Origin of the sequence: Trichocoleus sp. ST-U2 (genome assembly GCF_039961875.1) — a bacterium.
In the GTDB taxonomy this organism is placed as follows: domain Bacteria; phylum Cyanobacteriota; class Cyanobacteriia; order Cyanobacteriales; family FACHB-T130; genus FACHB-T130.
In genome coordinates, this window is record NZ_JAMPJY010000008.1 from 57,672 (window position 1) to 115,342 (window position 57,671).

A 57,671-nucleotide genomic window follows, 5' to 3' on the forward strand; every position below is an offset into this window, starting at 1 on the left:
GCTGGGAATTGGCGGCGTTCGGGCGCTGACAGCATTGGGGATTACTCCGTCGGTGTGTCATCTGAACGAAGGTCACGCGGCGTTCTGCACCCTAGAGATTGCGCGACAAGAAATTCAGCGTACCGGCAAGTCTTTCTATGATATCGAGGGATTGGTGCGCGATCGCTGCGTCTTCACCACCCACACTCCCGTTCCCGCAGGTCACGATGTCTTCTCCTCAGACCTGATGGATTCCTACTTCGCCCACTACTGGCCTACATTGGGTCTGTCGCGCGAGCAATTCCTCGCCTTGGGGGCACGCCGCCTGGGCGACCCTTGGGAACCCTTCGGCATGACCGTCTTAGCTTTGCGGATGTGTCGCACTGCCAACGGCGTCAGCGAACTGCACGGTCAGGTTTCCCGCAAGATGTGGAACATTCTCTATCCCGACCGTAGCGAAGAGAAAGTGCCCATTGGTCACATTACCAATGGCGTCCATGCGCGTACCTGGACAGCACCCCTAATGGGCGACCTCTATTCCCAGTACCTGGGTGAAGATTGGTCAACCCGCATGGCTGACAAACAGATGTGGGCAAAGGTGGACGGAATTCCCGATGAGGAAATCTGGTGGCGGCACCAAGTTCTCAAAGAGTGCCTGATTGCTCATACCCGTTCTAAGGTGAAATTGGCACGAATTAGCCGCGGTGAAGAGCAGTTCCGCATTGATGCCGCCGACCAGCTACTAGACCCCAACGTGCTGACGATTGGATTTGCACGACGCTTCAGCCCTTACAAGCGGGGTGACTTGCTACTGCGGGAAGCCGAACGCGCCTTGAGGATATTTGGAAATTCCCAACGACCCGTGCAGATTGTCTTTGCCGGTAAAGCGCACCCTCATGACGAAGAAGGCAAGCGGATTATCCAGCGGTTAATGGAGTGGTGCAAGCACCCAGACATTCTCAACCGAGTTGCCTTAGTTGAAGATTACGACATCTACACGGGTCAACATTTGGTGCAAGGTGTTGATGTTTGGTTGAACAACCCGCGTCGTCCTTTAGAAGCCTCCGGTACGAGTGGGCAAAAAGTCTGCTTCAACGGCGGCATTAATTGCAGTGTCCTCGATGGCTGGTGGTGCGAAGGCTATCAAGAAGGACAAGATGGCAAGGGAAGCAATGGCTGGGCAATTGGGGAAGATGCCCACACCAGCGACCAGGAGTTGCAAGACCGGATTGATTCGGAATCTCTCTACCAGCTACTAGAAGAGGAAATCGTTCCTCTCTACTATGACCAAGATGAGAATGGAATTCCTCATCGCTGGATTCAGATGATGAAGGCGTCGATTAAGACAAATTCGCCGCTATTCAACACTGACCGGATGATTGCGGACTACGTGACTCAGGTGTACGCGCCGGGAACTTCCGTAGGCACTGAACCAATTCTGGCGAGTGCGCTGGCGTAGCAAATTTGTAGGGGTGCGCCGTTCACCCCTACATAGGTATGAATTGACTCGATTTTGAGCTAAAAGTAGGGTGGGCAGTGCCCACCTGCTTTTTTTTGAACCGCAAAGAAGCAAACCGCAAAGAAGCAAAGGACGCAAAGGAACAGAGAACAGATGAATCGGGTTTGGCAAGCTGATTTTTATCGGCGTCCTCTCAAAGACGAAAAAGGGCAGGTGTTGTGGGAATTGTTGCTTTGCGATGCCACACGCAGCTTTAGTTATGACGCCTTTTGTCCTCAATCTGAAGCGAATGCTAGTTGGTTGGTTTCTCAGTTACAGCAAGCAGCCGGTGGAAATCTGCCGAATCTCATCCAAGTGTTTCGTCCCCAGTCGTTGACTTTGATTCAGGCAGCGGCGCAACCACTGGGGATTAAGGTGGAAGCGACTCGACGCACTAGGGCACTGAAGGAATATTTGCAACAGAAGGCGCAACAATACCCCAAACTCGATAACTATACCTACACTGGCGAACTCTCATCTCTGGACAAACCGCCGCCAGTCCCATTGCCAGAAAACCTTTGGGGAGAACAATGGCGATTTGCCACGCTTCCGGCGGTTGCTGTGGTGGAAGCTTTTGCTGAACGCCCAATTCCGATTCTGGAGATGCCAGAATTTCTCTTGCCGATCAATCTGGGTTTAGCGTCTACGGTGCCAGTCCCCGGTGTGGTAATTTACGGTGGGCGGCAATCGATGCGTTTGGCGCGTTGGCTACAAGAAGCGCGTCCCGTTTCTCTTAATTACATTGCGGGTGCACCGGATGGGTTGGTATTAGAAGCGGGATTGGTTGACCGCTGGATTGTTGCCACTTTTGAGGATAAAGAAGTTACGGCAGCAGCTCAAGCTTATCAACAGCGCCAGCAGCAGAGTCGGGGATTGCACTTTTTGCTGGTGCAACCGGATGAGTCGGGGATGACTTTTAGCGGCTTTTGGTTGTTACGAGGAGAGGATTGAGGTTCTTTCTCTACCAAAAGATAGATTAAAAGCAGATCGATGCGATTTGATGCGATCGCGCCTTGCACCCGGTACACTCAACCCAGATTGAAGATGCAAGAGCGGTAGAAATTCATCGCATCTTATCCCAATTAAGCACTATCGCAATCCTGCTAACGAGTGATTAAATCCTATGTTCTCTATCACAAGTTATATGTGGCATCAATCAATGTCTACCACAGAATCTTAGTGAGATAATAAAGGTGTGAGGAAGAAAACGGAACAACCTTTTTGATAAAGGGGGAGTATTATGAAACTCAAGCTATTCGCGACACTAACATTACTCGCTCCACTATTTTTAACTATGCCAGTGAAAGCGGAGAATCCGCTACACGTAAAACAGCTATTGTCAACGAGGGAATGTGTTCGCTGCGATTTATCAGGAGCCGATCTCAGCGGCGCACATTTGATTGGTGCTGACTTGAGAGAAGCCAATTTGCAAGGCGCTAACCTGACGAATGCGAACCTCGAAGGTGCCGATCTGACGAAGGCAAACTTGACAGCAGCTAATTTAACATCAGCTTTTGTAACGAATGCCAATTTTCAGGAAGCCAATCTCAACGCCGTAAATTTTACGAACGCTAAAATTTATGACGCTAATGTGTATGGGGCATCAATGGATGACCTGACTCTTACCGATGCTGAAATATTTAACACCGGAATCGGTATTGGTGGGGAAGATGCCGATATTCCTCGTTGGGACTAGATGGCGCTAATTAGCACTTAGGATTTTACGGAGAATTGGGGAAGTCTAATAGATTTAAAACGAGCGGCTTCCCTATTTTCGCCATCAATTAAATTTATCTTCTGAGTATCTATTAATATCAGTATTTGAGTACCCAACCCTTGAGAGGTTTAACCACCTCCGGTGTCGCTCCAGGTTGTGATGTTACTCTTTGAGAGATTTAAACCCAGTTACCTTGTCTTCGCACTGCCTGGACACGATCGCTTCTATTGAGTTTAGCGATCGCTTGTGATTTAGTGCTGGAACTTTTTTGGATATTGAGATTATTAGCGTTAATAAATGAACAGACGCCTTGGTTTTGTGCAAAGGCTCAAGCTTATATGAACAGCGCCAGCAGCAGGGTCAGGATTGCATTTTTTACTTGTGTAACCTGATTGATGGTGGGATGACTTAGAGCGGCTTTTGGCTGTTTTGAGGGGAAGATGGAAACTCCGAAGCCTTCCAAGACTAAGATTTCAAGCAACTTTAAAGAGATTCTGCAATCTCTGGTTAGAGTTTTGGTTCGCCGATGGCTCATCTCATCAGTGCGATCGCACTGATGAGCGCAAAACCCACAAAAGACTAATTTTCTCCTTAAAAAGTATTATAAATCACACTTGTGGGAGTTGTAAAAACTGTATATTTATGCGTATCCGTTTCTTATTTAGGTGCATCAGTGAGTGATATTCTGCGCGATCGTCGAGTGTTAGTAACCGGAGCTTCCGGTTTTATGGGTTCTTGGTTGACTGAGTGCTTATTAGAGCAGGGCGCGACGGTGACGACGATACTGGCTGACTGGAACCCAGACAGTCATTTTGTGCGTAGTGGAATCGTTCATCGTGTCAACAATGTTGTTGGGTCAATCGAAGATTACGATTTACTTGAAAAGGTGATTGGCGATCGCGGCATTGATACGGTGTTTCACTTAGCAGCAGTGTCGGTAGAAGGTTTGGCGTTTGAGAAACCTCGATTGGCATTTGAGATAAACATTCGTGGCACATACAACATATTGGAAGCCTGTCGCGTCCGTTCGGATTTGGTGCGGCGGGTAATCGTGGCATCAAGTGATAAAGCCTACGGTGATAGTCCCGTCTTACCCTATACAGAAGATATGCCAACGCTGGGCAGACATCCTTACGATGTCTCTAAAAGCTGCGCTGACCTAATTGCTCGAAGCTACTATCACAGCTACGGGTTGCCTGTGGCTGTAGGGCGATTTGGTAATATCTACGGCGGTGGAGATTTAAACTGGAGCCGACTGATCCCAAATACGATCCGAAGGCTACTGAGCAATGAAAGTCCTCTCATTCGTATGCCCGATAAAGGTAATTTTATGCGGGACTTTTTATATGTCAAAGATGCAGCCCATGCCTATATTGCAATGTTTGAAGGGCTAGCTCGTCCAGAAGTTCATGGAGAGGCTTTCAACTTCGCAATGGGTGGTAGTTGGACGGTGCTAGAAGTCGTGCAAAAGCTCCAGCAACTGATGAATTGCGAACACATAGAGCCGGTAATTATGAATCAAAGCCACGGGGAAATTTGGCACCAGCAGGTATCGGCAGAAAAGGCGCAAAAAATGCTTGGGTGGAGTCCCCGATATTCTTTTGATAAAGGACTAGCTGAAACAATTGAGTGGTATCTGGAGTATTTATCACCTTCAATGGTGGGCAATATTCCATCTTCAGTAGTATTAAGTGTCTAGTTGATCGGAAGTATTTTTACCCTACCTTCTGACCAGACTTCTAAGTCTGGTCAGAAACTTCCTTGGAGAAAAATGTTTAAACGTCTCGACCAAAATTTAATAGATACAGTTGCTCAACAGGCATCCAGTAGCGATCGCTTACGACAAAGCTACAACTTCCACACCTTAGAAGAAAAAGTTCAGCGATCGCTTATTTGTCTGCAACCAGGGACTTATGTGCGTCCCCATCGCCATAAACGGGAAATCGGTCACAATGGATTCGAGCTGTGCCTGATTTTGCAGGGAGCCGTAGGAATGCTTCTATTTAACGATCAAGGCGTAATTATTCACCAAGAACAGATTAGTGCCGATGGAACAACTTCTGGTATTGAATTCCTCGAAGGAACTTATCATACACTGATCGCTTTAGTACCAAATACTGTAATTTTTGAAGTTAAAGAAGGGCCTTACGATTCCACTACTGATAAAGAATTTCTTTCATGTTTCCCTCTGGAAGGAACGATAGCGGCTGAGAAACTGGTGCAAACCTGGCATAGTTACTTTGTTAGCCCAATATAATTCGCTCCATGCCACGCCTATCTTGTGATCATTTTGGATTTAATAGGACTATAGTGCTATTTGTCCTTTATAACTCTCTGTTTTGAGCGATCGCTATTGTTTAAGCATGGATTCTGGGCTTTTGTTGATTAATTGATTGCTTGGAAGTCTCCAATCAATCAATCGAGCGCGATCGCCGATACCTGCCCAGTTTCTCGCGCTTCATATCTGTCAAACTTTTTGCCTTTCTCTAGCGATCGAACTCACGTTCAGTTAGTATCTGGGTAATCTGTAGTTTTTTTGTGGATAAAGGCGGATTCATGCTTCAAAACATTACTACTGAGATTGCTTATTTTGACTCACTTCCATATTTAGCCACAGTCTTAGGCGTTACTAGCATAGCGGGAATAATTGGGTGGCGCTGGTGGAAACAAAATAATACATACAAATCGCTGCGATCGCTCCCTTCACCTCCTAAACACTGGCTGTTAGGAAATATTCCTCAACTATTAGCAGCAGTGAAACAGAAAAAATTATTCCAGCAAATGTTTGATTGGAGTCGAGAGCTAGGCCCGATGTATGTTATATGGAATGGCAACAGGCCTGGTGTTATTTTAAGTAAAGCAAAAGTTATCGAAGATACCATTGTCAATGGGATGAAAGATGGTACCTTAATCAGATCGGAGCAATTACGCAAAGCTTGGAACGATGTCAGTGGCCCGATTCTATTAGGAGAAACTGGAGCTGAGTGGCAGTGGCGACGCAAAGCTTGGAATCCCGAATTCAGTTCTAGCAGCCTCACGAAATATGCAGAAATTATTAGCGAAGCTTGCGAACAAGTAATTGCAACATTGAAGGAAGCACCACCACCAAAAGAAGTTCAGGTAGATCCTCTGTTTGTAGAACTAACAATGAGAGTGATTTCTTGTCTCGTACTGGGCATTCCTGTGGATAGAAAGCTCGCGAGTCCTGAAGGGCCACCCCTGGAAGTTTCCAAGCTGTACGAAGCAATGTCTGTTGTAGGCTATCGGTTCCTACGACAAGCTACTGGCGAGAAGATATGGATGAAATATTTGCCCTCTAAAAATTCACAAGATTATTGGGCAGCAAAGCGATATTTTGAGGAATTTTTAACGCCCCGTGTAGACTTAGCTTTACGATTCAGAGAACAAAACAAGACCGATTTACCACAGGTAAGTTCTTGGTTCTCCGAATCAATGTTAGTCAAAATCGCTGCCAAAGAGCCAAAATACAATCGCGACACATTAATAGCAGAATGTGTTGAACTCTTAATCGCTGGTACTGATACAACAGCCCATACTTTATCCTTTGCAGTAGGAGAGTTGAGCTTCCATCAAAGGGTTTTTCAGCAAGCACGAGACATCGTTGACCAAGTTTGGCAAAGCAAAGGCTTGATAAATACCGAAAGCCTCAAGGAATTGGCTTATATTAGCGCAATTATTAAGGAGACCTTGCGCCTTTATTCAGTAGCCTCAGGCTCGACTTCATTGGAGGCTCAACGCGACACCCTCATTGATGGTAAAGCGATTCCTCGCGGTACAAGAATAGCTTGGTCAATGCTTGCTGCGGGAAGAGATCCAGAAGTCTATGCTAATCCAGAGGAATTTCTGCCAGAACGTTGGTTAGAGAAGAGCAAGGAAAATAGTTCGCTGCCAATGATAGACTTTGGCTCAGGACCTCATCGTTGCTTGGGGGAGCATTTATCAATGCTGGAAGGAACGATGATGCTAGCATTATTGCTCCGCAACTTCGACTGGGAGTTAGTCAAGGGTCGTTCTTCTCTAGAACAATTACAGCAAAACCTGTTAATTTATCCGTCTGATAAAATGCCAGTGCGCTTTAAATTGAGAAATTCGCTTCCACAAGAAAAAACCTATCTCCAAGGTTTAAATTAAACTATTTACAGTAGCTCGAAAAGTTTTGCCAACGCTAAAGAATAGTAGTGTATGGAGTAGTGCTAAAAAATTAATGCATCATTACTTTTTTAGCACTAACCCAATATTGGCTTAATTCAATGGAACGGAGAATTAAGTGGTATTTTTTATGTCCGCCACCGATCGAATTGATCTTCAGAGCATCCATTGATGTAAGTATTGAGTACCCAACCCTTCAGAGGTTTAACCACCTCCGGAGTCACTCCGGGTTGTGAGGTTACTCTTCCAGAGATTTGAACCCAGCTACCCTGTTTTCGCACTGCCCGAACCGTATCGCCTCTATTGAGTTTGGCGACTATATTGGATTGAGTATTGGGTAGATTACGGATATTGACGTTATTTCCATTAATAAATGAACATACGCCTTGGTTTTGTGCAGGTCTCGATTGAGCCTGTAAAATTGGTGTAGCTGCATTTGCCTTTGTTTGGGCGATTAGCTGCAAGCCAGTGGTATAGAAACATAGCAGTGCGATCGCTGTCAGAGAGTTTCTCGAATTGCTCATCTTTATGGATTAAGTGCATCTGCACTGAAGTAAATTCAGTCTCACCTTAACTGACTTACTTCCAAATAATATATTTTTTGATATTTATTTAAATTGTTAAAAGGCTATCAACCCCGCAAGCTTGTGACTTTGAGCGGTTTGATATAAATAAAGTCAAAAGTCAACCCTTCTTAATTAATCCACTACTTTTAGCAATCCCTGCTTCAGTGCATCAAACACGCGATTAATTAGCAGGTGTTCTGCTTCACTTAGGGTTTCCTGCGATAGGAATATTGACATCAATAGACGTTGATCGGTACGAGAAATTTGGCGAAAGACAAAGATTCGCTCAACAATTTGTTGAACGGAGATTGTGGGTAAACTAGCTGAAGCTGGCATAGTTCTCTAGCAACTTTATGTAATACTGCTGCGAATCCCGCAGAACGAGATTCTGAGGACATATAAAAATATTGTAATATTTCTTTACAATCCTGCGCGATCGCCATCTTCAAGAGAATGTAACAATTCCTTCATAATTTGGTGATTCTCATCATTGACAAATCAGATTGCCTATCCAAACACTCCCGAATATCCCGTAAAATAGCTTGGCGTTGTAGCAAGAAGGCAAAAAAATGACTCAGGCTCGGATTGGGATTATCGGTGGCAGCGGTCTCTACAAGATGGAGGCGCTCAAAGATGTAGAAGAGATGCAAATCTCCACGCCTTTTGGCTTCCCCTCTGATGCTTTGATATTGGGAACTTTGGAAGGAACGCGAGTGGCTTTTCTGGCACGTCACGGTCGCAATCACACGCTGTTGCCTTCTGAGTTGCCGTTTCGAGCCAACATCTACGCCATGAAGCAGCTAGGCGTCGAGTACCTAATCTCTGCATCAGCGGTGGGTTCTCTCAAAGAAGAAGCGAAACCTTTAGATATGGTAGTGCCGGATCAATTTATTGACCGCACCAAAAATCGAGTTTCTACCTTTTTTGGGGAAGGGATTGTGGCTCATATTGGGTTTGCCGATCCCGTGTGCAATCAATTGGCTGGAGTTGTGGCAGATGCGATCGCATCTTTAAACTTACCCGACGTCACGCTCCATCGCGGTGGTACTTATGTTTGTATGGAAGGACCCGCATTTTCTACAAAAGCTGAATCGCATCTTTACCGCAGTTGGGGTGCCACAATCATTGGCATGACTAATTTACCAGAGGCGAAGTTAGCCAGAGAAGCAGAAATTGCTTATGCAACCTTAGCATTAGTAACAGATTACGATTGTTGGCACCCCGATCACGACAGCGTAACGGTAGAAATGGTCATTGCCAATCTGCAACGCAATGCAACCAATGCTCAAAAAGTAATTCAAGAAACTGTTCGGCGTTTGAGTGAAAATCCGCCAGTTTCTGATGCTCACTCGGCTTTAAAATATGCAATCCTCACGCGACTAGAGAACGTTCCGGCAGCAACAAAGGAGAAAATGGAGTTGCTGTTGAAGAAGTATTTGTAGTCAGCGGTTTTTTCATGCATTAACTTTCTACCAAGGACTCCCAATCATTGTGAAAGCTGACCAGAAATAAGGATGCTTTAGGTCTTTATCTCCGATTGATGCAAGAGAGGAAGGTAGAGGCATATTGCCATCAGAAGTATGCAGTTGTCCCCCTTCTAGTCGCACCTTTCCCTTTAACATTGCTAGCTGTGCCTGTCGCAAAGCTTCCGCCTTAATAGGGGCTTTTTTCAATTCTTTGTAGAAATCTGTCATCAGCCCCAATGTGCCTTCATCGCTGACGTACCAAAGACTTGCCAGCGCTGACTTCACGCCTGCTTGCACCGCAAACCCGGCAAAGCCCAACTCGGCTTCTTCATTTCCCAGTGCTGAACGACAGGCACTCAGCACTAATAATTCCACCGCTGGTTTATTCCAGCCCAACTGACGCACTTGATCCAATCTCAATTGGGTGTCCCACAGCTGAATATAGGAGTTGCCGAGTGCCCCTGACTTAAATTCTGCATGAGTTGCGAGGTGGATAATTTCGTAGGGTGTAGAAGTGCGTTGTGCTTTTAAATTCTTGAGGGTGAAAGCTTCGTTGAGGAAGGATTTACCTTGCCATAGCTTAGAAGTAATCATCGACAATTCTACCGGCACAGCAGGCAATGGATTTTGCGTTTTGTTGGTAAAGCGGTCGGCACCCATTGCCAAGACTTTAGCGTTTTTAATGTTAGCGTAGCGGGTATCGGTAAGGCTGAGGCTAGGCATGAGACCGATGCTATATTTCTCGATTAAAAACTGTTGACCGTCATGGAGGGCGGCGATAGGAAGCGATCGCAAGCCTGCATCCATAATGAAGACTAAATTCTGGATACCTTGGGCTTCTAACTCGTCCTTGATAGGTGCAATTAGCCACTGATACAGTTGTTCTGCGGGGGCACGATAGTCGTCATTCAGTTTATTTTTATTGGTAATGGTGTTCCGCAACTTTCCAGCGGCTTTCAGGATTTGCGATCGCGAAGCGGATGCGCCCAGCGCTCCTCGCTTGCTACCTGCTACACGCACCCGTTTCGTTTTCCCCTCTCCTGTTACCAGAATTAGCTCTAGTCGCTCATCGTCTTTGTTAATTTGAGTTTTTTGGCTACTAGAGACTTGATCCGGTGCAAAGACTGCATAAACAAATGCTGATTTGATGCTCGTCTGCTTCTCGATCTGGCTCAATAGGTTGGCGGCTGCTTTCGGATTGGTGATATTTCCCGTTTGCCCCAGATGTTGGTCAAATTTAGAGGTGATTGTGCTATCCAGGTCGCTCGTAGTATCAACCGTTACGTCAGAGACGCTAGTAGGCGTATTCAGAGGCATCGCGCCGAAGTAGGGAAGCAGGTTGTCTCCCGGACGGCGGGGAGTAATTTGAATATTGCCTTGGCGGTAAGGGCCAGGAAATTCTTTAGATGGCAAAATCGTACTGAGGAACCCAGTTCCGGTGGTGAGAGCGCCAGCCGTTCCGTTTTCTGTGGCATCTCCTACGACAAAGGGAGTAAAGGAGGAACCGCCTCCGTGGGAAATCATAATCGCGCCGTCCCCAGCGCCTCCAATTGTGGAAATGCTGGTCGCAAATGGGTTTTTGGAATCGGTGAAAGTGCCTGTAGCGCGGAAGAACCGATCGGTTGTAATTTTAACAACGCCTCCGAAGGCGCTCCCTCCACTTTGGGCATTGATGGAGACAACTTGAATGTCATCCATTGGCTTTTTGTTGAGTTCAATCAGTGGGTTTGCCAAGGTGACGTTACCACCTTTCCCGAAGCTGGAACTAGAGTCAATCGCTCCAGCAGTGATGATGCCTTGAGCGGAAACTTCAATATCCCCACCGCCTGCTGTTCCTTGAGAGAGCAAATTGCCGCTTTGAATGGCTGCTGCATCACTTAGGAGAGCGTGAAGCGGAGCTATCGCCGTTAGGCGAATCGCGCCGCCGGTGCCATTGGTAGAAGATGTGTCAATATTTGCCGTGGTGATGCTACCCGGAGCCGCAACGGTGACTGCACCCCCGCCGGTTGTACCTTTGGAGGTCACATTTGCAGCGGTAATGGCTCCTTTTTGGCTGGTAAGTGCGATCGCTCCCCCGGTGCCTTTTTCGGAAGCAGAATCAATATTGGCAGCAGTGATATTGTCTTGAGCAGAGACAGTGATGGGAGAACCGGAAGTTTTCACATTTCCAGTCTGTACGGTTCCGTTTTGGCTGCTAAGCGCGATCGCACCGCCAGCACCTTTGGTAGAAGTGGCGTCTAGATCCAGCGTCGTGATGCTGTCATTGGCGATCACTGTAATTCCTCCAGCATCCGTATCGCCTTTGGATGTCAAACTTCCCGTTTGTATCGAGCCTTGTTTGCTATTGAGCGCGATCGCACCGCCAGCACCCGTTGCAGAAGAGGAGTCTAAGGCTGCGGTATTAATGGCTCCCGTGTCACTGGTAAGGCTAATTCCCCCACCCTTAGAGGTGATATTGTTGGTAGTGATTTTTTGATTGGCGGTGAGATTAACCTTGCCGCCGGATGAATCTAAAGTGCCATTACTAGCGATCGCACCAGAGCTACTATTGAGAGCAATTTCCCCACCTTTGGAAGTGATATTGCTAGCGCTGACTCCGTCATTCCCATTTAGATTAACCTTACCGCCGGATGAATCTAAAGTGCCATTACTCGCGATCGCACCTTGAGTGCTATTGAGGGCAATTTCCCCACCTTTGGAAGTAATATTGGCTGCGGTAACGCCTTGATTGGCGGTGAGATTAACCTTGCCACCGGATGAATCTAAAGTGCCATTACTAGCGATCGCACCAGAGCTACTATTGAGAGCAATTTCCCCACCCTTGGAAGTGATATTGGCTGCGGTGACGCCTTGATTGGCAGTGAGATTAACCTTACCGCCGGATGAATCTAAAGTGCCATTACTAGCGATCGCACCTTGAGTGCTATTGAGGCTAATTTCCCCACCTTTGGAAGTGATATTGCTAGCGCTGACTCCGCCATTCCCATTTAGATTTACCTTGCCACCATTGGTGTTGAGACTGCCTCCCGCCTGAATATTATTGGCGGTAATATTTACACCAGCTGGCTTAGTTGTCGTAATGTCACCTGCCAGCGTCGTAGTGCTACCAGATAACTGCGTCAGACTGTCTGCAACAATCGTCGAAATGGCGGTCACATCGGTAGCATTCTCAATTAAGATTGCGCCTAACCCTTTACCATCTCCCGCACCCACCGTTTTGCCGAAGAAGATGTTGCCGGTGCCTGCGATCATCTTTAGGTCATTATATTCGCCCTTTTCGCTATCCAGAGTGCCATTGAAAGAAATGTTACCCGCACCCAATGAGCCTGTATTTAGGAAAGTATCATCCGTCAGAGTGACATCACCATTAAAAATGATGTTGCCATCCAAAGTCGTGATAATGCCTGATAAGAGTGTTTGCTTGGCGTTGACAGTCAATTGTTGGTATACATCGGCGCTGTTGCCTTTTAAGGTCGCATTCTCGCCACCAATAATCACAACACCCAAGTCATTATTGATAGTCAAATACTCCAGGAGATTTGGACTACCGACGTTCCCTTTAAAAATTGCTTGACCTGCACCCGGATTCAGCGTCAGTCCCTGCTGATTCTTAATTTGAGCGCTAACATTGCCTTCAAAGATGATGTTACCACCGCCGCTTGCAAGTGCAATATCGGTCTGAAGCTCCACAGTTTTGCCGAGTTGACCGAGGGTAATGTCTTGCCCCTGGGTGGAAATGTTTGCCCACAATTTGGTTGTTGCACCGTTGAGAGCGATCGCAGCATCATCCACTCCCTGAATTGTCCCATTAACGTTGATGATGCCATTCGGAGACTGAATTTTCACCGGATCGTCGAAGGTGACAGCATTGACATCAATCGTCCCAGTTCCGCTGTCACTACCAATGACGATCGGCTTAAAGCCACCCAAAGCATTAATATCTTTTTGGGTGATATCCAACGCCGGTGTTCCTTCATCTCCGCCAATTGTGATCGCTTGATTGGGTGTTGCAGGCTGAAGCTGAACGGTACCGCCGCCAACGATTGTATTGTCTCCCCCGTCAAAGTTAATTTCAGCAGCCGTCAAATTGAGATTTCCGGTCAGATTAGCAGTGCTTTTAAATGCGACCAATGCTGCATTACTCACAGTCACATTGCTGAGTGCAGCGCTTTTTCCCACCCAATTATTAAAGATAACGTTGCCAGTACCTGCTGCTAGATTCAGGTTCTGAGTTCCATTGACAGTATTGCTAAAGCTGATATCGCCTACTCCCGCACCCGTGTTGAGAGAGACTGCGCCGGTTAGGTTCACCGCACCGCTGAAGCTGATAGTGTCGTTGGTGGTAGTAATATCTCCAGCGGTAATGACTCCTCCCGTCCCACCTTGACTGAAGGCTCCATCGAGGTTCATATCTGCGGCAGCATCAATTGTCAGCGTTCCAGTATTGTTGATACTGACGCCACCACTATTTGTCGTGGTAACTGGGCTTTTGAAAACAAAGTTGTTGCCGTTTAAGTGAATGCCGTTAGCGCTATTCGTATTCAGTGCGCCGTTGAATGTGGTAGTGCCACTCCCTGCACTTTGGGTAATGCTATCGGCTGTAATTGCTGCTGCTTGTACGTTTTGGGCACTGTTAATGGTTACAGAACCGAGTTTGTTGCTACCCCCGACCGCATCTGTAAAATTGATGTTACCAGTACCGGCAGTCAAAGTTAGGTCGTGATTGCCATTCAAGGTGTTGCCAAAGCTAATATCGCCTGCACCCGTTTGTAGGGAGATAGAACCTGTAAGATTTACGCCTTGGTTAAATTGAATGCTGCTAGCAGTGATATTTCCTGCGGTGGAAACGCTACCCGTGCCATTTTGCACAAAGGCTCCGCTTAAGTCCATCTTTGTACTCGAAGCAATCTTCAGCAAATCACTGTTGGTGAGGGTAAGATTGCCTCCGTTTGTGGTGTTGATGCCTGAATTAAGAGTCGTTGCACCGCCGATAAGATGAATCGATGCATTACTGGTAATTCCTGGTGATGTTCCCTGCATCGTCAGCGTCCCGGTTCCAGCTTGAATCGTTACAGCATCTTTGAAGGTTGCCGAATCTACAACGATGTTTTGGCCTTTGCTAGCATTCCCAATAGTGATGCTGTTAAATCCGTCTTTTAACGCTGCCAAATCGGTATCGTTGATATTTAGATGGGAAGCATCTTGATCGAACCCAATTGCGATCGCTTTCCCCACCGTTGCTGTCTGAAGTGTCAGATTTCCCGTGCCAGTAACCGAATCCGTTCCGCCCGAAAAGTTAATCTCATCCCCCTTTAGGATGATATCCCCGGTCAACAGAACATTATTCCCATAGCTTTGACTATTAGCAGTGGTCACATTACCGTTGAGCTTGGTTGTCCCACCAACTCCAGTGGTAGCTAGGCTAGCAGTATTGACAGTGCTGTTGAAGGTGATATCACCGATACCAGCGTTCACAGTTAAATTTTTCTGACCATCAACTGTACTGTTGAAACCGATCGCGCCATTGCTACCGCTAGTATCAAAATTAACATCACCGCTTAAGTTAACGCCTTGGTGAAATTCAATGCTGCTGGCGGTGATATTTCCACCCGTGACAACATTACCCGTGCCATTCTGGACAAACTTTCCTGCCAAATTCATGTCGGCAACAGAGGCAATGGTCAGCAAATCGCTGTTGGTAATCGTGACACCGCCACCCGTAGTATTGATGGCACCATTGAGGTTAAAAATATTACCAGTTAGCTGAATGTCGCTGGCATTTATGGCACTGTAAGTCCCGCTGCCAGCATTTTGAGCCAGACTAGCGACGTTGATGGCAGCAGTAGCATTGACATTGCCGCTGTCAATTGTAAGGTTGCCTAAAGAGGTAACGGTGCCAAGGTTATTCTTGAAGTTAATACTGCCGCTACCTGCGTTCAGGGTGAGATTGTGATTGCCATCAATTGTGCTGTTGAATGCGATCGCGCCATTACTGCTACTGGTATTAAAAGAGACGCTATCAGTTAAGCCAACGCCCCCGTCAAACTGAATGCTGCTAGCGGTAATATCCCCACCTGTGACAACATTACCCGCGCCATTCTGCACAAACTTTCCCGCCAAGTTTATGTCTGCGGCGGCGGTAATTGTCAACAGATTGCCACTGTTAATAGTTAGGTTTCCCAGTGCTGTGTTACTGCCCACAGCGTTATTAAAGGTAATGTTGCCACTCCCAGCATTTACTTTCAGGTCTTGCGTTCCATCAATTTTGCTATTGAAAGCGATCACGCTGTTAATAGACTCAACAGTGACATCTCCACCTGAAAGCGTCACTTTGTCGGTTGCGGTATCTCCAAAGGCAACGCCATCCTCGGCACTAAAGGTGAGACCATCTAAGGTGACGTTGCCATTCAGGGTGGTGGCTGTGTCACCATCGTTTAGGTTGACATTGCTTTTGAAAATGACATCGCCAGTAGCCGTAATACCGGAGTTAGCGGTGAGGGTGCTGTTAAAGGTAGTTTTACTACTGGTAATAGCAATAGCGGCTCCGGTGCCTATGCCAATTGCAGCAGTCTTACCCACATCGGTTTTGAAGGCGATGCTTCCAGCACCGTTGGTTGCTAAGCTCAGGTTTTGCGCTCCATCAACTAACCCATTGAATTCCAGATTGCCGTTGTTGGCTGTGGTGCTAATGGAAACTGGGCCTTTTTTTAGGGTAATTTTATGGGTCGTCTGATTGCCAAAAGTGACGTTACGACCGGCCTCAAAACTTACTCCATCCAGAGTGACGTCGCCGTTGAGGGTAGTCTCTGTATCTCCGGCTGCAATCTTGACATTGCCAGAGAACTCCACAGAGCCAGTGGCACTGATTCCGGAGTTAGTTAATAGCTGGTTGGAAAAAGTGGTTGATCCGGTAGAGAGGAGGGTGATGGCAGACCCAGTTCCATTTCCCAGGGGGGTTATTAACCCGACGCCTTCCTGGAAGGTTGTTGTCCCAGTACCAGCATTGACGGTTAGATTATTCGCCCCATCGACAGTGCCAAGGAAGTTAATGTTGCCACCTTCAGGAGACCGGACGGAGAGCGAGTCTTTTAAGGCGATCGCATTGACGTTAATGGAGCCTTTGCCATTATTCCGTCCGATAGTGATGGAGCTAAAGCCATCTTTTAATACACTAAGGTCTGTCGCTGTCAGATCCAAAATATCCGTTACGGGTGTCAATCCTGTCTCGCTATCAGACATCCCGCCAATCGCAATCTGTTTGCTAGGTGTCTTTGGCTGAAGTACAACGGTATTGGTGCCAGTTATTGAATCGGCTCCCCCGGTTAAGTTAATCTCATCCGCTGTTAGAGTCAGTGCGTGGCTGCCTGCGGTCAGGAGTTTAGAGAAGGTCAGGGAACCAGTTTTGACATTAAACTCTGTATTACCACTAAGGTTTACATTGCTGTTAAAAGTCAGAGCGTTGACAGTGTAGATGTTACCAGTTACGTTGACAACATCTGCGGCGCTAACGATCAAGCTGTTGAGCGGGTTTGATTCGTTGCCAACTCCGTTAAACTGAATCGCACCCGCACTGCTAGCATCAAGTGTTAACTTTTGGTCCCCATTAACGGTCTTCTTAAAGGTGATATTGCCCCCATTGGAAGAAAGCGAGACATCTGCACCAAGCACGACATCTTTATTAAAGGTGATGTCCCCGCTTGCAGTGGTGATGTCTTGCTTCAGCGTAGTTGTTGCAGCGTCGAGCGTGATTGAAGCGTTATCTAACCCTGTAATCTTCCCATTCACTGCAATTGAGCCTGAAGGAGCTTTGATAGTCACGGGATCTTGGAAGGTGACGCCAGCAGAATCAATTGCGATCGCTCCACTCCCGTCGTTTCGCCCAATCGTAATTTTACTAAAGCCATCTTTCAATGCCGCCAAGTCTGCCGCTGTTAGATCCAAAACATTTGCCGTACCAGTACCACCGATGGCGATCGCTTGAGTGGTTGTTTTCGGTTGGAGAGTTAGTTGGCCGACTCCGCTAACTGAATTATTGCCGCCGTTAAAGTTAATCTCATCGGCTGTCAGTGCCACATCCCCTTTTATATTGACCTGACTGGAGAAGCTGATGTTGCTGCTACTGGTTGTGGTGACATTACCGTTGAGCGTGACCTTGTTGGCACTAACGACAGTGAGGTTGCCGATTGGCTTGCTGTTACCCACAGCACCACCGAACTCAATGCTGCCACCAGTTCCAGCTTCCAGATTCAGCGTTTGACCGCCTGCTGTACCTATGCCATTCAGTGTGCCAGCGATTTTGATGTTACCGTTGCCAGTAGTCCCTGTGGTTTTGAAGGTGACATTGTCATTCAGCAACACGTTGCCAGTGAGGATGATATCTTTCCCGGCACCAGTAATAGCAGACGAATTGATGTTATTAACCGCAATGTTGCCACTGGCAGTCAGCGCGATCGCTCCTCCGTCGCCAATTTTAGAGCTAGAATCCAAACTTCCATTTGTCTTGATTGCTCCCCCCGTACTCTTGAGGGTGATCTCACCCCCATTACCCGTAACAGAAGCACTGGAGTTTAAGCTATTGGTAGTTATGTCGCCACTGGCAGTCAGCGCGATCGCTCCTCCGTCGCTAGTAATAGAAGAAGAGTCAAGGCTACCAGACAGGGAAATAATACTGTCACTGGCGGCTGCGGTTCCACTTTCAATGGTTATAGAACCGCCCTTGGTGATGATTTGGGAGCCAGTACCCATACTAAATTGAGCGGCACCCGCATCTCGATGAGCGAGGTTAGCTTTTTGGTCATTAATGGTGGCGATAAAGTTGCCTCCATTTAAAGTAATTGTCTTCCCAGGGTTGATGCCAATAGAACGACCCGCCTGCAAGGTCAGCCCATTTCCCGCACTGGTACCCGTGACGTTATCATCAACCGTAATGTCATTATTTGCCCGCAAAATCACGCTAGCTGAATTAATCGCAGATGAAAGGGCACTTCCGGTGATTGTTACATTAGCGGCTGGAGATTCATCGAAGTCATTGTTATTGAGTATGTCCGTAGTTTTAGTAATGGTTCCGGTTGAGGTGATAGTAATATTCTTGGGGTCAAGGAGGAGAGTGCCCACCTGACCAAAAGGAGCCACAGTATCCACTACTCCAGCAAATTGCAAATTCTCTTTACCCGAAACTTCAACAAATCCGCCGTTTCCAGAATTAGCGCCGCCACGAGCTGTAATATTGCCGTAAAAGCGGGTTGTCTCATCTGCCCAAACAATTACCTTTCCACCGTTGCCGTTGAGGAGAGCATCTGCCGCAATCAGAGAGTCGCTACTGACGTAGGTGCGAGATGCATTTGGTAGCGTCCCCTTCCCTTGATAATCGCCGCCAATTCGCACTGTGCCGCCGCCGAGGGTTCCGGAAGCATTAATGTTGGCACCCACCAATCCCACTTTATTGCCGACAATTTGGACGGTGCCTCCGGTTTGTCCTGGGGCAGTGTTTGAGGTATTCAGGGAACCAGAAGCAATTACAGTACCTGTATCTGTGGGTATTGCAGTACCGGAACCTGTTAAATAAACCGTGCCGTCAGCAGCGACAGTCATTTTAGTGGCTCCCGCTTCCCCAGCACCTGTCAACAGCTGAGGTAAGGAAGCAATCGGAAGCTTCCAGTCATTCGGTTGATTGCCTGCTGCTGCTAGGGGTTGAATTTCTACACTCAGTAAACTTCCTGCCTGAGAAATGCGTACCACGCTCTCACCAGGCACTGCTGCCACCGTGATATTACCCCCCGGTGCTGATAATTGCCCGGTACTGACTACGGTGCCACCGAGTAAGGTTAAATTCTGTCCGGCGTTGACTGCCAAGTTTCCAGCATTTGCGATCGCTCCCGGTTGACTCATTGCGAAGGCAAAGCCGTTGGGCGTACCAACTAAAGCGTTATAGTCGTTGGCACCTGTGGCGCTGAACCAATTGCTCCCAAAGCCAATGCCGTTAGCAGTGGTGGCGGTGAAGGAGGCAGGCACATTTAGGCTGGCTCCTGCGCCAAAGATAATGCCTGCGGGGTTCATCAAGAACAGGTTTGAATTCCCACCCGTAACCTGGATGAGACCGTTAATTACTGAGGCATTTCCCCCATTGACACGACCCAGGATGTTTTGAATGGATGGGTTTGAGAGGAAGTTGCCTATCTCGTTTTGATTCAGCCCAAACTGAGTGAAGCTGTGGAAGAGATTCGAGCCATTACTAGAAAGGGTGCCGCCACTAATGTCAATCTGGTTTCCATTCTGGTTAACCAGAGTATTCGTGTCATTGGGAGCCGGAATGATTGACTGAGCTGAGGTGGATGTGGCACCTACAGAACCCCCAAACCACAACAGGACTAACAGGGCACCGATTCTGCTGGTAAATACTGACATCAATCTCTTCCTTAGGGCTGATGAAAAATTTGCGGCAACTCTACACTCGCCAATTTTTCTGAGTCACTCCGTAATATCACAGCTTTGATGAAGGAATGATTAATTAGATATTGAATACTTTAAAGAGTTGATAAAGATGGGTATTTTGCTTTAGGAACTTTTCATAAAGCTGGCTATTTTTGCTTTGGTTTTTATAGGCTGCTTGTTGAATTCCTTGCAACTGAAGCCTTTTTAAGATCCGCCTCAACTTTGCATTTTTTAACTTTCCACAGGTGTCAGGATTAATATTCGACCATTCAGCAGCAAACCTGATTTTTTAGACAAAGCAGGCTAGTGGTTAATCATTTTTCGTCAAAAGCAAATGTGGAAGTGTAAAAATAATTATTAATATCTAAAAATATTTATGTATTTTTTAATAGTAATTTTTAGCCGAAATATACGTTGTGAATCGGCTCGGTCATTTAAGGGTGAATAGATGGAAAAATTATCAGGTAGGGTAAGCTTTTATAAATATTATTTTTTATTGCTAATTGTTCATTGATTAGCAATCTTGCCATTAGCTATCCAAAATTAGTTGCAGATGAATTGAGAAGTGGGATACATCTGTAAGGACATGGCAGTCAAAAAGTCCCTACCGAACGTTAGAGCTGCACTATATTCCACCCAACTGACAAACGCTCTAAATTTCTCAAGCAAGCGATCGCTTCGCTGAGTGCAATACTCATGATTGTTAACCTCTCCCAAACGAAAAACTTCTCCCGTTGAGTTACAGGAGAAGCTTTTCAGAAGACTTGAGTGTTGACAGATTTTAGGCTTGAACCATGCCACCAGCAGCTTGAAAACGAGCGCGGGCGCGTCTGAGGGCTTGAGTTGCTTGAATTTGCTCTTGACGGGAACCACCACCCTCAACCTGATTAAGCCTCGCCTCAGCTTCGGTATAAGCAGCACGGGCTTGTTCCCGATCGATTTTGTCGCCGCGCTCGGCACCGTTAACCAGAATGGTTACTTCATTCTCATCCACTTCTGCAAAGCCACCCATGAGGGCGATGGGCACCCAATCTTTACCAGAACGGACACGCATGACACCGATATCCAATGCGGTCAATAAAGGAGCATGACCGCTGAGGATACCGAGTTGACCTGTAGTGCTAGGCAGAATTACTTCTTCAGCACTAGAATCCCAGACAGTTCTGTCGGGAGAAACAACGCGAACAGTTAAAGCCATAATTTGTGAGTTGTCAGTTGTTAGTTGGTCATTGGTCATTGGTCATTAGTCATTAGCCAGTGAAAAAAGGCTAATGACTAATGGCAAATGCCTATGGACTAGCTTTTGATTTTTTCAGCTTTAGCGATCGCTTCTTCAATATTGCCGACCATGTAGAAAGCCTGCTCTGGCAATGAATCCAGCTCTCCAGACAGAATCTTCTTGAAACCATTGATTGTTTCTTGCAGATTCACGTATTTCCCTGGAGATCCGGTGAAGACTTCTGCCACGAAGAACGGCTGAGACAAGAAACGCTCAATTTTACGCGCACGAGCCACCGTTAAGCGGTCATCTTCAGACAATTCATCCAGACCCAGAATGGCGATGATGTCTTGCAGCTCTTTGTAGCGCTGTAGCGTTGCCTGAACTTCACGAGCAATCGCGTAGTGTTCCTCACCAACAACACTGGGTTGCAACATGGTGGAAGTGGAATCTAGCGGGTCAACAGCGGGATAAATTCCCTTCGCTGCTAAGCCACGAGACAACACAGTGGTTCCGTCCAAGTGAGCAAAGGTGGTTGCTGGCGCGGGGTCGGTCAAGTCGTCGGCTGGTACGTAGACGGCCTGAATTGAGGTAATCGAACCTTCGGTGGTGGAGGTGATTCGCTCTTGCAGGTCGCCCATATCTGTTGCCAGAGTCGGCTGATATCCCACAGCAGAAGGCATCCGTCCCAGTAGCGCTGATACTTCCGAACCCGCTTGCACAAACCGGAAGATGTTATCGATAAACAGCAGCACGTCTTGCTTACTGACATCGCGGAAATACTCAGCCATTGTCAGTGCGGCTAACCCAACGCGCATTCTCGCTCCGGGTGGCTCGTTCATCTGACCGTAGACTAGAGCGATTTTCGATTCGCTGAGGTTATCTTCTTTGATAACCCCAGATTCTTTCATTTCGTTGTAGAGGTCATTTCCCTCGCGGGTACGCTCTCCCACACCGCCGAACACAGACACACCACCGTGATTGATCGCGATGTTGTTGATCAGTTCCATCATAATGACGGTTTTACCAACACCAGCACCGCCGAATAAACCAATCTTGCCACCACGGCGATAAGGAGCCAGCAGGTCTAACACCTTGATTCCGGTTTCAAACACCGATGGCTTCGTTTCCAAGTCAGTGAACTTGGGAGCCGGACGGTGGATGGGGAAGGTTTCTTCAGTATTGACTGGCCCTTTATTGTCTACGGGTTCGCCAAGAACGTTGAAAATCCGACCCAGAGTGGCAGGGCCAACGGGTACGGTAATGGCAGCGCCGGTGTCTACTACTTCCATGCCGCGCACCAAACCATCGGTGGAACTCATGGAAACAGCACGCACTTGGTTGTCACCCAAAAGTTGCTGCACTTCGCAGGTTACGGACACGTCCTGTCCGGCTTCGTTTTTGCCTTCAACTTTTAAGGCATTGTAAATCTGCGGCATTTTGCCGCTGGGAAACTCCGCATCGATAACGGGACCGATGATTTGGGTAATACGCCCTACGTTTGTCTTGTCTGTGGTGGCTACCATGCTTGTGCCTATGTTGTGAATCTATCTGTATAGATACGGGAAAACAGTCTTAACATTTAGCAATGCCATTTTCCAGAGTACCACTGAAAGGATGCCGAATCTGTCTGGCGGCTTGAGTTGATCCCCATATAGGAATATAGGATGCGATCGCGCTCATGCGAAGCGAGGCGTTAGCCTAGCGCAGAAAAAGTCAGTTTGCTCTTTTATGTCCTGAATCGAGACAGTGCCTTATCATCTTTGGGTTTCTGCTAGTGGCGGAGATTGCTCTAATTGTTGAATCAGTAACCAGATGACGGCACCAAGAGCCAGTTAGTAGCCATAAAAAAATGGCTGTGCCTCCTGAAAGACACAGCACTATCAAAAATTATGCTTCGGATCTAAGGTCTTACTCTTGTGCCTGAGATAGGCAAACCACCTAAACTATCTTTGCCATCCCAGCCAAATTAAGCTTTTAGTGCTTTTTGCTTGTGGCGACGGCTCATCAAAGTCATACCACCGACACTCAGCAAGCCGAGCATTAAGCTGGGTTCCGGAACATCCTTCGGAGGCGCTACGACTCCCACAGACTTACCTTTAATGAACACAGCGGAATCGAATGAAGTATCTCCTACATCCTTAATCTTGATGCTAAGAGTGTTCTTGGCGTTTTTGTTGAGCAAACCTTCAAACGTCAAGGTTTTGGTGTAACCATCTAACTCAGTACCAAGACTCCCTAGGGGATTGTTAATGTAGTCGGCATGATAAGGACCAGCCGCATTGGGAACAAGGTTGTTAATCGTGACGGTTTTGCCATCGGTCAACTTCGCTAGGTTGACGCCATTGAGCAACAGTTCAAAAGAGTCGTTGTACGCAGAACCACCCCACTCTACGAACTCTTCCGAGCCGAAGACATATTGGAAGAACAGCTTCTCTACTGAAGCGCCAGCATCAAAGCTAATATCGAGCTGAGCCAACGTTCCAGAACCTGAAGTACCTTCAGAATCATTAGGACCGACTACATCGGTGACATTCCCGGTACTCAAGACGATGCCGTCTTTCAAACCGAAGGGGTCGTCACTGAAAAGACCAAAAGCATCAGTATTGCCTGTAGCACTGACTGAAAAGTTACTCAATCCAGTCGTATCACCCAACAAGGCTTGCAGCAAAGCATTCGTATTGTTGTTTGGAGTTACTGTGAACGCCATTGCTGAATTCCCAAACATCGTCAGGGCAGCAGTAACACCAATAGCGGCTGAAGCAGAGATTTTACTAATAAGATTCATGGTTCGTCTCATACAAGATAGATGCTGGCAGTGAAAATGCCTAGGTGTTCGCAGCTTTTTTATAAACAGAAGCTGTAACTACTTAGAAAGTTTGTTCCTTAGGCTTACTTTTACTACAGGTACAAGTATGCGTATTTCGTAAAAGCTACTGATTAATTTTGATAATTCTTCAGCGCTTATACAAATGTATATTCGGCTCAAAATGTCAATAAGTGAATCTTATAAAGTTGGAGAAAGACGAACTGTAGAAATTACTTAGGCTTTAATGTAGTTTTTGCTTACCAGCTATCAAGGCGTGAAAGCCCTTTCAGGTAAGGTGTCTGCTCATCAATATTTATCCGCAGCTTTACAGAAAACTTACAATTATAAAATAACTTACAAGGGAAGAATAGTTGCGGAATTTCCTATCCAATAAAGCTTTAATAGTAATTTGCTGCTGAAAAATAAATGAAGATTCTATGAAGCTCTAAGTTGACAAGTACGTAAATTTACTTAAGAAGTATTACGTAGAACAGGTTTTTATTGGCTGCAATCTGCCTGCAAGAGCTTGGCTTCATCGTCGGGCGATCGCTTGTAAGGCATTCTTAGGCAAGACGCACTATGATCGCGCTAGTGGATGAGCAAGACGCGATAGCGAAGCGCTGACTTGTCAGTTCGCACCTTTATGTGAGGCAAGTGAATTCCAAGCGATCGCTCTCTTGTATACTCAATCGAGAGAGAATGCCGTCTCACCTTTGGGTTTCTGCCAGCAGCGGAGATTGCCCTCATCGTTGAATCAGTAACGAGATCACAGCAGCAAGAGCAAGTTAGTAGCCATAAAAAAAATCGCTGTGCCTTCTGTAAAGACACAGCTTTGTCAAAATTATGCGTTCTGAGTCCAAGATCAGACTCTTGCGCCTAAGATAGGCAAACCACCTAAACTATCTTTGCCATCCTGCCGGATTAAGCTTTTAGTGCTTTTTGCTTGTTGCGACGGCTGATCAAGGTCATACCACCAACACTCAGCAAACCAAGCATCAAGCTGGGTTCAGGAACATCCTTCGGAGGCTCTACGACTCCCACAGACTTCCCTTTGATGAATACAGCCGAATCTAATTGACTATCAGTTACATCCTTAATCCTGATGCTGAGAGTGTTCTTGGCATTTTTGTTCAGCAAACCCTCGAAAGCCAAGGTTTTGGTGTAGCCATCTAACTCAGTGCCAGGACTCCCTTCTGGATTGTCAATGTAGTCGGCGTGATAAGGGCTGTTGAGATTGGGAACAAGGTTGTTAATCGTGACGGTTTTGCCATCGGTCAACTTAGCTAGGTTGACACCATTAAGCAACAGTTCAAAAGAGTCATTGTACCCGGTACCAGCGTACTCTAGGAACTCTTCCGAGCCGAAGACATACTCGAAGAACAGCTTATCTACGGTAGCGTCAGCGTCAAAGCTAATATCGAGCTGAGCCAAATCAAAGGAACCCTCCGTATCACCTGGTGTTCCGAAACTTGTACCATTACCTGGAGCATTATTAGGACCCACTACATTGGTGACATTCCCGGTACTCAAGATGATGCCATCTTTCAAACCGAAGGGGTCGTCACTGAAAAGACCAAAAGCAGTAGCATTGCCTGTGGCATTGACAGAAAAGTTACTCAATCCAGTCGTGTCGCCCAACAAGGCTTGCAGCAAAGCATTCGTATTGTTGTTTGGAGTTACTGTGAACGCCATTGCTGAATTCCCAAACATCGTCAGGGCAGCAGTAACACCAATAGCGGCTGAAGCAGAGATTTTAGCAAAAAGATTCATAGTCGGTCTCATACAAGATAGATGCTGGCAGTGAAAATGCCTAGGTGTTCGCAGCTTTTTTATAAACAGAAGCTGTAACTACTTAGAAAGTTCGTTTCTTAGGCTTACTTTGAATACAGGTAAAAGTATGCGTATTTCGGAAGGGCTAGCATTAATTTTGATAATTCTTCAGCCCTTATACAGGTGTATATTTAACTCAAAATGTCAATAAGTGAATCCTGTAAAGTTAGAAAAAAACGATTTGTAGAAATTGCTTAGGTTTTAATGTTGTTTCTACTTATCAGTTATTAAGTCGTGAAACCCTTTCCAGGTATAGTGTTCACTCATCAAAATTTATCTGTAGCTTTACAGAAAGTTTATAATAATAAAATAAGTTGTAAAGGAAGAATAGTTGCGGAATTTCTTATCCAATAAAGCTTTAATAGTAATTTGCTGCTGAAAAATAAATGAAGATTCTATGAAGCTCTAAGTTGACAGCTACGTAAATTTATTTAAGTATGATTACGTAGTAACAAGTTTTTATTGTCCACAATGTGCCTGCAAGACTTTGCTTCATCGTTGGGTGATCGCTTGTAAGGCATTCTTAGGCAGGACACGATAGCGAAGCGCTGACTTGTCAGTTCGCACCTTTGGGTGAGGCAAGTGAATTCAGAGCGATCGCTCCTTTGTGTCCTCAATCAAGAGAGAGTACCGTATCGTTTGTGGATTTCTGCCAGTGGCGGATATTGCCCTCATCGTTGAATCAGTAACGAGATGACGGCAGCAAGAGCAAGTTAATAGCCGTAAAAAAATCGCTGTGCCTTCAACGCTCGACAAGCCAAGGATTAAGCTGGGTTCAAGAACATCCTTCGGAGGCTATACGATTCCCAGAGACTTCCCCTTAATACAGCGGAAGGCAATACACGCTGCGATCGCTATCCTTCATGCAGCGATGGATGCGATCGCTCTGATAGATACACTCAAATTCAACATCCCTTATCAAAAAAACTGCCATGCCTCCGGATAGAAGACACGGCAGTTCCCAATATTGGTTTTAGATTCACTTGGGGCTATTTTCCTAAACTTTGTTTTACTGTTGTTTCCGCAATAGCCACGAAATGGAACCTAACGCACCAAACGCTAACAGACCCAATCCAAAAGAGGATTCAGGAACAACAGCAACTGTAAGGGATGCCAGACGAAACTCAGCCATGCCAAACCCATGAGCAGCACCGTTCGAGAGGTCAGTAATTTTGATGGTGGAAAGGAAATCTCCCTCAGTGGCGTAGAACCCAAAATACTTAGCACCTGACAAACCACTGACTTTCTGCAACAGGGTGGTCGAGGTACCATTCATACCCGTTACGGCGATGTCGAATAAGCCAAAGAGGTTTGGCTCCACATATAAATCAAATGCACTAATACCGCCAGGCAGTGTAATCGTCGTGGTTAAGACATTCCAGCCGCTAAAATATACCTCCCCGGTGTAGCCATGACTCCAGGTTGTCCAACCGGAATTAATATTTATTTTCTGAACCTGGGGGCTGAAGGTCAAATTGCCCAACGGCGACGAGAGAGTCGAGAGAATCGAAAACTCTGGTAGGGAACTATTTTCTACCTGAACCATATTGAAACCCAGCTTAGATAGGGCATTTGACCCTGTTGCCCATGACGCTGAATCATCCACTGCGAGAATTGCCGCTTTGAGGGGGGGTGCATTCGCGCACATCCCTCCCACGGAGAAACAGGCTACTCCAGCAGCAGTCATAGATAGTTTTTTCATAAAACTCAAGGCACTCATAAAACTTTTTTCTAAAAAAGTGAATATTGACTGTATAGGTTGCCCGTTCGGATTGAGGGAATCTTGAGGATTTCGTGGCGATCGCAAGCCCAAGCACCGGCAAGGATGACTAATGAGGATTTCGGTTACTCTCAGATAGAATCAATCGCTACAGAAGAATTTTGAAGGTTTTGTGTCAACCGTTCGTCAAAGCCGCTCTGGATATAACTTTTTACAACTTCGTGCCTATACAGTTAAATGTTGATAACCGTATATTCTCTGACGTGCCAATATCACTGTTGTTTCAATAAAACCTACAAATCTCCTTGTGTCTTTGTATACTTTTAAAAATCAAAATTTTGTTGTACATATTTCTGTGCAAAGTCTGGCATATTTTTTGAATAGATTACCAGTACCTTTCGATAATCTTTATTGAAACAATATATTAAAATCGCTAATTTGAATCAAAATCGGAAGCCGAAATCAGCCCTCAGACTGAATTTATATGACTCGGTTAATGCTACTTCGTAAAAAATTATACGAAGGCTTCATGAATTTTTAATAAAGGCTCGCTGTTGAGAATAGGAGTTTAATAGCCTTTCAGCGCGATCGCCCTGCAACTTCACTTTCTAGAGGCGATCGCATCGGGTTTTAGGGATGCAGAACGCTGATTTGGCGCTGATTTGGCGCTTTTTCGGCTCGCGCCGTGCAGATACTCCCCAATCCGCCATAAACTACGCAAAGTCGTTATTGGATATCCCCCACCCCCCCTTAAATAATAGGCTTTGACGCAATTTTCTCCTTTGAAAAAGAGGTTTCGGGAGAGCAGCCAAATCATCGCGGCATAGGCTAACTGCAAAGTAGCTGCTTTGCAGCTAGGGTGTTGGATGTAACGTGAAGTAGCAAATAGTATTGCCCAATACACCTCTCATCTCTGGTAACAATTGCGATGCCTTCCAAGGAAGATCCGGCAATTGCTAATTTTTCCTTGCAGTTAGTTAAGGATGTTTATCCGTAGCTTTCTGTTCCCATTTTCGCTTCAGCATTTCATTGTGATTATTAGCACTAATCACCCATCCCCTGAATGCAGAATCTGGTTCTCCAGACACTTCCTAAACCTGTGGATTCCACGTCATCCCATTTTGAACTTTAGATTTGGGATTATTGATTTGGAAATGCCGCTTGATAGGCAGTTTCAGAGATTCAAACCATACAAGGGTCGCACCAAATATATGACTTTCCCACATGGTTGCTACCTAGCCATTTGAAAAGCTACTGTACGATTTGTAACTGAAATTTTTCCCTTTTTTAGTCCTACATAAACTTATATGGAATTTCCCGTTTATAAATTGGGGAGAAGCAATATGCTCCTAGCATTCGCTTTTTGACAAAATTTTTATCTAGATATGAGAAATCAGCAGGTTGGGCTGTGCCAACCTGCCTAACAAAGAAGCTAATTTTTTAGGGATGTTTGCGCTTGCGGATAGCACCCGCACCAACAGCACCAAACGCCAATAGAGCGATCGCACTCGAAGGTTCGGGGACGTGTTCAACCGTCACATCAAAAGCACTGAAAGCAAATCCACCATCGCCATCAGAGACTCTCAAGCCAACGGTATAAGTCCCGCTATTGCTAAAAGCCCACTGCCCCGCTGTGCCAGTGAAGTCATCAAAAACGCCATCATTATTGATGTCCCAATCAAAGCTGAGCAGATCCAGGATGCCCGGATCGGTTGCGGTAGCAGCAAAATCAAACTTCTGGTTTTCTAAAACTGTGAGCGCTGAAGTGATGCTGGTAATGGTGGGGGCAACGTTCTCAACCGTCACGTTAAAACCACCGTTAGCATACCCGCCATCGCCATCTGAGACTTGCAACCCGATCGGGTTGAAACCTTCATCGGCAAAGGAAGATTGCCCGTTGGGTCCAGTGAAGTTATCAAACAGACCGTTGTTATCTAAGTCCCAATTGTAGGTGAGAACATCATAGATTCCCGGATCGGTTGCGGTGCCATCAAAATTAAAGCGATCGCCTTCTTTAATGGTTAAATTTGGGGTCAGGCTAGTGATGGTGGGGGCAACATTCAGAACCGTCAGCGTTCGAGTGACGGGCACACTATTCTCACCTCGACTATCCTGTGCTTGCGCCGTTAAGGCAAAACTTCCCTCATCTGCATAAGTCCCTAAGGGTACGGACAATGCACGGACTCCTGAAGTATTTGGATCGCTACCAACGACATTCCCATTTAGCAAGAAGGCGATCGAGTCGGGATCGGGATCGGTCGCATACAGTATCGGCGATACCGATTGACCCTCATAAATTGTGTAATTGTCGAAACTTAGAATCGGCGCAATGTTTGGAGGTGGGGGCGGCGGCGGTGGTGGCGGTGGTGGCGGTGGTGGCGGTGGTGGTGGCGGTGGTGGTGGCGGTGGTGGTGGTTCTAAGGGCTTCACTGGATCGGCTGTAGTGCCGCTATCCGTATCGGCGATAAATCGCATTGTCCCGTTAAATCCGCCGTTCCAGGACATCGAAAGTGCCCCAAATAAGTCGCCTTTTGAAATGTCAATCGGGACTGAGTAGGCATAGGCAGAGGGAGATTGCCCTGATATTACCTGGAATTCCCAACCCTCTGCTGACCCAGGCGTATTCTGAGGGCCATCTAAATAAGGATAAGTATCAAAAACGGCATTTCCAGGAATTGCATTGATTAGCAGTGAGGCAATAGGGCTGACGCCGGAGTTGGTTAATCTCCAGCCGTATGCACCATAGTCTGGATCGTAACCGTATGTGTTACCCGCTTGGGTGAGAGACCAGCCACTCCCAAATGCGCCGCCCGAAATAGAATCTGTGACCCCCCAAGTTGCCGTTTGGGAAGTTCCATCCAGGAAACCAACTGTAATCTGCATCCCACTCATCATGTTTCCGGTCGTTGCATAACCGGAGAGAGTGGTTGCTAGGGAGGGTGCGGCTGTTCCCAAAGCGATACAGGTGGTCGCGACACCGGCTGATAGATGTTTCCACAAAGAGGTAGTCATTGAACCGGCTCATCCTCAAAAGTAGATATTATTAATGCTGCAACGGGTTTTATCGATGCCCCGATCGGACTCCTGAAAAGCTCTTTTTTTGTGGAAAAAGAGTTTTAAATGCTGGAGTGATTCTCTTTTTATTGTTAAAGGCAACCCATAAATTTCCTATCCACCCACAGCAGTAAAAACAGCCAATCCGTTTAAGTTTGGCTTTAGAGAGAGGATTAAGTTAGATGACAAATTAGACCAATTCGCCCTAAGTTTGCATGAAAACTTAGTTCGCTCTTAGGAGACAGGAGAGCATAAAAGCCTGAGAAAGAAGCCGATTTATTTTAGTTTCAAGAAATAAAAATAGGATTAAAAACTTGGTGAAGGCTTTAATAGGATGAGTGCCCCCCTCCCGCAGAAGCGAACTGACTCTTTCAGCGCTAGGCTAACGCCTCGCTTCGCTAACGCGATCGCATTGAGCGCATTCAGGAGCGATCGCTATTATGTATCCCCAGGCTCCGCATCTGCTTTGACCCGCCGGATGGGCAAATTGGCAATCAATGCCGTCGCCCGTTGGTTACTTTCTAGAGAAAACTCCAACCCCTCTGCCTCGATTTCGACATAGCGAGAGACGACTTCCAGGATTTCCTTCCGCATTGACTCCACCATCTCTGGTGTTAAATCAGCTCGATCGTGGGCAATGACCAGTTGCAGGCGGCGCTTGACTTCCGCGCGGCTGTTGTCAGCACTAATGCGAGGAAAAAGTCGTTCTAAAAGTTCGCTAATCATGGATCGGGCAGATGTGAAGGTTAGATAATCTTAGACCACAATAATTTTCGGATGCGAGAAAAGAAGTTGTCATTCCCAGCATCCAAATTCAGAAACTCAATTGGCTCCCCTTCTAGGCGGCGGGCAATGTTGAAAAATGCCGTTCCCGGTAGGGTGGGATTTTCAGCCAGTACCAGAGGTTCGCCCCGATTTGTGGAGACAATGACCCGCTCATCGTCAGGAATCACACCAATTAAAGGAATGGCGAGAAGTTCCTGCACATCTTCTACCGACATCATGTCATTGGCTTGCACCATTGCCGGTCGAATGCGGTTGACGATCAGGTGGGCACGCTTAATGTTTTGGGCTTCTAGTAAGCCGACAACCCGGTCAGCATCCCGCACGGCAGCAATTTCTGGCGTTGTCACAATCAAGGCTTCCTGGGCGGCAGCGATCGCATTCTTGAAGCCCATCTCAATCCCCGCCGGAGAGTCAATCAAGACATATTCGTACTTCGCAGCTAATTCATTAACCAGCTGTTTCATCTGATCTGGGCTAATTGACTCCTTGGTTCGGGTTTGGGCAGCGGGTAATAATACCAGTCCCGGTTGCCGCTTATCTTTCACCAACGCTTGATCTAACCGACATTCGCCTGCCAGGACTTCAACCGCCGTGTAGACAATCCGATTTTCCAGCCCCAGCAGCAAATCCAAATTTCTCAAGCCAAAATCCGCATCGACTAGAGCAACTTGACGCCCCGCCCTAGCTAAAGCCATACCTAAATTTGCCGTTACGGTGGTTTTCCCCACCCCTCCTTTGCCGGAGGAAATCACAATAATGCGACTCATGTTGAAAAGTTCTTAGCTTCGTTTTAGTGCGTGAATGTATAGGGGCGAGTTTAATCGAATTGTCTATTCTCCCACAGCTATGCCTCGTAAATTCGCCCTTGAGAGAGTTTTGATTTTGGCGTTTTAAATTAGGTCAAGCAATTATTTTTGAGTTTTTTTGTTTTGAGTTCAGTATATACTTACTCCTCAAAAATAATAATGCCTTCACTTAAAACGAGCGCCAAACCAGGGGCAGGCACCGAGTAGACACTGCCCCTACAACCCCGACAAAACTTATTACTCCCCGCTTATTGCCTCTTTAACGTCCAACCCCCATCGATAAAGACTGGGTTTTAGAAAAATCAGTCGTTCTAGCGATCCGAATTCCTTCCGGCGTTACGTAGGCAACTTCCGGATAAAATTGCGCGGGTGGATTCTCCGGTGCCCTCGCCAGATAATCAGCGATTCGCAGTTGGGTGGGTTCCATCTGTAGCGCCATAATTAAACACTCTTGATTGCCCTCGGCACCAGCATGAGCAATCCCGCGCAGACGTCCCCACACTAAGATATCGCCCGATGCGATGATGCTGCCGCCCGGATTCACTTCTCCCAGGATAATGACAGTACCGGGATGACGAATTTCCACTCCCGAACGCACAGTCGTTTGCACATATAGGGGTTCAGCTAATACAGTCGTTGGCGGCGAAGGCGGTTGATTGAGGGGGGAAACCGGAGGTGCCTGTTCCACCGAGTAACCGGCTGCTGCTGCCGCAACAGCAGTTTGACGGCGACTGGTGTAGACACGCTTGAGTTGCAACCGATCTTCGGCAAGGGCATCTGCGATCGCTTGCAGCTGGCGTCCATCTAACAGGCGATCTTTTGCCACCAAATGTACCTCTGTATTCGGCTGCCAGAAGCGTTCACCGGCATTTAGGCGCTGCTTCAGCTGTTGCCAAAGGTCAGACCAGCTAGCCGTGGTGGGTGTCTCCGCTTCTGGGGGCAAAATTAATGTCAGCCACCTCTGGTCGCTTTTGATGCGGACTTGTTCGTGGCAATTTACTTCCCCTGTATTTTCGGGAACAACTGAAACAGCTATCGGAACGGACGAATCAGAAGTCATGGACGAAAAGCCTGACCTGGGTGGATTGACTAATTATCCATGATATAGGCAAGCGGCATCAGGGCAAGGAGACAAGAGGGCAAGGGGAGAACTTCTTATTCCTCAACCTTCAACCTTCCGTTGGCTAACGCTACTGACTCAGACGCCGGTAAACCGTGGCTAACCCATCGGCATCCCCCACGTTGCCGGGAAACAATACCACGGGCAAATTGGGAAATTGGGGATGATTCTCTGGAGTCCGTACCATCGAACATCCGGCCAAAATTTGACCGAGTAACCGCGCTGAGGTTAACGCCAAACCTGTACTCAGAACATCATTAGAAGTAATGCCGCCTTTGCTGATGAGAAACCCAATATTTGCAGGTAAACCCTGTACGATATCCATCAACAAAGCAGAAACATCTTCCCCAAACAGTAACCGCGTTTGCACATCCTTAAAAGTAAGTTCTTTGCGGCTAGTGTAAACTACAGGCGTTTTCCCCGAATTGTACGCTGCGTGAACCTTTTCCAGTGTTTCATTGAGGAGACTTTCTAACGCAGTGACAGAATCATCAAGTAAACGTTCAATCTCTACTTCAATGCCAACCGTACCTGGTTCTTTTAGCAGTTGTTCTAGCTGTTGTGTCGTCTTTTTGACATGAGAACCGACAATCACTGCGCCCGGTTTGCCTTCCCGCACATATTGCGCCATATCTTCTGCGGCTACAGGTTGCGGAGGCAAAGCAGCCAAGGCAGTTAAGATACTGGCTGCACTCCGAAATAGGAAGCGTTTTCCCTCACTGGCTGCTGCTAGAATATCCTCTGCAAATCGGTTTAAATCTGCCTGATTTTCCCCATCTACGACGCCGCACCGATTGCCACTGAGGTTCATCAGCCGTTCCAAACTTCCAGCCCGAATATCTGCAAGTAAAAAGCGTTCTACTTCGTTAGCTGGAATTCTACCCTTTGTCTTTTCTTCCACATAATCAGGCAAATAACTATGGTGGTAGCCAAAGACTGAATCGCGGGCAAACTCAGTTTCATGAACGGGTGTCGGATCGCCGTCAATTATCAGATAATGTACGCTGTCGCGGGTCACTCGTCCCCCCTCGAAGAAGGCAGGAACCAGGAAATGGGCATCAAAGGAACCCAATTCTTCGGCAATCACATCTGTTTCGACTGGGTAATGTCCGCGCAGAGTGGAGTCAGAACGACTGACAATTAGAAAATCATCGGTGTTTGATTGGGTAATGGCTTGCTTCAAGTTGTGACAAGCTTCTCTAGTAACCTTTGCCGCTTCTTCTGGAGTCAGCGCCCTCGTATTCGTCAGTACAAAGAAAATCGGTGACTCGTCCGCCAACCCCAACCGCAAGGTATCTACATCCCAGCGCGTCAGCAGCAAGCAGCCGTGAACCGTCTGAGAACCAGTAGGGTCATCATCGAGGACAATAATTTTTGGTTTGGTTGTCATGCTAAATCTCTAGCGACTCCTAGCGAGAAAGCGATCGCAGCTATACAGACTAAACCTGCCATCGTTTACCCTTGAGTAGAGTTTAGGGCAGGTTTTCAATCTAATTGGTTGAGTCCGCGCAGGCGGACTTTGTTTGTGTAACCGCGAATTCTATTCGCCGGGTCTATTGGTTTTAAAGTTGATTCTGTATTTTCTCATCTCTTCCTGTACGCTGACGCCAATCTGCAACCCCACCCCATAAGGATAGTCATGCTTGGCTTGAACGTAAAGATAGCCTCTGATGGCATCTTTAATATTTTCAATTGCTTCGTCCAATGTCTTATCTTGACTTAAACAGCCAGGAAGTTCAGGAACTTCTGCGATATACTCTTGATACTCTGGATTAAAGGTTAAAATTACTTAAATTTTTATAGTTTTATTATTGTTCGCTTTTAATATTTTATTAAGTTTTCGTGCGTTCGCATTACCAATTTATTCCCTCCGAACATAGGTCAGTTTTTTTTCTTGACCCATCACCTTGTTTGATTAACTCTTCTAAATGTTTTTTCCATTCACAATCTAGTAAATCTACATATTCTTCCTGCAACAAATTCATTCCAGATGTTTGAGGATTTAAACGCGCGCCTTTAAATTTTGGGTTATTTTTAAGGTCAGTTGTTTTTAAAGGTCTATCATAATCAACAACTTCTATCCACTCAATATCAACAGTAAAATCATTATATTTTTTCTTGTTATAAGCTTCACTAAGTTTACTATAATTGTTATCATTGCGGCATAACTGATATCTAGCAGGAATCACTAAGCCATAGGCAAAAAAACCACGAGGTTCTTTGCCTACTCGCTTAAAATAAGCCCGATCGCCTACTTGAATAATTCCAATCTTTGCACACGTCCAAGTAACAATAAAAGATTGACCTTCTGCAAAGGATTTTTTAGCTCTGCATATATCAGGTCTAGGGTTATGTTCAGGATCGCTATCCCAACCTGGCTTGGATAAAAAAAATCGCGTTATCATCTGTTTACCTCTGCTAGCTCTTTGGTAAATCTAATATATACCCCCACCTAATAATTCAGGCAGGGGTATTAAATCTAGCTTAATGCACTAACTCAATCGCACGTTTTGTTAATGCTTCAGCCGTCAAACCATTAAACGCCATCAATTCACCCGCACTCGCGGTAGTTTCTCCACGCTTCCAGGCGAAGGTATCGCGCTTGCAATTACTCCGCAGCATGATGGGTTCCAGCATCCCAGAAGCGCCACCTGTGACGCCAACTAAGGCATCACCATTAAATAGTTTGGCAAAGCCAGCATCGTCCAAAAAGTCGCCATCGGATTCGGAACAGGTATCCCAGGAGACATCATGGGGACGATACAAGCGGCGGGGATTAACAATCGAGACAATCCGCGCCCCAATTCCTTCGGTTTCTAAAAACGCAGCGGCTTCAAAGACTGGCATCAGCGTCATATCGCCAATCACGGCAAACACCACCATCTTGTCACCGGGGATTTCATGCAGCACAATGGCACCGTCGCGCAACCCTTGGCGAGTTTGTTCAAAAGTCGTGCGAATCGGTAGCGGTGACTTGCTGGCAGTAATCACAATTCCCTTATTCTTCGTTGTCAGCGCCCAGTCGTAGCAGACTTGAATACTATTCGCATCAGGGGGAAACAGGGGGAAAACGTTGCCATTCCGCATCATGGCAGCGAAATACGCTTCGATTTCCGGGCGTTGGTGAGTCCAACCGTTACGCCCTTGTTCCAAGGCTCCAGCAGTGTATAAGGTAATCGTAGAGGGAGTGGGACGGCGCAATTCTGCCATCGCTTGCGTTACGGTTTGCCAAATCGGTAAGCCGTTGATAGCAAAGGATTCGTAGGAACACCAGAGAGTTCTAGCACCCATGAGGGATAAGCCAACCGCTAACCCGGCACAAGCGTCTTCACTCAGGGGTTCGTAAACTTGCCCTTGGGGTGTTTGGTTGTAGAGATCGTCCACTGTGGGGTGGATAATCTTTAGGGCTTGGTTAATATTGGCAATCCCAGAGGCTTCGTTGCCGTCAGCGTTGGTAACGAGAAAATTGCGATCGCTTTCTCCCACTTTCCCCACCAAACGCCCCATTGCTGTCGTTGACACCTTTGCCTCGCCACCGACAGAATATTCTTCCAAGGGCAATTCACCCAAGTCTGGCAACGGTAACTCAAATTCTGTCACAACGGTTTTAGCTGCGGGACCACCACCGGCGCGTTCGCAATTCGTCCGCACCAATTCCCACGCCGCAGAGGATAAGGCGCGTGCTTTCAAAGCGTTGGAGATGTGGGCACTATCCAGGGTGTCTTTAGGATAGAGGTTGTGGGATTTTGCGCCTTTGGCGTGGACACCAGCACCCTTGAGCTGTTTAATAATCAGTACGGTGAGTTTGCCGCCGAGTGCAGATTTCGCTGCTTTATCTACTGCCAGTAGCACCGCTTTGGTGAATTCCAGACGCTTCTCGAAGGAAAAGGCTGTGCTATCAACATAATCTCCTGGCTGGTTTTGATCGTCGAAGTCTTTGGCGTTAATTAAGACAACTTCTTCAAACCCATTGCCACGCCAGTAACCGATCATCTGCTCGTTGGATTTGGTGGACACCATGCTATGGTGTTCCTGGCTGTAGCCGTTCCAAACCAGTACGGGCAAGAAATTCGTGACTTCGGGATAAGCCGTGTGGAAGTGTCCCATCCCACTCATAATGTAGGGTTCGCCTAAGCCTCCGTCGCCGAGGGTGAAGGGGAAAAGCTTGTCCCGGTGCAGCTTTGCTGCTGCCATTGCGAAGTGTTGCCCTTGTCCCAAGGGACCCGCGGGTGCGAGAATGCCCGGAATGTAGCCGGAGAGGTGTCCTAAGAGTCCGTGCTTTTCCCGGAAGCGATCGCGCAATTGCTGCACGGTCGTGATTCCCATGTCCTCTAGCGACCGATCCAAGAACATGGCACTATAAAATCCGGGGGCGTGATGCCCGACTTCGGTGATGATATTCTTGTAACCGAGCATAACCAATGCGGCATACGCTTCCGCTTGACTCGCAAAACCGCCTGGGTGCCCAGACGCCTTACTTGCAGTGACTTGCAGGGTCAAATAGCGTAAAGCATCTGCATACAATAAAGTTTGGAAGACAGCAGCCGGATCGGTAGGAGATGCGATGCTTGGCTTACCTTCTTCTATGGCAGGAGATTTTCCAGCCGTCTCAAATCCTGGCAAATTCTCGCCAAAATATTGAATTCCATCGCAAAAAGCAGGCGTCGCTAACATCGCCTCTTGAGTCGGTGCGGTCATAATCTCAGATTCCTCTTGTAAATTAAGTGCGCGAGAAGCTAAAAACGTAAAATGGCGTTGGCTTCCCGTAGGGTAGGTTCGTCAGCAGTGCTAGGATTGCGCGATCGCTACTCGCACCCATCCCATTGCTCGCTCTGTTGTATGGTTATTTCAGCCGGTAGGCGCTCATCAACCCAAAAACCGTTTTCCTGAAGACATTCGTACTCCAGACGCTAAGAAGTCCGTCCTTCAGCCAACTCCTAGCCTCTTAACCCTCGATCCTACAGCCTTCTAGGTCTATAAATCTCTTTTCTTTCTCCAGTTGTGAAGATTAAAATCTTATTAGAAATTAAACTTCTACTTATCTTTGTGTGAAATTCAATCAGAGGCTAACAAATTAGAATAATTTTTTACAACTAACAGGCAATTCCGGTTGTCAGTGCGGGTATAACTCAGATAGTCCGCGATTTTTTGTAAAATGGCGATACCCCGCCCCCCCGTGGCATTCTTGCTGATCTCCTCTGGTTTTTTAAGGCGGGCTTCTAAATTAAAAGGCGGTCCTTGATCCCAAATTCGGATTTCTAAACATTCCGAAAACAAATTAACTTCAATATCAATTGGAACATCTGAAGTTTTGCCTTTGTGGGCATGACGAACTGCGTTAGTAAAGCCTTCGGCCAGAGCTAATTGGCACTGTAGCCAAACTTTTTTAGGAATCTCAGGTTGATTTAAACCTTCAAACCATGACAAAACACCATCTAACGCCTTGAGGTCGCTGGAAACTTGTACAGAGATTTTTTTGATGAGTTTCAACTGTTCAAAGCCTTTTTAATCAACGACACTGAAACTTTGTATTAAACATCGGCACAAATTAGAGAGAATCCAGTCTAGCCTATAGGTAATCGTTGCGATCGCAATGAATTTTCTGGTTAGTGGGCAGCGTGCCACTTTCTCATTAGCCTCATGAATGGGTGGCATGAGTCAAGAAGTCGGAGGTGCTTAGACTGGAAGTATTGATAGCTTTGGGCGTAGAACTTGCTAGATTTGGTGATGACGGCTCTCAAAATATCTACATGAGCATTTTCGATCGCAGTAACAATGTTGATCATCATAATGCGAGTCAGTAACGAGTGGAAAGCCTAGATAACTTCGAGCAACCGATGACTATACTTGTTTATGATTGTGCATATTTTCGGTGAAGTTTAGCGATCTTCACACTTGCCTCAGGTGTCATCCTTCAGTTTTAACTGCCTTCCATCTTAAGCGACCTGTAGTCCCTCTATCTCATGGTTCAAGTTCTGATTATTGATGATGACCCGGCGATTCAGCTATTGCTCAAAAGAACGCTAAAAAGCGAGGGTTATGAGTTAACCGTCGCCAGCGATGGCGAAGCCGGTTTGACCCTAGCGCAAAAGTTACGACCCGCACTGGTAATTTGCGATTGGATCATGCCGCGCATGAACGGACTGGAAGTGTGCCGTCAGGTCAAGGCAACCGCAGAACTTTCAACAACTTTCTTTATTTTGCTGACATCGATGGGTTCCGTCGAGGATCGGGTGAAAGGGCTGGATGCTGGGGCAGATGATTTTTTGTGCAAGCCCATCGATATGTATGAGTTGAAGGCGCGAGTGCGGGCAGGCTTGAGGTTACACCAACTCAGCCACGACTTGCAGCACCAAAAACTGCTGTTGGAGGCGGAATTAGCAGAAGCAGCCGAGTATGTGTGTTCCATCCTTCCTTCTCCGCTGACCTCACCTCCTGTAACCATTGATTCTCGTTTTGTTCCTTCCCGCCAATTAGGAGGGGATGGCTTTGATTATTACTGGCTAGATCCAGATCATTTAGCGATTTATCTGCTAGATGTCGCCGGACATGGATTGCGGGCTGCTTTACCGTCTCTTTCTGTAATGAACTTACTCAAAAGCCAAGCCCTTCCGAAAATTAATTACTATGAGCCTAGTGATGTCCTGAAGGCGTTGAATGAAACGTTCCAGATGACTCAGCGAAATGATAAATATTTCACTATCTGGTACGGAGTCTATAACCGAGTTAAGCGCACCCTAGTTTACGCCAGTGCTGGGCATCCACCGGCAGTGTTAATCTCTGCAAACTCGAATTTAGTCACCCAAGTCAAACGCTTAAAAACCCCAGGGTTGCCAGTTGGGATGTTTCCTGATGCTGAATTTATGGATGGTAGCTGCGAGGTGGAAAAATCCAGCACACTTTACATTTTCAGTGATGGGATTTATGAAATTAACCAACCAGATGGCACGATTTGGGGTCTTGATGCATTCATCGATCTGCTGACGGAATTTCCGAAAAATCATCAGAATAATCTAGATGGGATAGTAAATTCTGTTCAAGATAAGAATCCAAAAGACTATTTTGACGATGATTTATCGTTGCTGCAAATCAATTTTGATTAGTCAAGTGCTAAGTGCTAATTGCTAAGTGCTAATTGTCGATTACGATTAGCCATTAGCGATTAGCCATTAGCTATTGACTAACCGCGTTATTAAATTCTTCACGATTCGGAAAGATTTCAAAGACGCGATCCATACTGGTCAGTTCAAATAACATTCTTACTTGCTCATTAATCGAGCAAATAAAGAGTTTACCACCAGCGGCGCGAACAGTTTTGAGTGCAAGCACTAGCGCCCCCAACCCAGAACTATCCATAAAGGTAACGTCCTTAAAGTCAATTAACACCATATTGCCTCCGTTTTCAACAATATCGCTAATTTCTTGACGAAACTGAGTCGCCTTCATACCGTCTAAAATGCCAGAGGGTTGAACAATTTTGACAACAGGATTCATATTCTGTAGTGCTGACCCGTTCCAAGACGATGTAGACCTAGCCAGTATAACTGCGAGAATTGCTTTGGGCTAGAGTTTAGCCGCTGTTAACGAAGAAAATCAGCGAACTGACTCTTTCAGCGCAAGGCTAACGCCTTGCTTCGCATGAGCGCGATCGCGCCTCTTACCATCTCTCACCACCTCTCACGATTCTGTCCGCTTTGCCCTACGCCTCTCCGAGTAGACGCCATGCCCTTAGCGGCTGCTTGCCCTGTGCTTGCCCTGATATTCGCGCCTCATCACAAACAGCCCTAAAGGCGTTTTCTCCCGCGTCTAGCTGGCGGCTCCGGGCGGAGGATATCCTTCGAGTGATAGACCCTTTAAAGTTCTTAACTTTCTTAGAATCGGGGATATACACGGGTCTGAGAGTATTGTCCATGCAAGAGTACGATGTTGTCATTATTGGTGCCGGTCACAACGGACTTGTCTGTGCCGCCTATCTGCTCAAAGCAGGCTATAGCGTTCTGTTACTAGAAAAGCGCTCCATTCCGGGCGGCGGCGCAACAACCGAAGAAATCTTACCGAAAGAGGCACCGGGTTTTAAGTTCAACCTCTGCTCGATTGACCACGAGTTCATTCACTTGGGTCCGGTAGTCGAAGAGTTAGAACTCACTAAATATGGCTTGGAATATTTATATTGCGACCCAGTCGCTTTTTGCCCCCATCCTGATGGCAAATACTTTTTAGGTCACAAATCCGTTGAAAAAACTTGTGCAGAGATTGCACGTTATAGCGATCGCGATGCCAAAAAATATGCCGAATATACCGAGTACTGGCAGCGCGTACTGGGTGCAATGATCCCGGTGTTCAACGCACCGCCAAAATCGATCGTTGACATTGCTGGCAATTACGACCTCAAAAAGCTGCAAGATTTATTCTCCGTCTTGGGTGGGCCAAATAAGACGTTGGATCTGATTCGTACCATGCTCACCAGCCCGGAAGATATCCTCAACGAGTGGTTTGATTCCGAGTTTCTGAAAGCGCCCTTGGCTCGACTCTCCGCAGAGCTTGGCGCACCTCCCTCCCAAAAAACCATTTCTGTCGGTTCAATCATGATGGCGATGCGCCATGACCCCGGAATGGCGCGACCTAAAGGTGGTAGCGGCGCACTGGTTGATGCTTTGCTGAAGTTAGTGAAAAGTAAAGGCGGTGTCGTCCTGTGCGACCAGACCGTTGAAAAAGTATTAATCGATGACGGTCGTGCAGTGGGCGTGCGGGTGGCAGGTGGCACCGAATACCGCGCTAAAACTGGGGTGATCTCCAACATTGATGCCAAGCGCTTGTTCCTACGCCACATGGATGAGAGCGATGTTGATTCAGCCGACCCGAATTTAAGGGAACGCTTAGAGCGCAGAATTGTCAACAACAACGAAACGATTCTCAAGATCGATTGCGCCCTCTCGGAGCCTTTGCGCTTTGAACACCACAACCACCAGGATGAGTACCTGATTGGCTCAGTTTTGATTGCTGACTCGGTGCGCCATGTGGAAATTGCTCACAGCGAGGCTTCTATCGGCAACATTCCCGATTCCGACCCCTCAATGTATGTGGTTGTACCCACGGTACTCGATCCGTCAATGGCTCCGGAAGGCAAGCATACGCTGTGGATTGAGTTTTTCGCACCTTATCAGATTGCCGGTGCGGAGGGTACGGGTTTGCATGGTACTGGCTGGACAGATGAACTGAAAAACAAAGTCGCAGACCGGGTGTTAGATAAGTTAGCCGACTATTCGCCGAATCTCAAGCACTCGATTATCGCTCGTGCTGTTGAAAGTCCAGCGGAACTCGGCGATCGCTTGGGCGCTTATAAGGGGAACTACTACCACGTTGATATGACCCTCGACCAAATGGTCTTTTTCCGTCCGTTGCCGGAATTGGCGAACTACAAAACTCCGATTGAAGGGTTATTTCTCAGCGGTGCGGGTACTCATCCAGGCGGTTCTATTTCCGGGATGCCGGGACGCAACTGCGCTCGTGTGTTCCTGCATACTCAGCAGCCAATTGCCCAAAAGCTGAAGGATGCGGGAAATTCTCTCAAATCTACGGTTGAGTCTGTGTTTAAAATTTCGTAGCGATAAATCGGGGCACGGCATTGCCCGTGCCCCTACCAATGGAAGGATTAGGAGATAATTTGAGCTGAGCGATCGCTCGGTAAATCGAGGATAAAGCAGGTCTGACGATCCTTACTTTCCACTCGCAGAGTCCCTTTCAAATGGGCGATTAATCTTTTCACGATCGTCAACCCTAATCCCGTTCCCCCTTGCTTCCACGGGTCATTACTGGGAATGCGGTAAAACTTGTCAAAGATATGCGGAAGTTCGCGTTCCGGAATCTCCACGCCGGAATTGCTGACGCTAAACTGAACGCTCCCTGGCTGACTCTGGACTTTGAATGCGATCGTTTCTGATGCGGGGGTGTACTTGCAGGCGTTTTCTAGTAACTCGCTCAAAATCCTGCCTAGCGTCGTGGGGTCGCAGATGAAGCGAGGGAGGTCGGCAGGGAGGTCAAGGAGCAAGGTTTGCTGGTGGTTTCTGGCTCGCTCTTGAAAAGGTTCTACAATGGGCGGCAGCCATTCCTGGAGCTGAATCGCACTCAGTAATAAAGGGTGAGCGCCTGCATAGAGTTTTTGTAAATCCAGCAGGTCATCAATCAGGCGAATTTCTCGTTCGCACTCGTTCTGTAAAATCTGAAAGTAGCGAGCGACTTTGCTTTGTTGTTCCCTCGGCTTGCCCATTTCGGCAAATAAGGCATAGTCACGATTCAAAGCAATGGACAACATCTGAATCGCCATTTTCATGTTAGAGACTGGTGTGCGTAACTCGTGGGGAACGGTATTGAGAAAGTCATCTTTGAGGCGATTGAGTTTTTCCAGTTCCTCGACTTGCGATCGCGCTGCTTGATGCAGCCGGGCTTGCCGAAGGGCGATCGCGCACTGATTCGCGACCTGTTGCACCAGTCGAATTTCTAGCTCGCTGAAGACGTCTTGCTGGGGCTTAAATAACCATAAATCCCCCAATACCCCTTGGTCATCAACAATGGGGCAAGCGAGTCTGGTCAGCGCACCTCGACTATCGGGCACCATCTGACAAAATTGGAAATATTTGCCTTGCAGCAGCTGAGAATAACCCTCCCAGAAGTCTGCCATCTGCACTACCTGTCCCTGAGCAGAAGGGATTCCTAGGGTGTATTCGTAGCTGATGGTAGACGTGGTCTGGTCGGCATCGTATAAACCTGTATCGCAGCCATCAATATTCAGCCCGACGCCTAATTCCCAGACGACGACTTGTAAAATCTGGTTTTCATCAAGGCGATCGCGGACATCGTCGGTGATGCGTTTGAGCAGTGCTTCAAAGTCGAGCGCTTGTTGCAATTGGGCAGTGCGATCGCGAACCTGGCGTTCCAGGTTCGTATTCAGTTGCTGGACTTGCCGATACAGTTCTGATTGCTGAATGCCAATAGATACTTGGATTGCCAATTGCTTGAGCAGATCGATCTCCAGCGGTTCCCAGTGGCGCGGTGCCGAACATTGATGAGCTGCAAGTAACCCCCAAAACCGATCCCCATGCATGATGGGAACGCCTAAGGCGGCTTTGACTTGCGACGAGTGGAAAAACTCAGTGATATCTGCTGGAAACCCTGCTTGTTGAATGTCATCAATTACTCTGGCGTTCCCCTGCCGATAGAGGGGCATACATTCTCTAAACATGGCTGCGGGTGCGGTAATGCCGATGAATGAGAGCCAAGCGGCATCTACTGATTCAGCCACCACGACGCCATCCCCATTCGGCTCTGTGCGGAAAATCAGTACGCGATCGCTCCCTAGAACTTGTCGAATTTCTGCCACCGTCGTGTTGAGAATTTCCTCTAGGTTGAGCGACTGGCGGATGCGTTCGGTAATCACCCGGATCGCCCATTCCCCTTCCGCCCGCTGCCACAGCGCTTTTTCAGCCCGCTGACGCTTAGCGATCTCCTGTTTGAGTTGCTCGTTAGTTTCCACAAGCTCAGCCGTTCCTTGTTCAACCTGGGTTTCGAGAAGATGGCGATCGCTCTGAAAAGCCGCTTCGTGCTGCTTGCGCTCGGTAATGTCTTGTAACAGCCAGAGCAGTTCTACCACCCGCCCGCTTGAGTCGCGCACTGCTTTAACTTTGAAGGTGGCGGGAAAGCGCGTACCCTGCCGGGTTTGAATCTCAACCTCCCATTTGCTTACTTGGTCAGTTGCGAGGAATTGGCTTAAGTTTGTATAAAAGTTTTGCAAAGCCTTACCCGTTACAAAAATAACTAACGGTTTGCCGAGCAAGTGTTCCTGAGAAATATTCAGCAAGTGCGCTACCGCTTGGTTGGCTTCTAGAATCACGGCATCAAGATTCGTCGCCAAGTAAGCGTCTGGAGCCAGCTCGAATAAATCTTGGTAGCGCTGTCGCTGGATTTCCACAGTCTGACGGCTGGCGATTAGCTCTTCATTCTGCGATCGCAGTTCCTCTAAAGTTACTTGCAATTCTTCTAGAGTTTGGTCGTGCTCTTGCAAACTTTCCACCAGTAGTTGCTTGTCCTGGGTGGGAAATTCCTCAGTTCGTTGCCAAAGCTCTTTCCGGCGTTGTGAGGTCGCCTCAATCTGCTGCTCGAAAATTTCCTTTTTCACCGCTGGACACTTCCATTGAGAAGTTATACCAAATCCAGCTAATTACTCCCTTCATTCGCAACTCAATGATGCCAACCTAAAGTTATCTTTAGAATTTAGGAGTTCTTAGCAATTAAAAAAAAGATTTTATTTTCCTTGATTCACGAACGATTGATGCCCGCTTTATGGGTACTTCATGGGTATTTGTTTGTTTATCATAGAAGATTTTTTTATACATCTTTCTTAAGTATAGTGTAACAAAGTGAAGTTTTCGGGTAGATACTACTTCCCAAAGCTGGGTGTGAAAGTCATCTAATATCTCATGTAGGTCAGCCGATCGACAAATTGATCTTCCGGATTTCGATAAAATTTGTCTGTTCTACTGAAAAAAAGTCTGCCTTGGTACCGATGGAGAGAAGCAGGCAAACCTGATGAACTGAAGATAGCGTTAACAACTTGATTAATGACACGGGTTTTAATTCTGGGAGGAAGCGGACGGATTGGTAGCAATGTGGCGGCGGATATCGTCGCTCACACACAGGCGCAAATTACCGTTACTGGCAGAAACCCAATCGGGGCGCACGGTGTTGCAAGCTTGCCAACGTTGGTCGGCGAAAAGCTGGGATCGCAAGTGCAATTCCAGGTTTTAGATTTAGCGGATCGAGAAGTGTTGAGGGATGCGATCGCTGCTTGCGATCTTGTAATCCACTGTGCGGGACCATTTCACTACCGAGATGCCCAAGTCCTAAAAACTTGTATAGAAGTGGGTGTCAACTATCTGGATGTCAGCGATCACCCATCTTTTACTCGCAAAGCATTGGATTTCCGAGACGAAGCTGCTGCTGCTGGAGTTACAGCAATTATTAATACGGGTATTTTCCCCGGTATTTCTAATAGCATGGTACGCCAGGGCGTCGAGCAACTAGATGAGACAGAACGCATTCATCTGAGCTATCTAGTATCGGGGTCGGGGGGTGCTGGCATTACGGTGATGCGAACAACATTTTTAGGGCTACAAAGCCCTTTTAAAGCTTGGATAAATGGTCAGTGGCAGATAATCAAGCCGTATAGCGATCGCGAAACCATTGAATTTCCTGCTCCCTATGGTCGCATCGGCGTTTACTGGTTTGATATGCCAGAAGCCTTCACGCTACCCGACACTTTTCCTGTTAAAACCGTCATTACCAAATTTGGTACAGTTCCCGATTTTTACAATTATCTAACTTGGAGCGTTGCCCACTGGTGGCCCTCTAGCTGGCTCAACAATCCAAAAGTCATCGAATTTTTAGCTCGCGTCAGCCACCGAATGACAGATGTTAGCGATCGCTTCACTGGCATCGGTGTAGCAATTCGCTCTGAAGTCAACGGTTATAAAGATGATCGGCCAGCAAGTTATTGCTCAACTTTAGTGCATGAAAATACAGCCGTGGCAGCCGGTTATGGCACCGGCACCCTTGCCGAATTATTGCTAGCAGGCAAACTCAAAAAACCAGGCGTCTGGCCTGTAGAACAAGCACTTTCCACCGATTTATTTGAACAAACTATGCAGAGCCGAGGAATAAAAATTCATCATGAATGGTTAAAAAAATAAACGAATGTATCCTGCGGCAGACGGCATAGATGTAACTAGATAAGTACGATTCATTTCGTACTTAATAAATTGTGTTAGTAGTCCTATCTACTCACGCATCATCAATTCTCACAAAAAGCAATTGGGAGGAAATTTCCATGCAACGAATTTTAGTAACTTTAAAACAAAAACTCCATAAAAATATTTTTGTTTTAAGTTTAATGACTTTAATCAGTGTGGCAAGTTTATTCATCGCCGCACAGCCTAGTTATGCAGTATTACATTCAAGAGATAAGCTGACATCAGACGACCGAGTTGACCGCGCCTATCAATATAGCGAAGCAACAGGTTTTCTTGAAGAGGATAAGCAGCAAAAATCAGCAAACCCCAATGAACCCTTTGACTATAGCGAAAAGGCAAACGAAAAGACTGTACTCAATTCCACAGAAAACAATAACGACTCTAATTTAATCGAAAAAGCACAAGACTTGATTCAAAAGGTCACAGGCAACGACTAAATCCAATCTTTAGCATTCTAAGAGTACGGGATTTTCAGTAAAAGAGCTGAATGAAACGATGTCATTTTTTAGTATTAGGTTCGGTTTCATTCCTAAACCTAACCTACAACAGCAGTCCCAAATGATTCGTTAAAGCGAGATCCCCGACTTCTCTAAGAAGTCGGGGATCTAAACCACTGGATATCACCCCTAGCATTGCTAGCGATTAAAGGTAAAGCGACCGTTCACTTTTTCGCCATTAATTTCAGAGAGGATAACCACTTTATACTCTCCTGATGCTTGTTCGGGTAGCAAAACAGCGTAGTGCTTACCCTGAACATCGTATTTCATGTCTAAGGTTTTTTGGCTCCCATTGGGTAACTGAACTTGAGCCGTCACGTTGGCATTAGAAACTGCTTCGTGGGTGTCCCCTTTCTGTAGATATAAATCTAAGTGAGTGCCGTTCGCTTCTTTTTCAGGCACAAACTCTAAATGATATTTTCCTGTCTCGACGACTTTACCGCCTTTGGAGGGTTGTGAGTGATCGGGTTTGGCTGCTGTTTTTGAAGGAGAAACAGCAGGAAGATTAGTTTTCGCTTCTGTGGGAGTATTATCAGGTTGTGCTGTCTGCTGTTCCCCAGTGCAAGCTCCTAAAAAAAGCACTCCGACACTTCCCAAAATAATTAAATTTGCCTTCAATAATTTCATTTTCTTTTCATGTCCTTTACGTCTTTGTGGTTTAAATTCTTCTTTTCGCAACTTATAGCTCGGACACCGGATTTACCTGTTTCGGCAGCAAAACTTTGCCAAACTTGGCATACAAAGCGGGTAAAACTAACAGCGTTAACGCTGTAGAAGTAAACAACCCTCCTAACACAACCACCGCCAACGGCTGCAAGATTTCCTTTCCTGCACCTCCTCCCACGACCAGAGGTGCTAACCCCAAAGCGGAGGTAAAAGCCGTCATTAAAATGGCATTGAGCCTTTCCATCGAACCTTGAATGATTACTTCCCAAAAAGGCATTCCCGTGGCAAATTTAGCGTTGTAATTATCAACTAATAACAATCCGTTGCGAGTGGCAACTCCAAATAGAGTAATAAAGCCAACCAGAGAGGCGACGGAAATAATCCCACCCGTTAATGCCACTGAAATGACACCTCCCACCAATGCCAAGGGTAAATTAATCATAATCATCGCAGTTGAGGGGATGGACTTAACAGACAAGTAGATTAAGACCGTAATCACCACAAATGCGATCGCACTGAATATCAAGATGTTTTGAGTAGCGCGTTGTTCCGACTCAAATTGACCGCCGTATTCGATAAAGTAACCAGCTGGTAATTGTACTTGTTGTTTAACTTTGCCTCTGATTTCATCAACGACAGAGCGCAAATCTCGACCGCTAGCATTAGACGAGACGACAATTAAGCGGGAAACATTCTCGCGGTTGATGGTATTCGGGCCAGTGCCGTAGCCAATTTGTGCTAACTGAGCTAAGGGAATCTTTTGATTTGTTGGTGTACTCACTAATAAATTGCGGATGGTTTCTAGATTGCTCCGAGCATCTTCTTTTAACCATACAACCAGGTCAAAAGTTTGTTGTTCCTCCAAAACTTGAGAAACTACACGTCCATTGAGCGCAGTTTCAATCGTTTCGGAAAGTTCTCCGACGGTTAAGCCATAACGAGCTGCTTGTTGGCGATCAAACTGAATTTGTACTTGTCTAATGGGCAGTTGGGGTTCGAGTTGCAAGTCTACAACACCCCCAACAGTTTTCATAATCTCTTCGACTTGTTTACCCAGAGTGCGGAGTTGTTCTAAATCTGGACCAAAAATTTTGACAGCGATCGCGCTCCTCACCCCAGACAGCACTTCATCCATCCGGTGAGAGATAAATCCGCCAATATTCGGCGCAACTCCTGGTAATCTGGCAAATTCCGCTCGCAACTTTTCAATACTTCCTTTCCGGTCTTTTATCCCCTTTTCACTCAGTTCTACATCTAAGTGCGCCAAGTTGACACCCGCCGCATCCGCATCTCCCGGCGCACGCCCCGATCGCAACTGGATAAAATCAAAGCGCGGGTCATCCTTAAGCGCATCCTGAAGGGCAAAACCGGCGCGATTAGTCGCTTCTAGGGAGACACCGGGATAGAGAGTCAGGGTGTTGACGAGCGATCGCTCTTGGAACTCCGGCAAAAACACCCGTCCCAAGGAAGGGACAATTAAAATTGCAGCCACCAAACTAGCAGTCGCAACTCCCAAAATCAGCTGAGAATTCCGCAAAGAAAACATTAAAAACGGACGATAAAGTCCTTTGAAAAATCTCGCCACCCACGGTTCTTTTTCTGGCAAACGACTGTGAGGGAGTAAGATGGCACACAAAGCTGGAGTGATGGTAAGTGCGGTCACGCTAGAAGCCAGAACTGCCACTAAATAAGCCACTCCCATCGGTGTAAAAATGCGACCTTCCACACCAGCAAGGGCAAAAATTGGCGAGAAAACCACCACAGTAATTAAAGTTGCACCAAATAGAGAATCGCGTACTTCCTGACAACCTTCAAAGACAACTTCTAATGGTGACTTTGGTTTGCCTGCCAGCTTATTTTCTCGTAAGCTACGATAGACATTTTCGGCGTCCACAATAGCATCATCAACGGCTGAACCAATCGCAACTGCCAAGCCTCCCAGAGTCATCGTATTCAGACCATATCCCAGCCAATTTAACGCTAGCAATCCTAACAACAAAGACAAGGGAAGTGCAGTGAGACTCACGACAAGCGTGCGCCAATTCATCAAAAACGGGACAAGAATAAAAGCAACAATAATACTGCCTTCAACGAGTGCTTCCCGAACATTTTCAATCGAGGCGTCGATAAAGTCTTCTTGACGGAAAGTAACCGTCATTTTTACATCCGGAGGCAAACTCGATTTCACCTCTTTCATTGCCGCCTCAATGGCACGAGTGACCGTGGGAGTATCGGCTTGTGGCTGTTTGTTAATCATGACCACAATTGCCTTTTTGCCATTCAAACTGCCATCGCCCCGCTTGAGTGCGGCACCAATTTTGACATCAGCGACCTCGCCTAATCGAATCGGTGTTCCATTTCGAGCGGTAATCGCTGATTGTCGCAAGTCTTCAATGGACTCAATCCGCCCAACACCCCGAATTAATAGCTCTTGGTCAGGGTTAATGAGAAATCCACCCGGAGCGTTAACATTGGCTTTTTCTGCGGCTTCAGTCACGTCCTGTAAAGACACATCAAACGCTTTTAGTTTCGCTGGATCGACTAATATTTGATACTGGCGAATATCACCCCCATAAGCGATTACCTGCGAGACGCCAGGAACCGCTAAAAGGCGGTTTGTCACCTGCCAATCTACGATACGCCTGACCTCCATCAAGTCAGTGCTAGGTGAAGATGCTTGTTGCCTGTTACCTTCTTCAACAGTGAAAGCATATTGCAATACAGTGCCGATTGGAGAACTAATCGGAGAAATTTGTGGCGAATCAACACTTTCTGGCAGCTTTTCTTGCGCTTGCTGCAATCGCTCTGTCACTAACTGTCGGGCTTGATAAATATCAGTTTCCCAATTGAAGATAACTTTCACAACTGAAAGCCCCACCGCTGAAGCAGACCGTACTGTTGTGACGCCGGGAGTCCCATTAATAGCACTTTCAATCGGTAAAGTAACCAGAGATTCTACTTCTTCTGGAGCTAATCCGGGGGCTTCAGTTTGAATTTCGACTTGGGGTGGAGCAAAGCTGGGAAATACATCCACTGGCATTTGTGACGCCACGCGAAATATCCAAACTGTCACCAGCATGGCGGCAAGGACAACTAGCCAGCGTTGTTTAATAGACCACTTGATAAGCGCACTAAGCATAGTTAAAGGCAAAAGACAAAAGAAAGAGAATTATTGACTTTTTACTTTTTCCTGTTTGCTTGCCGAGTCATTAACAATTTCTGATTCGTGGGGTAAAGGTATTGAAGGCAACGCCTCTAAGGTTTTAGGCACCCGGCGCGACTGAGTGCGGCGTCCTAACCAAAAGGCAACGAATGCGATCGCTCCCCCGGCTGGCAAAACCCACAACCAAGGAAGTGAGTTTTGAATGGCAGAAACCCGATTAATCGTGTCTGAGTTTGGAATTAAAGGCTGTTTCTCTTCGCTTTTGCCTTCTGAGCTGCCGCCGCGTAAGGATTGGGCATACAGTTGAATTGCGCCTTGGGTGACAATGCGATCGCCCTCAAACAAACTTCCCTTGACTTCAACGACATCTCCCATCGTTCGCCCCAAGGTGACTTCAACTGGCTCAAAGGCGGTACCATTTTGCACGTAAACTCGCTGCCTGCCATTGGTTTCCACCACGGCTGAAGTCGGAATGACTAAGATAGGCGCGGGAGTTTGGTCGGTTAACACTTCCAATTCTGCAAACATCCCCGGCTTCAACTGTCCACCAGGGTTATCCAGTTCGGCTTTGACTGGCACGACTCGTGTTTCCCCTTGTACAACCGAGCCAATCATCGCAATCTTGCCTGTGAAGGTGCGATTCGGCAAGCTGGCAACCTTCACGTTTACCCGTTGCCCAATTTTCACCTTATTTAAATCTTTTTCATAGATACTCGCCGTAGCCCATACCCGATTATTATTCAGGATGGTCATCAGCTTTGCCCCCGCCTCCTCCACCGATTGACCGAGGGTAATTTCCCGGTCGGCAACGGTGCCAGAAATGGGAGCCGTTACCGTCACCAACCCTTTGTCATTGGCGCGGGTTCCCAGTTGTTGCAGCCGCGTCTGATAAGCGGTATTACTCAGGCGAATCCGGGAATTTGCCACTTTTACAGCTGATTGGGCGCGTTTGAGTTGCGCTTCGGCTTCCAGCACTTCCCGACGGCTGGTTGCTTTGGTCAATTGCGTTTTGGCTTCTGCCAGGTGAGCCAGAGACTCCAGCATTTGGCGACGTGGCAACGCTCCTGCACGCTCCAACTCGCGATCGCGTTCATACTGTTCTTGAGCGACTGCTAGTTCAGTGCGAGCTTGCTGAATGTCTGAGGCGGCTATCTGCGAGTATTGCTGATAATTTTCTTGAGCTAGCTTTAAATCTGCTTGCGCCTGTTGCAGATCCGCTTCGGCTTCGCCTCGTTTTTCCTGGGAACCTACGCGCAGTTCTACTAAGTCGGGTGCGGCGATAACGGCGACGACTTTGCCTGCTTGCACCACTGCACCGGGTTCCACGAGAAGCTCAACGATTTTTCCCGGAGTAGGTGCTGTCACTTCCGCTTTTTGGCTGGGCAACGTTTCAATTTGACCCGTGGTTTTAATGCCAAAACCCAGCCGTTGTTGAGAGACTGGTTTTACCTCGATTCCCATCCGTTTTGCTGTTTGGGCATCTACTTGAATCCCTTGGGGAGTTCCCTGGCTAGCTTCGGTTTCTCCATGAAACTCATCCCCATGTCCAGCATGGGCGAGAACCGAGGTTGGTGCAGCCAGTAGGAGTAGGCTCAGGAGTGTCCCAAATAAGCGATCGCGTGCCTTAGATGGCTTGGAGTTAGGAAAAAAAAGCATAACTAAGGGGTTCCTTGCGTTTGGATGGGATACCGAGGTTTAATTCAGCCCTCTAGCAAGGGCACTTACCTAGTGCCGTAAATAGCCAGCGATGCTGACCGCAACAGCGTTAAACCACCATCTAGATATTAAGTTTGCACAAAAGAATGAAATTAGGATGAAATCAGGAACCCCACCCCAACCCTCCCCGTTCACGGGAAGGGAGAAATCCTGGCCTAGGCGGCTATCGGTGCTGTTTTGTCACCCCTTCCTGCTTTCAATTAATCTGAATTACTTTTTGTACCAAGCTTGTTGCCACTGCTGCATTTTCTCAATTTCTGCTTTTTGTGAAGTGATAATTTGTTGGGACAATTGTTTAATTTCGGGTCGCTTCGACTTATTCAGTGCATCTTCAGCCATTGTTAAAGCGCCTTCATGGTGAGCAATCATCCCATTAATAAAGCGCAGATCGAACTCAGCATCAGCAGCGCCCATATCTCCAGACATCATCATGCTTTGGCGTTGTTGTTCTGACATGGGGACGACGGATTTGTCTGCACCTCCGTAAGCAACCGGCTGATTGCTGGCTTGGGGATACCATGCCTGTCGCCACTGTGTCATCTGATTAATTTCTTTGTTTTGATCTTGGATAATATTGTCAGCCAACTGCTTGATTTCAGGGCGTTTAGATTTTTGTTGGGCTTCTTTTGCCATCATCACCGCACCTTGATGATGCACACTCATCGCGTCAATAAACCGCAGCTCGTAATTACCATCGGCTGGCCCTAAATCCATTGCCATGCTATGATTCATGCCGCTTCCGTGTCCCCTGTGTTCCATGTGTTCCATGCCGCCAGCATCTGATGGGGAGGCGGTTGGGGCTTGGGCTTGGTTTTGAGAGCCACTAGAACAAGCTGTCAGAAATCCGCCAGTCATGGAGGCGATCGCTACCAGGGTGACAGCCAAAAAACCATTTTTAAAAGAATTAATTTGCATAGATAGGGGCATCAATTTATTTAACTATCCTCGCTCCTGATCTGTAAGTTAGTTCAAGAAAGCAGTAGGTATTTCTCAGTGTTTTACAAAAAAATGAAATTAGGATGAAATCCTGATAGGTCATTCGGAAGAAATTTAAAGCATTTAATTAGATAGACGCGATCACGCCTTCCTCATTCTTAAGGTTAACGCCAACAAAAGTACCTTTAATGACGGTTAACTTAAACCAAAATCGAATTAGCCAAAAAATGCAGCAGTGTATTTAATGATGCAAGGGCAGTCTGATTGTAAACGTGCTGCCTTTGCCCAGTTCGCTATGAACGTCGATGCTGCCGTTGTGGGCAGTAGCGATCGCTTTGGCGATTGATAACCCCAATCCAGAACCGCCAGTGTGTCGAGCGCGATCGCTATTTATCCGATAAAAGCGGTCAAAAATCCGCGTCTGCTCTGGGAGTGCAATGCCAACGCCAGTATCTTTTATAAAAATTAGTGCTTGGGTGCTGCTCTCTAAAATCACCGCCACCTGACCCCCAGCGGGCGTGTATTGGATAGCATTCACCACTAAGTTAAAAATCAGGCGATACAGCTGTTCTTCGTCGCCGTTGACGTGCAAAGGTTCTGGCGTGCGAATATCTATAGAAAGCGTCAAATCGGCAGCGATCGCTAGTGCTGACAATTCTTCTGCAACGTCGCTGACAAGATCGTTGAGACAGGCGGGACGATATTTAATTGACAAAGCTTGCCGATCCATACGGGAGAGTAGCAATAAATCCCGAACCAATTCAGATAGGCGATAATTTTGCCGTTCAATGGTTTTTAGAGTATCCCGCGCCTCTAGTTCGCTGAGTTGATTCATTCTCAACGTCGATTCAACGGTTGCTTGGATTGCCGCTAAGGGCGTCCGCAACTCATGGGCGGCATCGGCTGTGAATTGTTGAATTTGCCCATAGGATTGATAAATCGGTTGCATCGCTAGCCCAGCCAACCACCAACTGGAACCGGCAACGACAATCATTGCCATCGGCAACCCCAGTAAGAGAATAAATTTTAGGGCAGTCAGATGATCGTCCAGTTCTTTGAGACTTCGCCCCACCTGAAGGTATCCCCAAGGGCGATTGTCTTCGGTATGCAGCGATAGAGAAATTTGATGAAAGCGGGTGCCTTGGCGATTCTGGAGGATTTGCCACAATTGGGGTGTAGAAACGCGATCGCTTTTATCTGTTGCTGCCAATCCCACTGGCTGAAGTCCTGCCAAGGCAACTGGGCGTCCCGAACTATCTAGCAGCCGCACGTAGTAGTCGCCTTGGTGAATTGCCCCCAAAGTGTGGCGAGTGGGATTTTCTATCTGGCTAACGCATTTTTCCCCAACCACACAAATATCCGGCAAAAGTTGTTGGACATCGGGTTCCAGGCGTCCCGGTTGCTGCAAAATTGGCTCAATACTGTCGTGCAGCGTACCGGCAACTGATTCTAATTCTCGGTCGAGGGCAACCCAATTCGCACGAGCGATCGCTTCATAAACCGCAACTCCACACAAGCTTAATATCACTCCCATGACGCCTGCATACCAACCTGCCAGCCGCCAACGAGTTAGCTGAAAAAGTTTATTTTCATTCACGTTAATTGGTAGTGGGTAATTGGTAATTAGGAAATTTTATTAGCAATTATTTATTTGCCAACAACTAATGACTAATAACTATTCAGACGATAGCCTATCCCGTAGACCGTTTCGATAAAGCGATCGCATCCAAAAACCGCTAATTTACGCCGCAACAATCGCATCTGCGCGGCTACTACATTACTCATCGGTTCTGCACTAAATTCCCAAAGCTGAGTTAATAACTGATCGCGGGTAATAATTTGATTGGGATGCTTCATCAAATATTCCAGCAACTGAAATTCCTTGCTAGTCAGAGGAATGATTTGTTTGTCATCCGATGGATTGTGATAGCAAACTGTATGAGTGCCGTAATCTAAAGTCAGGTTTCCCACTTGTAGTTGTTGGGGGTGAAGCTGAGGCGATCGCCTTTGTAATGCTCGCAATCGTGCCAATAGTTCCGCCATCCCAAACGGTTTCACCAAATAGTCATCTGCACCAGCATCCAATCCAGCCACCTTATCTTCCATCCGATCTTTAGCAGTTAACATCAATACTGGCAGAGGATTATTTTTTCCCCGTAGTCGCTGACATAACTCAATTCCTGATAATCCTGGCAGTAACCAGTCAAAAATAGCCAGCGTATATTGCGTCCACTGGGTTTCTAAAAACTCCCATGCCTGCGTGCCATCCAGAACCCAGTCAACCACATACGCTTCTTGACTGAGAGTTCGCTTAATTGCCGCCCCTAAATCTGGCTCATCTTCAACTAGGAGAACCCGCATAATCCCCTTTTTTCTTCGATTTGCTACACATCAGCAAGGTAGCACTCTGTAGGGGCAAAGAAATTGCGCCTCTACAGCAGTATTTTAAGCACTTTGGTAGATGTAGATAAGAGTAAATATTGCTACAAAATTGGTAGCAAACCACAATTTCCCTGCTCCCACGCAGAAAAAAAAATGCAGACTAGACCAAACCAACCGATGACACCAGATAATGCATCTACATGGGTGGAAAGACTGGCACGTTTGGGCTTTGGGGCGAGAGGGGTAGTTTACGCGACGGTGGGAGTGCTGGCGGCGCAGGCAGCGTTTGGTGCAGGCGGCAGAACCACCGATACAGAGGGTGCGCTGGTGACGATTGTGACACAGCCTTTTGGAAAATTCTTGCTGGCAATCGTTGCTTTGGGTTTGCTTGGTTACGTGTTGTGGCGTTTCGTGGAAGCGATCGCCGATCCGGAAAACAAAGGCACCGATGCCAAAGGTCTTGCATCGCGCCTGGGAGCGGTTGGCAGCGGCTTAATCTATGCTGGTTTAGCCTGGAGTGCGATTAAGCTGATCATGGGTTCGGGAGGCAGCGGTAATAGTAATTCCTCCCAAGACTGGACAGCACGCTTGTTAGCGCAGCCCTTCGGTCAATTTCTAGTTGGAATTGTGGGAGCCGCTGTCATCGGCATGGGCTTCTATCAATTTTACAGAGCCTATAAAGCGAAATTCCGCAAAAAGTGGAAAGTCAACCAGATGAGCGAAAAAGAGGAGAAATGGGCGACCTTTGCGGGCAGATTTGGGATTGCTGCCCGTGGTGTTGTCTTTTCCATTACTGGCTTATTTCTGCTTCAAGCGGGGCGTCTGTCTGACGCTAACCAAGTTCAGGGACTAGGTGGGGCGCTAGCAACACTGGCACAACAACCTTTTGGCCCTTGGTTGTTAGGAATTGTGGCGCTTGGTTTAATCGCTTATGGGATTTATAACTTCGTAGAAGCTCGATACCGCCATTTTGCTACCAGGTAGTCAATTTTCAATGCAGAGGTCATAGCAAAGAAAGGCTTTACGGTGGTTGAATAGATAGTTAGGTATGTTCCTAACTTCAGAGATTTCTATGTCCTATGCTCAACAAGCATGATGAGTTGTTACTGAAGGATCTTAAGCTTCAACCCCTTTGGCTGCTCCAGTTATATGTAGTTCTAGGAGTAGTGGCAGCAATTTCTGGATTCGTTCTTGAGAGCGGAAATCTCTCAAAAGCTGCTTGTCTTGGAGGGGGTTTCCTGATTGCTCTGGGAGCTGAAAAATTAGTAACGCACCGAATCAGAAAGGCTGCGCTTTCTCTGGTTAATAGAGGTTAACTAACGCTATTTTTCAAGCTTA

Annotated in this window: 39 protein-coding genes (1 of these 39 only partly in view); 13 read left to right on the forward strand and 26 right to left on the reverse strand. The window is 46.9% G+C overall.

What is annotated here, in order from left to right:
* The 6 genes from glgP to NC996_RS07540 form a co-directional block, all read left to right on the forward strand.
* Nucleotides 1–1,438: the 3' portion of an alpha-glucan family phosphorylase gene (gene glgP / locus NC996_RS07515; protein WP_190690014.1), read on the forward strand. It extends 758 nt beyond the left edge of the window; only the last 1,438 of its 2,196 coding nucleotides appear in the window; its start codon lies beyond the left edge, outside the window; its stop codon occupies nt 1,436–1,438.
* Nucleotides 1,439–1,591: 153 nt separating this feature from the next.
* Nucleotides 1,592–2,428 (forward strand): Tab2/Atab2 family RNA-binding protein, encoded by an 837-nt coding sequence (locus tag NC996_RS07520; RefSeq protein WP_190690017.1) that lies wholly within the window; start codon nt 1,592–1,594, stop codon nt 2,426–2,428.
* Between the two features lie 289 nt (nt 2,429–2,717).
* Complete coding sequence (locus tag NC996_RS07525; protein ID WP_190679280.1) at nt 2,718–3,173, forward strand: pentapeptide repeat-containing protein; 456 nt, start codon at nt 2,718–2,720, stop codon at nt 3,171–3,173.
* 694 nt (nt 3,174–3,867) lie between these two features.
* Nucleotides 3,868–4,893, forward strand: coding sequence for a GDP-mannose 4,6-dehydratase (locus tag NC996_RS07530; protein ID WP_190432408.1), 1,026 nt, complete (start codon nt 3,868–3,870; stop codon nt 4,891–4,893).
* 72 nt (nt 4,894–4,965) lie between these two features.
* Nucleotides 4,966–5,451 carry a WbuC family cupin fold metalloprotein gene (locus tag NC996_RS07535; protein WP_190690020.1) on the forward strand — a complete coding sequence of 162 codons (486 nt, stop codon included), beginning with the start codon at nt 4,966–4,968 and terminating at the stop codon, nt 5,449–5,451.
* Between the two features lie 299 nt (nt 5,452–5,750).
* Entirely contained in the window at nt 5,751–7,346 is a 1,596-nt protein-coding gene (locus NC996_RS07540; RefSeq protein WP_190690022.1) for a cytochrome P450, read from the forward strand.
* 146 nt (nt 7,347–7,492) lie between these two features.
* Here NC996_RS07540 and NC996_RS07545 read toward each other — a convergent pair whose 3' ends face one another.
* Both NC996_RS07545 and NC996_RS07550 read right to left on the reverse strand, forming a co-directional pair.
* A complete protein-coding gene (locus NC996_RS07545) occupies nt 7,493–7,888 on the reverse strand; it encodes an SH3 domain-containing protein (protein ID WP_190432420.1) in 396 nt (131 codons plus the stop codon).
* Nucleotides 7,889–8,062: 174 nt separating this feature from the next.
* On the reverse strand, nt 8,063–8,266 hold the full coding sequence (locus NC996_RS07550) for a hypothetical protein (protein ID WP_190432421.1): 204 nt from the start codon (nt 8,264–8,266) through the stop codon (nt 8,063–8,065).
* Between the two features lie 233 nt (nt 8,267–8,499).
* Between NC996_RS07550 and NC996_RS07555 the strand changes: the two genes are divergently transcribed.
* Nucleotides 8,500–9,372, forward strand: a complete 873-nt coding sequence (locus tag NC996_RS07555; RefSeq protein WP_190411657.1) for an S-methyl-5'-thioadenosine phosphorylase — start codon at nt 8,500–8,502, stop codon at nt 9,370–9,372.
* A 27-nt stretch (nt 9,373–9,399) separates the two neighbouring features.
* Here NC996_RS07555 and NC996_RS07560 read toward each other — a convergent pair whose 3' ends face one another.
* From NC996_RS07560 to NC996_RS07580, 5 genes are all read right to left on the reverse strand, one after another.
* Complete coding sequence (locus NC996_RS07560) at nt 9,400–19,800, reverse strand: CHAT domain-containing protein (RefSeq protein WP_190690025.1); 10,401 nt, start codon at nt 19,798–19,800, stop codon at nt 9,400–9,402.
* An 808-nt stretch (nt 19,801–20,608) separates the two neighbouring features.
* Nucleotides 20,609–21,025, reverse strand: a complete 417-nt coding sequence (atpC, locus tag NC996_RS07565; RefSeq protein ID WP_190428339.1) for an ATP synthase F1 subunit epsilon — start codon at nt 21,023–21,025, stop codon at nt 20,609–20,611.
* A gap of 98 nt (nt 21,026–21,123) precedes the next feature.
* Nucleotides 21,124–22,572 (reverse strand): F0F1 ATP synthase subunit beta, encoded by a 1,449-nt coding sequence (gene atpD / locus NC996_RS07570; RefSeq protein ID WP_190411654.1) that lies wholly within the window; start codon nt 22,570–22,572, stop codon nt 21,124–21,126.
* Between the two features lie 443 nt (nt 22,573–23,015).
* Nucleotides 23,016–23,834 carry a choice-of-anchor L domain-containing protein gene (locus NC996_RS07575; protein ID WP_190690029.1) on the reverse strand — a complete coding sequence of 273 codons (819 nt, stop codon included), beginning with the start codon at nt 23,832–23,834 and terminating at the stop codon, nt 23,016–23,018.
* Between the two features lie 942 nt (nt 23,835–24,776).
* Nucleotides 24,777–25,625 (reverse strand): choice-of-anchor L domain-containing protein, encoded by an 849-nt coding sequence (locus tag NC996_RS07580; protein WP_190411652.1) that lies wholly within the window; start codon nt 25,623–25,625, stop codon nt 24,777–24,779.
* A 796-nt stretch (nt 25,626–26,421) separates the two neighbouring features.
* Between NC996_RS07580 and NC996_RS07585 the strand changes: the two genes are divergently transcribed.
* Nucleotides 26,422–26,631 (forward strand): hypothetical protein, encoded by a 210-nt coding sequence (locus NC996_RS07585; RefSeq protein WP_190690032.1) that lies wholly within the window; start codon nt 26,422–26,424, stop codon nt 26,629–26,631.
* 63 nt (nt 26,632–26,694) lie between these two features.
* On the opposite strand, the gene NC996_RS07590 is transcribed toward NC996_RS07585, so the two are convergent.
* The 11 genes from NC996_RS07590 to NC996_RS07640 form a co-directional block, all read right to left on the reverse strand.
* The gene (locus NC996_RS07590) at nt 26,695–27,387 is read right to left on the reverse strand and encodes a hypothetical protein (protein WP_199303366.1); all 693 of its coding nucleotides are present in this window, start codon (nt 27,385–27,387) and stop codon (nt 26,695–26,697) included.
* Between the two features lie 619 nt (nt 27,388–28,006).
* Nucleotides 28,007–28,309: a hypothetical protein gene (locus NC996_RS07595; RefSeq protein WP_190690037.1), complete on the reverse strand. Its 303-nt coding sequence runs from the start codon at nt 28,307–28,309 to the stop codon at nt 28,007–28,009.
* A gap of 536 nt (nt 28,310–28,845) precedes the next feature.
* Nucleotides 28,846–30,417: a PKD domain-containing protein gene (locus NC996_RS07600; protein WP_190690040.1), complete on the reverse strand. Its 1,572-nt coding sequence runs from the start codon at nt 30,415–30,417 to the stop codon at nt 28,846–28,848.
* Between the two features lie 480 nt (nt 30,418–30,897).
* Nucleotides 30,898–31,185, reverse strand: a complete 288-nt coding sequence (gene minE / locus NC996_RS07605; protein ID WP_190426276.1) for a cell division topological specificity factor MinE — start codon at nt 31,183–31,185, stop codon at nt 30,898–30,900.
* A gap of 20 nt (nt 31,186–31,205) precedes the next feature.
* The gene (gene minD, locus NC996_RS07610) at nt 31,206–32,012 is read right to left on the reverse strand and encodes a septum site-determining protein MinD (RefSeq protein WP_190411646.1); all 807 of its coding nucleotides are present in this window, start codon (nt 32,010–32,012) and stop codon (nt 31,206–31,208) included.
* A 298-nt stretch (nt 32,013–32,310) separates the two neighbouring features.
* Nucleotides 32,311–33,111 carry a septum site-determining protein MinC gene (gene minC, locus NC996_RS07615; RefSeq protein ID WP_190690043.1) on the reverse strand — a complete coding sequence of 267 codons (801 nt, stop codon included), beginning with the start codon at nt 33,109–33,111 and terminating at the stop codon, nt 32,311–32,313.
* 130 nt (nt 33,112–33,241) lie between these two features.
* Complete coding sequence (locus NC996_RS07620) at nt 33,242–34,561, reverse strand: four-carbon acid sugar kinase family protein (RefSeq protein ID WP_190690046.1); 1,320 nt, start codon at nt 34,559–34,561, stop codon at nt 33,242–33,244.
* A gap of 150 nt (nt 34,562–34,711) precedes the next feature.
* Nucleotides 34,712–34,957, reverse strand: a complete 246-nt coding sequence (locus NC996_RS07625; protein WP_339380549.1) for a type II toxin-antitoxin system HicB family antitoxin — start codon at nt 34,955–34,957, stop codon at nt 34,712–34,714.
* Nucleotides 34,958–35,024: 67 nt separating this feature from the next.
* Nucleotides 35,025–35,576: a hypothetical protein gene (locus NC996_RS07630; RefSeq protein WP_190690049.1), complete on the reverse strand. Its 552-nt coding sequence runs from the start codon at nt 35,574–35,576 to the stop codon at nt 35,025–35,027.
* A 79-nt stretch (nt 35,577–35,655) separates the two neighbouring features.
* Nucleotides 35,656–37,869 carry a phosphoketolase gene (locus NC996_RS07635; RefSeq protein WP_190690052.1) on the reverse strand — a complete coding sequence of 738 codons (2,214 nt, stop codon included), beginning with the start codon at nt 37,867–37,869 and terminating at the stop codon, nt 35,656–35,658.
* A gap of 357 nt (nt 37,870–38,226) precedes the next feature.
* Entirely contained in the window at nt 38,227–38,661 is a 435-nt protein-coding gene (locus NC996_RS07640) for an ATP-binding protein (RefSeq protein WP_190411642.1), read from the reverse strand.
* A gap of 473 nt (nt 38,662–39,134) precedes the next feature.
* Here NC996_RS07640 and NC996_RS07645 point away from each other — a divergent pair, with 473 nt between their 5' ends.
* Complete coding sequence (locus tag NC996_RS07645) at nt 39,135–40,274, forward strand: SpoIIE family protein phosphatase (RefSeq protein WP_190690054.1); 1,140 nt, start codon at nt 39,135–39,137, stop codon at nt 40,272–40,274.
* 70 nt (nt 40,275–40,344) lie between these two features.
* On the opposite strand, the gene NC996_RS07650 is transcribed toward NC996_RS07645, so the two are convergent.
* On the reverse strand, nt 40,345–40,665 hold the full coding sequence (locus tag NC996_RS07650; protein WP_190690058.1) for an STAS domain-containing protein: 321 nt from the start codon (nt 40,663–40,665) through the stop codon (nt 40,345–40,347).
* Between the two features lie 416 nt (nt 40,666–41,081).
* On the opposite strand from NC996_RS07650, the gene crtO reads away from it, so the two are divergent.
* A complete protein-coding gene (gene crtO, locus NC996_RS07655; protein WP_190411638.1) occupies nt 41,082–42,776 on the forward strand; it encodes a beta-carotene ketolase CrtO in 1,695 nt (564 codons plus the stop codon).
* A 47-nt stretch (nt 42,777–42,823) separates the two neighbouring features.
* Here crtO and NC996_RS07660 read toward each other — a convergent pair whose 3' ends face one another.
* Nucleotides 42,824–45,343: a GAF domain-containing protein gene (locus NC996_RS07660; RefSeq protein ID WP_190690064.1), complete on the reverse strand. Its 2,520-nt coding sequence runs from the start codon at nt 45,341–45,343 to the stop codon at nt 42,824–42,826.
* 442 nt (nt 45,344–45,785) lie between these two features.
* Here NC996_RS07660 and NC996_RS07665 point away from each other — a divergent pair, with 442 nt between their 5' ends.
* Both NC996_RS07665 and NC996_RS07670 read left to right on the forward strand, forming a co-directional pair.
* A complete protein-coding gene (locus NC996_RS07665; protein ID WP_190690067.1) occupies nt 45,786–46,913 on the forward strand; it encodes a saccharopine dehydrogenase NADP-binding domain-containing protein in 1,128 nt (375 codons plus the stop codon).
* 137 nt (nt 46,914–47,050) lie between these two features.
* Nucleotides 47,051–47,410 carry a hypothetical protein gene (locus tag NC996_RS07670; protein ID WP_190430095.1) on the forward strand — a complete coding sequence of 120 codons (360 nt, stop codon included), beginning with the start codon at nt 47,051–47,053 and terminating at the stop codon, nt 47,408–47,410.
* Between the two features lie 198 nt (nt 47,411–47,608).
* On the opposite strand, the gene NC996_RS07675 is transcribed toward NC996_RS07670, so the two are convergent.
* The 6 genes from NC996_RS07675 to rppA all read right to left on the reverse strand — a co-directional run bounded on the left by NC996_RS07675 (nt 47,609) and on the right by rppA (nt 56,312).
* Nucleotides 47,609–48,097: a hypothetical protein gene (locus NC996_RS07675; RefSeq protein ID WP_190532208.1), complete on the reverse strand. Its 489-nt coding sequence runs from the start codon at nt 48,095–48,097 to the stop codon at nt 47,609–47,611.
* A gap of 52 nt (nt 48,098–48,149) precedes the next feature.
* Nucleotides 48,150–51,275, reverse strand: coding sequence for an efflux RND transporter permease subunit (locus NC996_RS07680; RefSeq protein ID WP_190690070.1), 3,126 nt, complete (start codon nt 51,273–51,275; stop codon nt 48,150–48,152).
* Between the two features lie 30 nt (nt 51,276–51,305).
* Entirely contained in the window at nt 51,306–52,955 is a 1,650-nt protein-coding gene (locus NC996_RS07685; protein ID WP_190690073.1) for an efflux RND transporter periplasmic adaptor subunit, read from the reverse strand.
* Nucleotides 52,956–53,225: 270 nt separating this feature from the next.
* Nucleotides 53,226–53,930, reverse strand: coding sequence for a DUF305 domain-containing protein (locus tag NC996_RS07690; protein WP_190690214.1), 705 nt, complete (start codon nt 53,928–53,930; stop codon nt 53,226–53,228).
* Nucleotides 53,931–54,192: 262 nt separating this feature from the next.
* Nucleotides 54,193–55,548: a two-component system sensor histidine kinase RppB gene (gene rppB, locus NC996_RS07695; RefSeq protein WP_190690075.1), complete on the reverse strand. Its 1,356-nt coding sequence runs from the start codon at nt 55,546–55,548 to the stop codon at nt 54,193–54,195.
* Nucleotides 55,549–55,619: 71 nt separating this feature from the next.
* On the reverse strand, nt 55,620–56,312 hold the full coding sequence (rppA, locus tag NC996_RS07700; RefSeq protein ID WP_190411629.1) for a two-component system response regulator RppA: 693 nt from the start codon (nt 56,310–56,312) through the stop codon (nt 55,620–55,622).
* 174 nt (nt 56,313–56,486) lie between these two features.
* On the opposite strand from rppA, the gene NC996_RS07705 reads away from it, so the two are divergent.
* A complete protein-coding gene (locus NC996_RS07705) occupies nt 56,487–57,317 on the forward strand; it encodes a DUF1206 domain-containing protein (protein ID WP_242037718.1) in 831 nt (276 codons plus the stop codon).
* The last annotated feature ends 354 nt before the right edge of the window (nt 57,318–57,671 follow it).

Bases quoted from the DNA above. Each gene is read 5' to 3' on its own strand.
- NC996_RS07520 (WP_190690017.1), top strand. From the start codon at position 1,592: ATGAATCGGGTTTGGCAAGCTGATTTTTATCGGCGTCCTCTCAAAGAC.
- NC996_RS07525 (WP_190679280.1), top strand. From the start codon at position 2,718: ATGAAACTCAAGCTATTCGCGACACTAACATTACTCGCTCCACTATTT.
- NC996_RS07535 (WP_190690020.1), top strand. From the start codon at position 4,966: ATGTTTAAACGTCTCGACCAAAATTTAATAGATACAGTTGCTCAACAG.
- NC996_RS07540 (WP_190690022.1), top strand. From the start codon at position 5,751: ATGCTTCAAAACATTACTACTGAGATTGCTTATTTTGACTCACTTCCA.
- NC996_RS07545 (WP_190432420.1), bottom strand. From the start codon at position 7,888: ATGAGCAATTCGAGAAACTCTCTGACAGCGATCGCACTGCTATGTTTC.
- NC996_RS07550 (WP_190432421.1), bottom strand. From the start codon at position 8,266: ATGCCAGCTTCAGCTAGTTTACCCACAATCTCCGTTCAACAAATTGTT.
- NC996_RS07555 (WP_190411657.1), top strand. From the start codon at position 8,500: ATGACTCAGGCTCGGATTGGGATTATCGGTGGCAGCGGTCTCTACAAG.
- NC996_RS07560 (WP_190690025.1), bottom strand. From the start codon at position 19,800: ATGTCAGTATTTACCAGCAGAATCGGTGCCCTGTTAGTCCTGTTGTGG.
- atpC (WP_190428339.1), bottom strand. From the start codon at position 21,025: ATGGCTTTAACTGTTCGCGTTGTTTCTCCCGACAGAACTGTCTGGGAT.
- atpD (WP_190411654.1), bottom strand. From the start codon at position 22,572: ATGGTAGCCACCACAGACAAGACAAACGTAGGGCGTATTACCCAAATC.
- NC996_RS07575 (WP_190690029.1), bottom strand. From the start codon at position 23,834: ATGAATCTTATTAGTAAAATCTCTGCTTCAGCCGCTATTGGTGTTACT.
- NC996_RS07580 (WP_190411652.1), bottom strand. From the start codon at position 25,625: ATGAATCTTTTTGCTAAAATCTCTGCTTCAGCCGCTATTGGTGTTACT.
- NC996_RS07590 (WP_199303366.1), bottom strand. From the start codon at position 27,387: ATGAAAAAACTATCTATGACTGCTGCTGGAGTAGCCTGTTTCTCCGTG.
- NC996_RS07600 (WP_190690040.1), bottom strand. From the start codon at position 30,417: ATGACTACCTCTTTGTGGAAACATCTATCAGCCGGTGTCGCGACCACC.
- minE (WP_190426276.1), bottom strand. From the start codon at position 31,185: ATGATTAGCGAACTTTTAGAACGACTTTTTCCTCGCATTAGTGCTGAC.
- minD (WP_190411646.1), bottom strand. From the start codon at position 32,012: ATGAGTCGCATTATTGTGATTTCCTCCGGCAAAGGAGGGGTGGGGAAA.
- minC (WP_190690043.1), bottom strand. From the start codon at position 33,111: ATGACTTCTGATTCGTCCGTTCCGATAGCTGTTTCAGTTGTTCCCGAA.
- NC996_RS07620 (WP_190690046.1), bottom strand. From the start codon at position 34,561: ATGACAACCAAACCAAAAATTATTGTCCTCGATGATGACCCTACTGGT.
- NC996_RS07630 (WP_190690049.1), bottom strand. From the start codon at position 35,576: ATGATAACGCGATTTTTTTTATCCAAGCCAGGTTGGGATAGCGATCCT.
- NC996_RS07635 (WP_190690052.1), bottom strand. From the start codon at position 37,869: ATGACCGCACCGACTCAAGAGGCGATGTTAGCGACGCCTGCTTTTTGC.
- NC996_RS07645 (WP_190690054.1), top strand. From the start codon at position 39,135: ATGGTTCAAGTTCTGATTATTGATGATGACCCGGCGATTCAGCTATTG.
- NC996_RS07650 (WP_190690058.1), bottom strand. From the start codon at position 40,665: ATGAATCCTGTTGTCAAAATTGTTCAACCCTCTGGCATTTTAGACGGT.
- crtO (WP_190411638.1), top strand. From the start codon at position 41,082: ATGCAAGAGTACGATGTTGTCATTATTGGTGCCGGTCACAACGGACTT.
- NC996_RS07665 (WP_190690067.1), top strand. From the start codon at position 45,786: ATGACACGGGTTTTAATTCTGGGAGGAAGCGGACGGATTGGTAGCAAT.
- NC996_RS07670 (WP_190430095.1), top strand. From the start codon at position 47,051: ATGCAACGAATTTTAGTAACTTTAAAACAAAAACTCCATAAAAATATT.
- NC996_RS07675 (WP_190532208.1), bottom strand. From the start codon at position 48,097: ATGAAATTATTGAAGGCAAATTTAATTATTTTGGGAAGTGTCGGAGTG.
- NC996_RS07680 (WP_190690070.1), bottom strand. From the start codon at position 51,275: ATGCTTAGTGCGCTTATCAAGTGGTCTATTAAACAACGCTGGCTAGTT.
- NC996_RS07685 (WP_190690073.1), bottom strand. From the start codon at position 52,955: ATGCTTTTTTTTCCTAACTCCAAGCCATCTAAGGCACGCGATCGCTTA.
- NC996_RS07690 (WP_190690214.1), bottom strand. From the start codon at position 53,930: ATGCAAATTAATTCTTTTAAAAATGGTTTTTTGGCTGTCACCCTGGTA.
- rppA (WP_190411629.1), bottom strand. From the start codon at position 56,312: ATGCGGGTTCTCCTAGTTGAAGATGAGCCAGATTTAGGGGCGGCAATT.
- NC996_RS07705 (WP_242037718.1), top strand. From the start codon at position 56,487: ATGCAGACTAGACCAAACCAACCGATGACACCAGATAATGCATCTACA.